The sequence below is a fragment of the Thermomonas sp. HDW16 genome, assembly GCF_011302915.1.
Classification (GTDB): Bacteria; Pseudomonadota; Gammaproteobacteria; order Xanthomonadales; family Xanthomonadaceae; genus Thermomonas.
On the sequence record NZ_CP049872.1, the window covers coordinates 797245 to 854256 of the forward strand.

Here is a 57012-nt window from a genome sequence, read left to right on the forward strand (position 1 = left end):
GTCCTCGACGTAGTCGATGGCTTTTTCGGCGGCGAGTTTCTTCATTTCGGACACGTTGTCACTCCAGGGACAGCAATAGTTTCCATTGCGCGGCAGTGACCGGGAACACCGAAAGGCGGCTGCCCCTCGCGGTCAAGGCGAAACCTTCGCCGAGTTCGTCGGTATGCCGCTTGATTTCTTCCAGCGGGATCACGCGCTTGAGCTTGCGTTCGAAGCCCACGTCGACCAGGAACCAGCGCGGCTGTTCGCGGGTGGCCTTTTCGTCGAAGTAATGCGACTTCGGGTCGAACTGGGTATCGTCCGGATACGCGATGCTGGCGACGCGGGCAAGGCCGGCGATGCCGGGTACCTTGGTATTGGAGTGGTAGATCATCACCCCGTCGCCCACGCGCATGCCGTCGCGCATGAAATTACGCGCCTGGTAGTTGCGCACGCCGTTCCACGGTTCGGTGCCGACGCGTTCCAGATCGTCGATGGAGAACGCATCCGGTTCGGACTTCATCATCCAGTAGCGCTTCGGCTTGCTCATGCGGGTTCCCCGGCGAGGTAGGTGGCGCGTTCGCTGCACACGGCATCCAGCCGCACGTCCCAGGTTTCGTTGGCGATGGCATCGAGGCGTTGTGTCTCGAACGCCGCGCCCACCAGCCACGGCGGTGCGGCCTGCGACTGGCGAAACGCGAAGCTGCGATCGTACCAACCGCCGCCCATGCCGAGCCGGTGGCCCTGCGCATCGAAACCGACTAGCGGCAACACGACCATCGCCATGTCGCCGGGTTGCAGCGCCACGTCTATATCGATATCCGGCTCGGGGATGCCGTAGCGGTTGGTGACCAGCGGGTCGCCGGCTTTCCACGGGGCGAAGCGCAGCGTGTCATCGGCATGCAGCATCGGCAGGCAATAGATGTGCGATGCCGGCAGCCGCAGCTGGAACGCATGCAGGCCGATTTCGCCGTCCATCGCCCAGTAACCCGCGACGTATCCCGGCGATGCGGCGAACGGCAACGCCAACAGGCGCTCTGCCAGCGCCTCGGCGGCAGCGATGCGAATGGATGCGGCGAGTGCGCGACGATGTTCGCGCAGTGCACGACGCAGGGCGTGGCGGTCGGGCTGTTGACTCACGCGGCGCGCATCGTGTGAAAGGGGGCGTTACGAAAAATGTCTCCGCCGTGGCGATGCGTGCGAAACGACCTTGAACCCGGGGTTCAAGTGGGAACGCGTGGTGGCCTTCGGGCTTCCCGCTCAGGGCGGACTTGCACACCCGGCTACCAATGCGCCCCCGTGGTCGTCATTAAGGGACAAGGCGAATGTTTGCACACGCCGTCGCACACAGCAGAGGACGTGATCAGTATAGCGCGCGCAACAGGATGTCGATGCCCGTTTGTCGGATCGCGCGGTGTTGCGCGATGGATGCGATTCAGCCTGCGGGGCCGAGCAGCGCATCCAGCTTGCCATTGGCCGCATCAAGCAGCTTGAACGCGGCATCGTTGCCGCCGCGTTCTTCGCGCAGTTGCTGCAATTCATGCGCGAGATTCAACGCGGTGAGTACGGCCAGCCGATCCGGCGCGACCATCTTGTTGCTGCCGCGGATCTCGCGCATGCGCAGGTCGAGCATGCGCGCGGCCGAGGTGAGGCTGGCGCGTTCGGCATCGCTGACGCCGACGGTATACTCGCGATCCAGGATGCGGACGGTGACTGGCTCGCTCTTTGCGGATTCGTTGCCGTTCACGTGTGCTGCTCCAGCGATTTCAACCGGCTGATCATCGCCTCGACTCGCGTGCGGGCCTGTTCCTGCTTGGCCAGCAGTTGCGCGCGTTCGCCGGCCATCTGCTCGTGTTGCTGGCGCAGGCTGCGGTTCTCGTCGTGCATGCGCTGCATGTGCGCCGCCAGCTGGTCGATGCGCGCCAGCAGGCGTTGCAGTTCGGCGGTCAGGTCGCGGCTGTCCATGCCGCATGATGTGCGCAGCGGCGCGGCAGGGTCAAGGCGCTGCGCGGCCGCCGGCGTCCGCCGCCACTGCAAGCGGGGCAAGTCCGGCCTGTCCCGGCCATTCGCGCATGAAGGCCAGGCACTCCGACGCCGGCAGTGGCCTGGACAGCAGGTAGCCCTGCACCACGTCGCAACGGTGCTGGCGCAGGAAGGCCAGCTGCTCCGCGGTTTCCACGCCCTCGGCGACCACGCTCAGACCCAGCGAACGCGCCATCGCGATCACGGTGGTGGTGATCGCCGCGTCTTCGCTGTCGCCCGGGCGGCCGAGGTCGTCGATGAAGGCCTTGTCGATCTTGAGCGTGGTGATCGGCAAGCGGCGCAGGTAGGCCAGCGAGGAATAGCCGGTGCCGAAATCGTCGACTGCGATCGACACGCCCATGCGGCGGAAGAACTGCAGGCGCTCGGCAGCAAGCCCGGCCTTGCTCATCAGCACGCTTTCGGTCAGCTCGAGCTCCAGTTGGCCTGGGTCGATGCCGGTTTCGCGCAGGATGCGTTCCACTGCGCGTGGCAGGTCACTGTGCAGCAACTGGGTGGCCGAGACGTTCACCGCCATGCTCATCGCAGTCAGGCCGTCACGTTGCCAGTCGGCCAGCGTAGTGCAGGCCTCGCGCAGCACCCATTCGCCGATGCTCACGATCATCCCGCTTTCCTCCGCAAGCGGAATGAACTGGGCGGGCGAGACGTCGCCGTGCTCGGCGCTGTGCCAGCGCAGCAGCGCTTCCACGCAACGGATGCGGCCATCGGCCAGCGAAAGCTGCGGTTGGTACACCAGGCGCAGTTCGTTGCGCTCGACCGCGCGGCGCAGCGAGGCGATCAGCCCGGCGCGCTGACGCGTGTTGCTGTCCATCGAGTCGGTGTAACGCAGGAAGGTACGGCGGCCGGCGGCCTTGGCCTGGTACATCGCGGTGTCGGCATGCTTGAGCAGGTCGGTAGGCACCTGCGCATGGTCGGGGTACAGGCTGATGCCGATCGATGGCGTGATCACGATTTCCTGGCGGTCGTCGATCAGCAGCGGTTCGTCGAAGGCGTCGATCACCCGTTGCGCGCAGGCGTCGGCTTCGCCGGCATGGGTCAGATCTTCCAGCACCACCGTGAATTCGTCGCCACCGATGCGCGCGACCGTATGCGACGGGCCTATCGCGCGTTGCAGGCGCTGTGCCGCCATGCGCAGGATGCGGTCGCCGGCGGCATGGCCCAGCGAATCGTTGATGTCCTTGAAACGATCCAGGTCGAGGAACAGCAAGGCCACGCAACTACCCTGGCGGCGCGCGCGCACGATGGCCCGCGACAGTCGTTCAGCCAACAGGGTGCGGTTCGGCAGGTTGGTCAAGGTGTCGTAGTTGGCGAGGTAGCGCAGTTCCTGCTCGATGCGGCGACGGTCGGTGATGTCGGCGGCCACCAGCACGAACAGGCGCCGCTGGCTGTCCGGTTCGGTGATTGCGTTGGTCTGCGTGGAGCACAGGAATTCGCGGCCGTCCTTGCGACGCTGCCACATCTCGCCGTTCCAGTGGCCCTGTTCGCGCATCGCCTGCCGCGTCGCTTCGTAGAACGCGGCATCGTGCTGTTCGCTGTTGGTCATTGCGGCATCCCTGCCGACCACGTCCGCCGCTTCGTAGCCGCTGATGCGGGTGAAGGCGGGATTGACCGAGACGAAGCGGAATTCATCGTCGAGCACCACCACCGCTTCGGCCATGTGATGCATGACGTCGGCGGCGATGCGGCGCTCGCGCTCGTGTTCGCGATACGCGCTGACGTCGCGGGCGGTACCGGCGATGCGGGTGATGCGACCCTGGTCGTTGCGCGCCACGGCACGGCCGCGCGCGCGCATCCAGCGCCAGGCACCATCGTCGCCCTGGATGCGATGCTCGGACAGGAACATCGGGGCTTCGCCACGGAGGTAGTCGCGCAAGCGCTGCAGCACCTGGTTGAGGTCGTCCGCATGGATCTGGTGGTCGTCGTCCAGATCCAGGCGCAGGTTGAGGTCGTCGCTGCGGCCCGGTTCGATCTTGATGCTTTCCAGCTCGTGGCGTTCCAGGTCGTACTGCCAGTACAGCTCGTTGGAGGCCCACAACGCCAGCCGCAGTTTTTCCTCGCGTTCGCGCAGGGCGCGCAGGTGTTCGCGCTGTTCGCGTTCACGACGGCGATGCGAGCTCAACAGCACCCCGGCCAGTACCAGTACCAGCAAGGCGAGCAGCAGGGCCATGTAATGCGTAGCCGGCATCCAGCCAGTGTAGGCAAGCGGATGGCCGCTCAACAAGCATCATCTTGACCGCGCGGTGCGATTGCTACACTGCACTCCCCGTATCGAGAGCACGTGCGTGAGCGAAACCAATCTGCCGGGTTGGGCCGATGTCGCCGCAGCCGCGGACCAACTGCACCTGGCGAGCACGCCCGCCGAACTGCACGGCGCATTGTGCGGCTGGCTGGCCGCTGGCGGCGGCGATTCGCGTTCCTGGCCCGCACTGGTGCTGGCCGATCCCATGTTGCCGGCGCCGGCCGATGGCGATGTGCTGGATCGCTTGCGCACGGCCAGCGTGGCGCAGTTGTCCGATGCCGATTTCGGTTTCGAACTGCTGCTGCCGGACGAGGACGACGTGGCCGAACGCGCTGGCGCGATGTTCGCCTGGTGTCGTGCCTTCCTCGGCGGTTTCGGGCTGGCGGTGGGCGAGAAGAAATTGTCGGAGGAGGGCGAGGAAGCGCTGGGCGACATCGCCAACCTGGCCGCCGCGCGTGTCGACGACGTCGATCCGGAGGGCGACGAGGAGTCGCTGACCGAGATCGAGGAATACCTGCGCATGGCGGTGTTGCTGTTGCATGCCGACTGCGCGTTGGGCCCGCAGCACCGGCAGCGCCTGCACTGAGCCGCAATGGCGTCCTGAAATGGCGATTCCCGCAAACGAACGCAAGGCGTTGGCACGCCGCCGCAAGCAGTTGATGCAAGCCGCCGGCGATGGCGCGATCCTGATCCTGCCGGCCGCGCCGGAACGCATCCGCAGCCGCGACACCCACTATCCGTACCGGCAGGATTCCGATTTCTGGTACCTGACCGGCTGCAACGAACCCGAAGCCGTGCTGGTACTGGTGCCCGGCCGCAAGCACGGCGAGGCGATCCTGTTCTGCCGCGAGCGCGACCCGGAACGCGAAGGCTGGGACGGGCCGCGGCTCGGCCCGGAGGGCGCGGTCGATGCGCTGGGCATGGACGATGCCTACCCGATCTCGGACATCGATGACATCCTGCCCGGCCTGCTGGAAGGTCGCCGCCGCGTGCATTACCACCTGGGCCGCGATGCCGAATTCGACCTCAAGCTGATCGGCTGGCTCAACCGCGTGCGCGCGCAGGCGCGGCAGGGTGCGCAGCCGCCGCAGGAGTTCCTCGAGCTCGGCCACCTGCTGGACGAGATGCGGTTGTTCAAGTCCGCCGACGAAGTGAAGCTGATGCAGCGTGCCGCCGACATCAGTGTGCTGGCGCACCGTGCGGCGATGCGCGCCGCGCGCGCAGGCATCCACGAGTACGAACTGCAGGCGGAAGTGGAGCGCGTGTTCCGCATGCACGACGCGCAACCGGCCTATGGCAGCATCGTCGGAGCCGGTGCGAACGCTTGCGTGCTGCATTACCGCGACAACAACGCGAAATCGCGCGATGGCGAGCTGGTGTTGATCGATGCCGGCGCGGAATACCGCAACTATGCGTCGGACATCACCCGCACCTTCCCGGTCAATGGACGCTTCGGCAAGGAGCAGCGCGCCCTGCACGACCTGGTCTGTGCCGCCCAGGCTGCGGCGTTGGCCCAGGCGCTACCGGGCGTGCCGTATGAAGCCGGCCACGAGGCGGCAGTGGCAACACTGAGCGAGGGCCTGCTGTCGCTCGGCTTGTTGAAGGGCACGCTGAAGGTCGCGCTGGCCAACGGCGATTACAAGCGCTTCTACCGGCACAAGACCGGGCACTGGCTGGGGCTGGACGTGCATGACGTGGGCGAATACCGCATCGACGGCGAGTCGCGCCTGCTGGAGCCGGGCATGGTGTTCACCATCGAGCCCGGCCTCTACATTCCGGGCGATGCCGACGTGCCGGCGAAATGGCGCGGCATCGGCATCCGAATCGAAGACGACGTGCTCATCACGCGCACCGGCCACCAGGTGCTGACCGGTGCGCTGGAACGCAGCGCGGATGAAACCGAAGGCCTGATGGCGCAGTAGGCCTTACTCGGCGAAGGCCTCGCGGGTCAGGTTGAGCGGCTCGGCTTCGGTACACACCACGTCATCCTCGATGCGGATACCGCCGTATGGTCTGAATGCATCCACGCGAGCCCAGTCCACCGCATCGACCAGGCCCTTCTGCTTGAGTTCGTCGAGCAGCATGTCGATGAAATAGAGACCCGGTTCGATGGTCACCACCATGCCTGGTTCAAGGGTGCGGGTCAGGCGCAGGTAGGGATGGCCGTCCGGCTTGGCGATGGTGCCGCCGTGGTCGGATTCGGCGAAGCCGGCCACGTCATGCACCTGCAGGCCGATGCCGTGGCCGATCCCGTGCGGGAAGAACGCGCTACTGACACCGGTCTGCACGGCGGCTTCGGGGCTCACCGTGATCACGCCGAAGTCCTTGAGGATCGTCGCCAGAGCCAGGTGCGCATCGAGGTGGATCTGCTTGTAATCGGTGCCGGTGCGCACGGCATCGCACATGGCCAGCTGCGCGGCATCGACCGCGTCGATCATCGCGGCGAATTCATCGGCTTGCGCGGAATAGGTGCGGGTGATGTCGCTGGCGTAGCCATGGAAGCTGGCGCCGGCATCGATCAGGAAGCTGCGCGACTGCTTTGGCGGAAGGCGATCGCGGTCCGTGTAGTGCAGCACGGCAGCATGTTCGTTGAGGCAGACGATGTTGCCGTAGGGCAGGTCGTTGGCGTCCTGCCCGGCGGCCTGGCAGTACGCCAGGTGGATGCCGAATTCGCTGCTGCCGGCGCGGAATGCACGCTCAGCGGCGCGGTGCGCGCGCACGCCGATGCGGCTGGCTTCGCGCATCATCGCCACTTCGTACGGTGTCTTGAACGCGCGCTGGTATTCCAGGTAGGCGACGACGGCTTGCGGGTTGTTCGGCATGTAATCGCCAATCGCGCTTTGCGGCTCGCCGAGGATCGCGCAACGTGCAAGATCCTTCGGCAGGTGCTGCAGCGCTTCTTCCGGCGTGCGGATGATGGCGATGTCGAAATGCTCGACCCAATACCCGCTGGGTGCGGCCGGTATCACGTGCCAGTAGTCGTGCGGTTGCAGGAACACCAGTTTGGGTTTCGCGCCGGGGGTGATCACCAGCCAGCTGCCCGGCGCCTTGGTCACCGGCAGCCAGGCCTTGAACTGCGGGTTCACCGCGTAGGGATAGTCGCGGTCGTCGAACAACTGGTAGTGCAACGTGCCGCTGGGCACCAACAGGTGGTCGAAGCGTCCGCGCTGCAGCGCTTCGGCGGTGCGCGCCTGCAGTTCGGCGATGTGCTGCGGGTACAGGTTGGCGAGGGTCGCGGCGGACATGGCACGTTCCGTGGGCAGGGAACGTGATTTTGACCGATTGCGCGTGTTGCCGCAGGTGCCGTTATTTCGCCCCGGCTTGCGTGGCTTCCGCCCAGCGCCGCAGCCGTTGGGTCGTTTCGGCGGAGAGACCGAGGAAGCGCAGCCCGACCCAGGATTGTCCGGGGGCGCTGGCATCATCGATCCAAAGAACATGCGCACCGACTTCGATCATCTGCGAGCCGCTGTTGTCGGGCAGTGCGAAGCGGAACTGATAAAGCGCGTCGTCCACAAGCGGTTTGCTCGCAATCAGCAATAGCCCGCCGACCGAGAGGTTGCCGATCCGGCCGATGACCTCCTCGGTCATCGTGTTGGTGACCAGAACCGTGCCGCTCATCGGACGACGGGTGGCGCGCCTCGACTCCCTGCTCATGTCCCGTCGCTCCGGCCCGGATCGCTTCCGGCGATCCGGTGCAGATTCGCCAGCATGCCCTGCCAGGCGATTTCGGCAGGTCCGGTGTTGTCGTCAACCACCCGCAAGCCGCCGCGCGCGAACTGGCGCGCCAAGGTATCGAGATCACCCCCCTGCACCCGTTGTCCACGCTTGTTGAGTAGTAGGGTCTGGCCGGTTTTTGTGCTCAGCCAGGCCAGCTTGACCCGACGCAGGGTGTTTTCGGCGGCATCCACGATTTCGATCCAGCTGCCTTCGGGAAGCGCGCACAAGCGCTCCCATGCGGCCTGTTCGGCCGGGGTACGCGGAGCCCGATCCGGCCCGTTCTGCAAGCTGCTCTGTTCACCGAGACGCGCGCGGGATTTCAGTTGCATGATGAGCTCGGTGCGCGAAACCAATGCATTGTCGTCGCTGCGTCCGCTGACCAGCATGCGCGCGATCACCGCCGCATCGTCGTCGTGGTAGCCCACTTGGCCCAGCGTTTCCTGTACATGGCTCAGCAGAACGGGATCGACTTCGTCGGTGCCGCCATTGATGCAGGCATCGACCAGACGGGTGGTGATCGCGCGCTGTTTCCGCCATGCGTCGGAATCCGCGCCGCTGCGCAACAGCGACAAGGTCATTGCATCTGTCCAAGCCTGTTCGAACAAGGTGGCGCTGAACTTCGGAAGCGTGCGCCCTGCCACGATATCCGCGATTTCGTCGTTGGCGTGCAATCGTGCCAGCTCCAGTTTGTCGCGTCCTCGCGCGGCATCGACCTGCCGGCGTTCGGCGATTTCGGTCTTGCGTGCCTGCGATTGCAGGCTGGTCTGCAATGCGTTGTTTGCAGCTGCGAAGGTTTCCGGCCCTGCATCCGGATCCTGCAGCACGGTCTCGACGGCATGTCGCAGCAGGTCGAGCATCGGGGCGTCGAAATCGTCGTCCGCCGACCAGCGTGCGCCGGCAGTGGATACGGCATCGAGCAGCATCCTCGCCGGGTGAGCGGGATCCACGAAGAAGTTGTGGTCACGCAGTGCCAATTGCAGCAAGGGCATCCGCAAGCGCTGAACCAAGGCATCGCCAGGCGTGCCGGGACGCAAGTCGCGACTCAACTGCGAATGGAGCATGTCGAGCAGCTCGAAACTGTCGTCATCGGCCTCGACCAATTTCACGCCGTATCCATGCGCCTGGCGCGCCTGCGCGAGCAGGCTCTGGCGGATATCGGCCACTGCGGTCTGTTTTGGGTTCGCGCCACGCAAGCGCTTCAACGCGCTGAGCACATCGGTTGCCGGGAGTGCTTCGCGTGCGCGCTCGTCCGTGCTGCCCGGCCGCAGTTTCGCCAACAGCGTGCGACGCTTCGCCAACAAGCCTTGCAATGCAATGAAACCGTTACGTGCGGTGGCTGCGAAGCCACTTGCCCCGCCTGCAGGCGAATGGCCATTGCCGGCAAAATTGCCGACGTCGCCGTTCCCCGTGGAGCTGCTGGCACTACTCGTGGCTGCCGCCGCGATCCTGGTGTTCGTGCCGCGTTGGGGGCCGTCGTCGCTGGCGGGGCGAACGCGTACGGGCACGAAACTCAGGTTCGGGAGGACGCCATCGTCCGCTAGCCGGGCGTTCAGCGCCTCCAATAGGGTGCTGTAGTACGCCATCGCGGTCTTGTCGTAGAAGTGATAGAGCGACAGACGCGCTTCCAGCGGAAGGGAAAGCGCAACACAGGCTAGATGCAGCGCATCGCCAAAGGCGTACGGGCCGAAAGGCAAGTGTTCGGCATCGAACGCCGGGGAGCCCGCAAGCACGCCGAAGCGTTGCCCCATCAACTGCAAGGCAAGACTGTTGCGAACCTCATGGCGGGCCGAGAGATCGTAAAGAACGGCATATTCATCTGCGTGTTCGTCGTCGACCAGGCTCAGGCCCTGGTTGGGCGCCTGCAAGGAAGCGATGTCGGGGCGCCTGGACTGCGGATGCAGGCCGGCAAGGTTTTCTTCGATGACGCCAAGAAATTCCGGGGTGAAACGGCTGGCCCCGTCGCGCAGCCTACGCAAAGCCAGCGTGCACAAGTCGCGTACTTGCGGGTTCTGCGCACGTTCGATCTGGCGCGCCAGATCCTGTTCGGCTTCCTGCAGGATCGTCTGCATCTGCCGTTGCAAATCTGTGTTGGCAATGGTCAGCATGTTCTCCAGCGCGCGCTTGACGCGTCGTGGAAAAGTCGCAGACGCAAGCGTCTTCGGGCGCGGACTGAATTGGGTGGAACCGGTTGCAACCATCAGCGTCCCCAACGCGTCGGCGATCCGACTCATGTTATGCGTGAAACGGCGGCGCCTCAATCCACGTGGTTCAGTCCAGGAACAGGCCAATCACGTCGTTGGCGAAGCGGCGGCCGAGTTCAGTTGGCCGTAGCCAGTCTGCATCGGCCTCTAGCCAGCCGCGCTCGCGGGCGATGGCGAGCTTGCCGGCGATGGCATCGCGTGACAGGCCGGTGCGGGCTTCGAACATCGCCATCGGCACGCCCTCGTTCAGGCGCAGCGCGTTGAGCATGAAGTCGAAGGGCAGGCGTTCGGCGGTCAGTATCTCGTCGCCGCCGATCGCCGCGGAAGTGCCGGCTTTCAGCAGGTAGTCGGTCGGGTGCTTGACCTTCCAGCGTCGCAGCACCTGCTGCTGCGCGCCCAGGGTGAGCTTGCCGTGCGCGCCGGCACCGATGCCGAGGTAATCGCCGAAGCGCCAGTAGTTCAGGTTGTGCGCACACTGCCGGCCCTCTCGCGCATAGGCGCTGACTTCGTATTGTGCGAAGCCGGCGTCGGCCAACTGTGCTTGACAGGCTTCCTGCATATCCCAAGCGGCATCGATGTCGGGGATGCCGGCCGGGACGCGCGCGGCGAATACGGTGTTCGGCTCCAGCGTCAGCTGGTAATGGCTGATATGCGTGGGTTGCAGGGCGATGGCGCGTTCCACGTCGTGTTGCGCCATCGCAAGCGTCTGCTCCGGCAGTGCGTACATCAGGTCGAGGTTGAAATTGTCGAAGCCGGCATCCTGCGCGGCTTTCACCGCGCGCTCGGCATCGCCGCTGGTATGGATACGACCGAGGCGCTGCAGGCAGCCGTCGTCGAAGGTCTGCACGCCGAAGCTGAGGCGATTCACGCCGGCCTGGCGATAGCCCGCGAACGGGCCGTGTTCGACGGTGCCGGGATTGGTTTCGAGGGTGATTTCCGCATTCGGCGCGAAGCGCAGGCGCGCGCTGGCCAGTTGCAGGAAGCGATCGATGGCATCAGGTGGGAACAGCGAAGGCGTGCCGCCACCGAAGAACACGGTCTGGATCGTGCGGCCCCACACCTGCGGCAGGTCGAAATCGAGATCGGCGATCAAGGCATCGACATAGGCCTCGAATTGCAGTGCGCCGCGTTGCTCGTGCGAATTGAAATCGCAATACGGGCATTTGCGCACGCACCACGGCAGGTGCACGTACAGCGACAGCGGCGGGGTGGTGAGCATTACGCTTGCAGTGAGCTGCGCAGCTTCGCCAGTGCAAGGCCGCGATGACTGTCGCGGTTCTTCACCTCGGCAGGCAATTCCGCTGCGCTGCAGCTATGCGTGGGCGAGAAAAACACCGGGTCGTAGCCGAAGCCGCCGCTGCCGCGTCGTTCGCGCAGGATGCGGCCGTGCCACACGCCTTCGGCGATCAGCGGTTGCGGATCGTCGGCATCGCGCACCAATGCCAGCACGCAGACGAAGCGCGCGCTGCGTTGTGCATCGTCGGTGCCGTCCAGTTCGCCCAGCAATTTGTCGATATTTGCTTCGTTGTTGCCGTGGGTCCCGGCATAGCGCGCCGAATACAGGCCGGGTGCGCCGTGCAACGCGTCCACGCACAGGCCGGAATCGTCGCCCAATGCGGGCAGGCCGGTCGCGCGTGCCGCGTGGCGGGCCTTGAGGATGGCGTTCTCGATGAAGCTCAGTCCGGTTTCCTCCGCATCGGCCACGCCGAATTCGGATTGCACGTGCAGGTCGAAGCCATCGCCCAGCAGATCGCGCAGTTCGACAAGCTTGCCGGCATTGCTGCTGGCCAACACCAGCTTCATGCGATGGCCAGCGCGGCCTGCTGCGCGGCGAACAGTTCGCCGCAGCCCTTCTCGGCCAGCGCCAGCAGGGCGTCGAGTTCGTCGCGACGGAACGCATGGCCTTCGGCAGTGCCCTGCAGCTCGATGAAGCCACCGCCGTCGTTCATCACCACGTTCATGTCGGTGTCGCAATCGCTGTCTTCGGCATAGTCGAGGTCGAGCACCGGGGTGCCGCGATAGATGCCGGCCGAGACCGCGGCGACCGCGCCGAACACCGGGTTCTTGGCGATGTCCTTCTTCGCCTGCAGCCAGCGCACGGCATCGACCAGCGCCACATAGGCGCCGGTGATCGCCGCGGTGCGGGTGCCGCCATCGGCTTGCAATACGTCGCAATCCAGGGTGATGGTGCGCTCGCCCAGCGCGGCACGATCCACGCAAGCCCGCAGCGAGCGGCCGATCAGGCGCTGGATTTCCAGCGTGCGCCCGCCCTGCTTGCCGCGCGCGGCCTCGCGGTCGTTACGGGTGTTGGTCGAACGCGGCAACATGCCGTATTCGGCGGTGACCCAGCCTTCGCCCTTGCCGCGCAGGAAGCCGGGCACGCGGTTCTCCACGCTGGCGGTGCACAGCACGCGGGTATCGCCGAACGCCACCAGCACCGAACCTTCGGCGTGCTTGGTGAAGTTGCGGGTGATCGACACGGCGCGCATTTGATCGGGCGTGCGACCGCTGGGGCGGGAGAAGGACATGGGAAAACCAACATTCAATGGAGCGCTAGATTACCATTCGCCTCCCGCAGGCCCTGGATTCCGCATGATCCGCAGCATGACCGCCTTCGCCTCCGGCGAGCGCGCCACCGAATGGGGGACGCTTGGTTGCGAGTTGCGCGCGGTGAACCATCGCTTCCTCGAACTCGGGCTGCGCCTGCCCGAGGAACTGCGCGCCTATGAGCCGCTGCTGCGCGAACGCATCGCCTCGCGCGTATCGCGCGGCAAGCTGGACTTGGCGATGCGCCTGCGCGCGCCGGAATCCGAAGGCGGCCTGCACCTGAACGATGCGATGGTCGAGGAGCTGTCGAAGCTCAACATCGGCCTGAGCGCGCGTTTCCCCGGCCTGCGCACCAGCCTGACCGAGTTGCTGCAGTACCCGGGCGTGCTGCAAGGCCGCGGCGTGGATGCCGAGGCGATGCAGCGCGAAGTGCTGGCCTTGCTGGATGCGGTGCTCGACGACTTCCTGGCCGCGCGCGAACGCGAAGGTGGCAAGCTGGCGGTGGTGATCGGCGAGCGCGCCGAGGCCATTGCCGGAATTGCTGCCGAGGTGCGCACGCTGGTGCCGCAGATCCGCGCCGGCCAGCGGCAGAAGCTGGAAGCGCGCCTGGCCGATCTGTCGCAACCGGCCGATCCGGGCCGTGTCGAACAGGAATTGGTGATCTGGCTGCAGAAACTCGACGTCGATGAAGAGCTCGACCGCCTCGACAGCCACCTGTCGGAACTGCGCCGCGTGCTGAAGCAGAAGGAGCCGGTCGGCCGTCGCCTCGATTTCCTGCTGCAGGAGTTCAACCGCGAGGCGAATACGCTGGGCAGCAAGTCGGTGGATGCGCGCACCAGCAACGCGGCGGTCGAGCTGAAGGTGTTGATCGACCAGATCCGCGAGCAGATCCAGAACATTGAGTAGTCTGAGCAGTCAAGGCAGCGAGCAACCCATGCGCGGAACCCTCTACATCGTTGCAGCGCCCTCCGGCGCCGGCAAATCCAGCATCGTCAACGCGGTGCTGGCGCGCGATCGCAACATCAGCCTGTCGATCTCGTTCACCTCGCGCCAGCCGCGCCCGGGCGAGCGCCATGCCGAGCATTACCACTTCGTCGGCGCGGCCGAATTCGAGGCGATGGTCGCGGCCGGGGACTTCTTCGAGCACGCATTGGTGCATGGCGACTGGAAGGGCACCGCGCGGCAGTCGGTGGAACCGCAGTTGATGGCCGGGCGCGACGTGCTGCTGGAAATCGACTGGCAGGGCGCGCGCCAGGTGCGCCACAGGATCCCGGATGCGGTCAGCGTGTTCATCCTGCCGCCCTCGCGCGCGGCGCTGGAGGAGCGCATGCGCAAGCGCGGGCAGGACAGCGAGGAGGTCATCGCCCAGCGCCTGGCAGCCGCACGCGACGAGATGAGTCATTACGGCGAATTCGACTACGTGATCGTCAACGAGCACTTCGAGACCGCGGTGGACGAGATGTGCAGCATCTTCGTCGCCAGCCGGCTGCGGAAGGATGCGCAGGTGGCGCGGCATTCGCGGCTGATCACCTCGCTGCTGGTCGATGATCCGAATCGGCCCGGTTGACCGCCCTAAGTTTTTGATTTTCAAGGCCGAGGCTTGCGATTCAGGCCATCTGTGGCTATAATTCCCGCCCCCTTGAACCACTTCAGCGGCCAACAGGTCGCAGGACAGATATGGCCCGTATTACCGTCGAAGATTGCCTGGAAGTGGTCGATAACCGCTTCGAGCTCGTGATGATGGCCGCCAAGCGCGCCCGCCAGCTGGCCGGCGGCGTGGAGCCGAAGCTGGACAACAGCGAAGCCAACGACAAGCCCACCGTGCTCGCCCTGCGCGAGATCGCCGCGCGCGAGATCGACACCGGCTACATCGACGCCGTCGAGAAGTCCGAGCGCGAGCGCAAGGAGCGCGAGGCGCTGGAATGGGCCGCCGCCGAAGTGGTGGCCGGCGACGACGACATGAAGGGCGACGACTGATCGGTTCCAGTCGATGCTGCGCGCTTCGGAGACGGCCCTGCGGGGCCGTTTCGCGTTTTGCGGGGAATCGTTTGCGGGCTCGCGGCGGGGCGGTTAGGCTCGGGCCATGACCCCCGGCGAACCTGCCCTTGCGCTGCCCAATCTGCCCGTGCCCGATGAGGACGCGGTACCGGATTACGTGCAGGCATTGGAGCGCGCCGCGGACTATTTGCCGGAGGCGCAGCGCGCGCAATTGAGGCGGGCCTGGGCGGTCGGCGCGGCGGCGCATGTCGGGCAGATGCGTAAGTCCGGCGAACCCTACATCACCCATCCCGTGGCGGTGGCGCAGGTGCTGGCCGAGCAGGGACTGGATGTCGAAACCCTGATCGCGGCAATCCTGCACGACACCATCGAGGACACGCCGCTGACCCGTGGCGACATCGCCCAGCAGTTCGGCGAAACCGTGGCCGAACTGGTCGATGGCGTCACCAAGCTGGACAAGCTGCACTTCGCCGACCGCCAGGAAGCCGCCGCGGAAAGCTTCCGCAAGATGCTGCTGGCGATGTCGCGCGACCTGCGGGTGATCCTGATCAAGCTGGCCGACCGCCTGCACAACATGCGCACGCTTGGCGCGCAGTCGGCGGAGGCGCGCCGCCGCATCGCCAACGAAACCCTCGATATCTACGCGCCGATCGCCCAGCGCCTGGGCATGAACCTGATCAAGTCCGAACTGCAGGACCTGGGCTTCCGCGCCTTGCATCCGTGGCGGCACGCGGTGATCGAGAAGCGCATCCGCAGCCAGCCGCTGGTGCGGCGCGAGGCGCTGGCCAAGATCGAGGCGCAGCTGGCGCAGAAGTTGGCGATGGAGAACATCGACCACCGGTTGGTCGGACGGGTCAAGACGCCGTGGAGCATCTATACCAAGATGCGCGCCGAGCATCGCAGCTTTGCCCAGGTGATGGATGTGTTCGGTTACCGCGTCGTGGTCGATTCGGTGGCGGAGTGCTACCACGCGCTGGGCGTTGCGCATTCGGTCTACAAGCCGCTGGATGGTCGCTTCCGAGACTTCATCGCCATTCCCAAGGCGAACGGCTACCAATCCCTGCACACGGTGCTGTTCGGCCCATACGGATCCCCGATCGAAGTACAGATCCGCACCCGCGAGATGGACCTAGTGGCCGAACGTGGCGTCGCCGCACATTGGGCCTACAAGCACGGCGAGGACTCGGGCAATAGCGCGCAGACCCGGGCATCGGCATGGATCGCCAACCTGGTCGAAAGCCAGCGCGGTACGGGCTCGTCGCTGGAGTTCCTGGAAAACGTCAAAGTCGACCTGTTCCCGGACGAGGTCTACCTGTTCACGCCGAAAGGCGACATCCTCGCGCTTCCGCGCAATTCCACTGCGCTCGACTTCGCCTACGCAGTGCATACGGACGTGGGCAACCATGCGGTGGCCGCGCGCGTGGACAAGAAGCTGGCGCCGCTGCGCGCCAAGCTGGTCAGCGGGCAGAACGTGGAGATCATCACTGCAAAATCGGCCGCGCCGGCGCCGCAATGGCTGGAATTCGTGGTGTCCGGCAAGGCGCGCACGGCGATTCGCCACCAGCTCAAGCACCTCGAGCACGAGGATGCGGTGCAGCTCGGGCACCGCATGTTGGACCGCGCGCTGGGCACGCAGGGTACTTCGCTCGACCGCTTGCCGCCGGCGAGGCTCGATGCCTATCTCGCCGAGAACCGCTATCCACGGCTGGAGGCGCTGCTGGCCGACATCGCCCTGGGCAATCGCATGCCGGGGCAGGTCGCACAATCCCTGTCCACGCAGGAACAAGAGCCTGACCTGCTGAAGCCGGCACAGGCCGCGCCCCAGGAACGCATCCTGATCACTGGCGCCGAACGTGGCGTGATCAGCTTTGCGCAGTGCTGCATGCCGATCCCGGGCGACGAGATCATGGGTTACCACACGACGGGCAGGGGCATCGTGGTGCATCGCCTCGAATGCCCGAATGTGGCCGAATACCGCAAATCGCCGGAGCGCTGGGTACAGATCGGCTGGGATCGGCAGGTCAGCGGCGATTTCGATGCTGCGCTTCGCATCGAGGTGGACAATCGCCCCGGCGTGCTGGCCCAGGTCGCGGCCTCGATCGCCCATGCGGAATCCAATATCGACCGTGTCGAATACCTGGAGCGCGACACCCGCATCGCCGCGATCCGCTTCGCCATCGAGGTCACCGATCGCAAGCACCTGGCGGAAGTGATCCGTCGCATCCGCCGCTTGAACGTGGTGCATGGGGTGCAGCGCATCTAGCGCCGTTACACTGGCATCCCCGAACCGCGCGTCGAGAATGCCATGCCCCGCACCGCCATCCACAGCGACCATGCACCCGCCGCCATCGGCCCGTATTCGCAGGCCACCCGCGCCGGCAACACGGTGTTCTTCAGCGGCCAGATTCCGCTGGATCCGGCCACCGGCAACTTGGTCGAAGGCGATATCGCAGTGCAGGCGCGTCGTGCATTCGACAACCTGAAGGCGGTCTGTGAAGCCGCTGGCGGCACGATGGACGATATCGCCCGCGTTGGCCTGTATCTCACCGACCTGTCGCAGTTCGCCGCGGTCAACGCGGTGATGGCCGAGTACTTCGCCGCGCCGTATCCGGCACGCTCCACCATCGAAGTTCCCGCATTGCCGAAGGGCGCGGTGTTCGAAGTGGACGCGATGATGGTGCTGTCCTGATTCGTGGCGCGTAGCGCACGCCCCGCGCCTGCGCTGGCAGCGTCCGGCAGTGCGCCATTGTCGGCATTGGCCGGCGTTGGCCCGGCGATGGCGGAAAAACTCGCCGCGCGCGGCCTGCTCACGTTGCAGGACTTGTGGCTCCACTTGCCGCGGCAGTACGAGGATCGTACCGCGCTGACGCCGATCCGCCTGCTGCAGCCCGGCGTGGCCGCCCAGGTGGAAGGCAAGGTCGAAGCGGTGGAGCGTGGCTTCCGCTATCGGCCGATGCTGCGGGTGGCGATCTCGGACGATTCGCGCGGCACCATCGTGCTGCGTTTCTTCCATTTTCGTGCGCAGCAGGTGGCGCAGTTCGCGCCCGGCGTGCGTGTGCGTGCCTACGGCACCCCGCGACCTGGCCAGCATGGGTTGGAGATGGTGCATCCCAGTTATCGCGTGCTTGGCGAAGGCGAACACGCCTTGGGCGAAGCGCTGGATCCGGTGTATCCGGAGATCGAGGGCATCGGCCCGGCCAACTTGCGCAAATTGATCGGGCTGGCGCTGGAGCGGCTACCCGATGCGGAGACACTGGAGCTGCTGCCGCCCGACGCACGGGAAACATTGCAGTTGCCCGGCTTGCGCGAGGCGCTGTTGACCCTGCACCGCCCGCCGCGCGATGCCGATGTCGTCGCCTTGCAGACCGGCCTGCACCCCGCGCAGCGCCGGCTCGCGCTGGAGGAACTGCTGGCGCACCAGCTGAGCTTGCGTCGCCAGCGCATCGCCCTGCAGGAACAAGGTGCACAACCGCTACGCGGCAAAGGCAAGCTGGTTGCGCTCCTGCGCAAATCGCTGCCGTTCGCGCTGACCGGCGCGCAGGAACGCGTGTACGCGCAGGTGCGCGAAGACCTGTCGCAACCCAAGCCGATGCTGCGCCTGGTGCAGGGCGACGTGGGCAGCGGCAAGACCGTGGTCGCGGCAATGGCGGCATTACTGGCGGTCGAGTCCGGCAGGCAGGCGGCGCTGATGGCGCCGACCGAACTGCTGGCGGAACAACACCTGGCCAACTTGCGCGGCTGGTTGGAACCGCTGGATGTACGCGTGTGTTGGCTCGCCGGCAAGGTCACCGGCAAGGCGCGCGCCAAGGCGCTGGACGAAGTGGCTTCGGGCGCGGCGCAAGTCGTGGTCGGCACCCACGCATTGATGCAGGAAGGCGTCGCTTTCCATGATCTGGCGCTTGCCATCGTCGATGAACAGCATCGTTTCGGCGTGCACCAGCGCCTGGCCTTGCGCGACAAGGGCCAGCGCGGTGCGATTCCGCATCAATTGGTGATGACCGCCACGCCGATCCCGCGCACGCTGGCGATGAGCGCGTATGCGGATCTCGACGTGTCCGCCATCGACGAACTGCCGCCGGGGCGCACGCCAGTGACGACGATTGCACTTGCCGCCGAACGCCGCCCGGAGCTGATCGAACGCATCCGTGCCGCCTTTGCCGAAGGCCGGCAGGCGTATTGGGTATGCACGCTGATCGACGATTCGGATGAAGTGGTCGCGCAGGCCGCGCAGTCCACCTTCGAGGCGCTGACGCTGGCGTTGCCCGAAGTGCGGATCGGCTTGGTGCACGGTCGGCAGAAGGCCGCGGAAAAGCAGGCGACGATGCGCGCGTTCAAGCAGGGCGAACTCGGCCTGCTGGTGGCGACCACGGTGATCGAGGTCGGCGTGGATGTGCCGAATGCTTCGCTGATGGTGATCGAGAACGCGGAGCGCCTTGGTCTTGCCCAACTGCACCAGCTGCGAGGACGAGTGGGGCGCGGCAGTGCGGCCTCGAGTTGCGTGTTGCTGTACCAGTCGCCGCTGTCGGCGATGGCGCGCGAGCGGTTGGATACGCTCCGTCGCAGCAACGACGGTTTCGAGATCGCCGAAAAGGACCTGCAACTGCGCGGCCCCGGCGAGTTGCTGGGCACCCGCCAGACGGGCATGGCCGCGTTCCGCCTGGCCGATCTGTCGCGTGATGCCGATCTGCTGCCACGCGTGCATGCATTGGCCGACCAGCTGCTGCAGGCGTCGCCGGACACCGCCGATGCCATCGTCCAGCGCTGGGTCGGTGGCGCGGCGCGCTACGCATCGGCATGACGAACCGATTTGGAACGAACCGATTTAGAATCGGTCGATGACGAACGAACGCATTCCCCTGCTGATCGATACCGACCCCGGCGTGGACGACGCGCTGGCCTTGTTGATGGCTTTCAACGACACGCGCCACGAAGTGGTCGGCCTGACCATCGCCGCCGGCAACGTGGGGCTCGGCCACACCGTCGCCAACGCGCTGAAGCTGTGCGAAGTCTGCAACGTGGACGTGCCGGTGTTTTCCGGTGCGGCCGATCCGCTCCTGCACCCGGCCGCGGATGCGGCGTATGTGCACGGCCGCGATGGTTTCGGCGATACCGGCTACACGAAGGCCGCGCGCACGGCCGAAGCCGAACATGCCGCGCTGGCGATCCTGCGCCTCTCGCACGAACACGCCGGCAAGCTGTTGCTGGTGGCGCTGGGCCCGCTGACCAACGTGGCGCTGGCGCTGAAGCTGGATCCGACCCTGCCGCAGCGGATCGCGCGCTGCGTGGTGATGGGCGGAGCGGTCAGCGCGCACGGCAACATCACCGCCGCGGCCGAATTCAATATCGCCTTCGACCCGGAGGCGGCGCATATCGTCTTCACGGCGTTCCCGGACATCGACGTGGCCGACTGGGAAGCGGTGGTCGCGCACGGGTTCCTGCATGCGGACGTGGAGCGCTGGCTGGCGGCGGATTCGCCGCGCGCCGGGTTCTATGCCGGGATTTCCGCCCACACCCGCGCCTGGTCGCGGGAGGGGCGCGGCGAGCGCTGGCACGCCGCCGACGCACTGGCGATGGCCTTCGCGCTGGAGCCGGAAGGTGCGCTGGAAGTGCTGGAGCGCCCGCTGGTCGTCGAGTTGGAGGGTCGCCATAGCCGTGGTGCCACCATCGTCGACTGGAACCGCCAGCACGGTCGGCCGGACAACGCCGCCATCCTCATGCGCTACGACCAGGCCCGCTTCGAAGGCCTGTTGCAACGGGCGTTGGCCGCGGGTTGATCAGGCTTGCACGGGCGGGATGAGGCCGCTATAATGCGCGGCTCTGTCCCGCTCCAACTCAGGTTTAAGGCCATGAAAGACGGCATCCACCCCGAATACCGCGACGTCGTCTTCCAGGACGTGACCTCGGACTTCAAGATCCTGACCCGTTCGACCCTCTCCTCCAAGGAGACGGTGAAGTGGGAAGACGGCAACGAATACCCGCTGGTCAAGATCGAAGTCTCGTCGTCCTCGCACCCGTTCTACACCGGTCAGAACAAGCTGATCGACACCAGCGGCCGCGTCGACAAGTTCCGCAAGCGCTACGCCAAGTAAGCGCCCGCGCGATCGTTTTCCGGACGGCCACCCTTGCGGTGGCCGTTTCGTTTTTCCCGCCGTCACTGTCCCGGCTCTTCGACCATTGTCCGAGTCCGGGCTCGGTTCGCCCTGTGCGATAATTTGCGTTTCCCATGCGCTGCCGCATGGCCCCACGGGCCGGCACGGCGCGGAAACCCCCACAGGAGTGCGACGTGTCCCAACTTGAGCAGATCACCCTGAGCGCAGGCGACAAATCGGTTGCCATGCCTGTGCTGCAGCCCGTCCTGGGCCAGCCCTGCATCGATATCGCCAAGCTGCCGAAGGAAACCGGCTGCTTCACCTACGACCCCGGCTTCGGCGCCACCGCGTCCTGCAAGTCCGCGATCACCTACATCGACGGCGATGCCGGCGTACTGCTGTATCGCGGTTACCCGATCGAGCAGCTGGCGGAGAAGTCGCGCTTCATCGAGGTCGCCTACCTGTTGATGCACGGCGAACTGCCGGATCCGGCGCAGCTGGCCAAGTTCGAGGACGAGGTCACCCATCACTCGATGATGCATGAGGCCTTCCGCACCTTCCTGTACGGCTTCCGCCACGACGCGCACCCGATGGCGATGATGACCGGCATGCTGGGTTCGCTGGCGAGCTTCTACCACAACGACCTGAACCTGGAAGATCCGGAACAGCGCCGCATGGCCGCGATCCGCCTGATCGCCAAGGTGCCGACGATCGCCGCCGCCTGCTATCGCTATTCGATCGGCTGGCCGATCCGCTATCCGCGCAACAACCTCGAATACACCACGCGCTTCCTGCACATGATGAAGGAAGTGCCCAGCGAGCCGCTGGAGCTGAACCCGATTGCCGCCAAGGCGATGGACCTGTTGTTCATCCTGCACGCCGACCACGAGCAGAACGCGTCGACCTCGACCGTGCGCCTGGTCGGTTCGACCGGCGCCAACCCGTACGTGAGCGTGGCCGCCGGCGTGGCTGCGTTGTGGGGCCCGGCGCACGGCGGCGCCAACGAGGCGGTGCTGAAGATGCTCGCCGAGATCGGCAAGCCGGAGAACGTGAAGTCCGCGGTCGACAAGGCCAAGGACAAGGAATCCGGCTTCCGCCTGATGGGCTTCGGCCACCGCGTGTACAAGAACTACGATCCGCGCGCGGCGCTGGTGCGCAAGATGACCCACGAAGTGCTGGGCGCGCTCAACGTCAACGATCCGCTGCTGGAAGTGGCGTTGCGCCTGGAAGAGGCCGCGTTGAAGGACGACTACTTCGTCCAGCGCAAGCTCTACCCGAATGTCGATTTCTACAGCGGCATCATCTACAAGGCGCTGGGCATCCCCACCGACATGTTCACCGTGATGTTCGCCATCGCCCGCACTGCCGGCTGGGTCAGCCACTGGCTGGAGCAGCAGGAAGATCCGGAAAACCGCATCGGCCGTCCGCGCCAGATCTACACCGGCCACGCCAACCGCGACTACGTGCCGATGGACAAGCGCTGAGTTTCAGCAACATCGGTCGATCAGGAACGCCCCGCATTGCGGGGCGTTTTCGTTGGCGGCATCGCAGCGTCCGTTTTCCCGCAGCCTGCGTACGAACATGGACATTCGGCAATGTTGCCGAAGGCTGGCGGCAAGGTCGCTATGCGCATGCTGTCTCCCACAGGCACGGACCATCCCGATCCGTCGCCTGAACCAAGGGAGCATCCCATGCGTAAACCGATCACATCGATGGTGCTGGCGTTGGCAATGGCGATGGCCGGACTGTCCGCATACGCGGCCACGCCGCAGGCCGCGGCTTCGCAGCCGGCGCTCAACAAGCCGGCTGCGACGGCGCCGGCAAGCGCGTCCAAGACTGCCGTCAAGAAGTCCGTTGCCGTTGCATCCACCACGCGTTGCCGCGACGCCAAGGGCAAGTTCGAGCCTTGCGCGGTACCGGCGAAGAAGCAGACCTGCCGCGACAGCAAGGGCCGCTTCGCATCCTGCAAGAGTTGAGCCGTATCGTTCGTCGCGTTCGATCCCCCACCCTGAATCACGAGGCTTGCCATGAAGACTTCCATCGCGTTGCTGTCCCTTGCCCTGCTGGCCACCACCGGCGTCGCGTCCGCCCAGGACACGGCTGCTGCCAAGCCTGCAACGGCGTCCGCTACCAAGGCGCCTGCCAAGGCCAAGCATCATTCGTGGCGCCATTCGGCCAAGGCGAAGACGGCCAAGGCCGGTAATGCGGCTCCCGCCAAGACCAATTGATCCCGCGCCCTCGCAACGTTTCCCCGTCGTGCCCGTCCCGCTGCCTGTCTGGCGGGGCGGGTGCTTTTTTAACCTGCAGGCAGGCGCCGATTGCGCCAGACTTCGCGCATGAGTGATTGCCGGAACGACGCATGCGTGTGTTGATCGTCGAGGACGACCCGCAGACGGCCGCCTACCTGCGCAAGGGCCTGCAGGAAGATGGTCACGTCGTGGATCACGCCGACAACGGTCGCGATGGCCTGTTCCTGGCCAGCACTGAGCCTTACGACGCCATCGTGCTGGATCGCATGCTGCCCGGCCTGGACGGGCTGGCCGTGCTGCGGACGCTGCGTGGCGCCGGCAACGCCACGCCGGTGTTGCTGCTGACGGCACTGGGCGATGTCGAGCATCGTGTCGAAGGGTTGCGCGCCGGCAGCGACGACTACCTCACCAAACCCTTCGCCTACGCCGAACTGAGCGCGCGGCTGGACGGCATCGCGCGCCGCGGCAATGTCGCGGCCGTGGCGCCCGCAAGACTGGAGGTCGAGGATCTGGCGCTGGACCTGGCACGGCGCGATGCGAGCCGTGGCGGCCGGCGCATCGCGCTGCAGCCGCGCGAATTCCGCCTGCTCGAATACCTGATGCGGCATGCGGGCCGCGCGGTAACGCGGACCATGTTGCTGGAAGCGGTCTGGGACTATCACTTCGATCCGCAGACCAACGTGATCGACGTCCACGTCAGCCGCCTGCGACAGAAGATCGATCACGGCTTCGAGCGACCGTTGCTGCATACGGTACGTGGCGTGGGCTACAGGTTGGGGGAATAGTGGGGGGCATCTGGCCACGCCTGCATTCCACCAGCGCGCGGCTGGTGCTGGTGGTCGCGGTGGCGTTCCTCGTCGCATTCCTGCTGCTTGGCGCTGGCGTGTATGGGGGCGTTCTGGCCAGCCTGGATCGCGATACCCGCGAATTCGTGCGCTCGGATGTGGACGACCTGTTGGCGCTGGAGCGCAATGCCGGCCGTCGCGCGCTGCTGGGCGAGATCGATACCCGCGCGCACGATCCGGATCGCAACGACTTGCTCTACGCGGCATTCGACCATGGAGGTCGGCGCACCGCCGGGTTGTCGCTGGCGATGCGCTCGCCTCCCCGCGATGGATGGCGAACATTCCGCGACACCAGCGTGCCGGATCGGCCGCGCGTCATCGCCTTGATGGTGCCTCTTGCCGATGGCGGGCACCTGTTGGCCGGCATGCGAACCCGTGCCGAAGATGGATTCCTGGCCTCGATGCAGCGGGCGGCCTTGCTGGCGGTCTTGCTGGCCGCGCTCTGTGGATTGCTGGTTGGCTGGCTGACCTCGCGTTGGGTGGGGGCTCGCTTGGCACGCCTGGACGACGCCACCCGCCGCATCACCGAAGGCGAGTTGGCCCTGCGCGTTCCGGTCGACGGTACCGGCGACCCGTTCGACCGGATTGGTGCGCGCTTGAACGCGATGCTCGACCGCATCGATTCCCTGGCCGATGGCGTCCGCCACGCCACCGACCACATCGCCCACGACCTGCGCACGCCATTGGCGCGCATGCGCAACCGGCTGGAGAGCTTGCGCGACGATCCCGGCATCGATGCGAAGGGTCGTGCGGGGCTGGACACGGCGTTGACGGAATCCGACCAGATGTTGCAGACCTTTTCGGCACTGTTGCGCTTGTCCAGGATCGAAGCACAAACAGCCGAAACCGGGCTGCCGCTCGATCTGGCACGGATCGTCGCCGATGCGCTGGAACTGTACGCGCCGGTCGCGGCGGAGCAAGGCATGCAGCTATCCGAGCGTATCGCGCCGGCGCCGATGCGTGGTGATGCCGATCAGTTGTTCCAGGTCGTGGTGAACCTGCTCGACAACGCCGTGCGCCATGCACGTGCGGGCGGCGAGATCGCGGTGTCCATCGATCAGGATGCGGATAGCGTGATGCTGGAGGTGGCCGATCGCGGCCCGGGCGTGCCGGTTGCGGCTGTCGGCCGGATATTCGACCGTTTCGAGCGGCTGGAACCGAGCCGTGGCACGCCCGGCAACGGACTGGGCCTGAGCCTGGTGCGGGCGATCGTGATCCGCCATGGCGGACGCATCGAGCTGGAGGATAACCAGCCGGGGTTGCGGGTTCGCCTGCGATTCCCGGCGGCAGCCGAGGGTCAGTCCGAAGCTTCGTAGCCGGCAATCTCGTCTTCGGCCAGCAGCATCCGCAGTTGCGAAACCGAGGCACGCCGCATCGGCTTCTCGTCGATGCCGGACAGTGGCGCCTGGCGCAACACGTCGGCTGGCAACACGGTCACGTCGAAACTCAGGTTCTCGGTGGAAAACAGCCAGACTGGGAAATCGCCTTCGCGCTCGCGATCCAGCCGCAGATGGCGGCTGCGCGATTCCGCAGGCACGCCGTGTTCCTCGAAGTGGCGCGACACCGCATCGGCATCGTCGCTATGCAGGTGCAGGGCGACCGCGGTGTTGGCGTCGGCGGTGCCTTCCAGTACCGGGCCGACCAGACGCGGCTCGAAGTCGCTGAAGAATTCCAGTGCACGCATCGCGGCTTCGCGGCGGCGGCGGACTTCGGCGGTCTGGTCGCTGCCCAGGAACAGGCGCTGGTATTCGCGCAGGGCATCCTCGATCTCGCGGTTGCGCGGCAGCGAGGCATCGTCATGGATGCCTAGCCGCTGCGCGGCCTTGAGCTTGGCCTGGTGATAGTCGCGGATGCCGCCTTCGGCCATCAGCCTGGCGGCTTCGGAGGCGAGGTGCTGGCGTCGTTCGCGGGTACGGGTTTGCGCATGGGTATGCGCGTGCAGCTTGGCGTGCTGGCGGCTGTTCGGCATCGCGTATCCCCGGTACGGCCTGTGCCGACTGTACCGGAGCGCGCCGAAGCGCGCATCAAGGCTTTTTCGCGGGCCTCAGAAGATGTCGAAGGCTTCCTCGGCCGGCTCGGTGTTTTCCTCCGGCGTGATGTCCATCTCGCTTTGCATGCGCTCCTGGTCTTCCACCTTCAACCATTCGACTGCACCGTTGGCCTTGACCTGCACCATGCCCTCCGGCGGATCCAGGTTGCGCGCGGGCTGGTCCTTGAGCGCGACTTTCATGTAGTTGATCCAGATCGGCAGTGCGGCCTTGCCGCCGTATTCGCGGTAGCCCAACGACTTGAAGTCGTCGCGGCCCACCCAGACGGTGGTGACGTACGGGCCACCAAAGCCCGAGAACCAAGCATCACGGTGGTCGTTGGTGGAGCCGGTCTTGCCGCCCACATCGTCGCGCCCCAGCACCTTGGCGTCGGTCGCAGTGCCGCGCTGGACCACGTCGCGCATCATCGATTGCAGCTGCCAGGCCACGCGCGGGTCGATCGCGCGCGGCGCCACCACCAAGGTCGGGTCGACGTCCTTGGCCGGCTTCGGTTTCGATGTGGTGGCGGTTGCCGGCTTGCCGGCGTCGGCGGCGACATTGGCCGCAGCGCCGGCCGGGCCGAAATCGAAACCATCAACCTTGGTCTGCGCCACCGTCGTGGCCGGCTGCCCGGGCGCCTGTACGACCGCGCAGTACGGGCAGGCGGTCGGTGGCTTCTCCTTGAACAGCTCCTTGCCGTCGCGGTCGCGCACGCTGTCGATGAACCAGGGCGTGACCAGGAAGCCGCCATTGGCGAAGGCGGTGTAACCACGTGCGACCGACAGCGGGGTCAGCGAGGCGGTACCCAGCGACATCGACAGGTTGGGTGGCAGGCTTTTTTCGTCGAAGCCGAAATGGCTGATGTAGCGACGCGCGTAGTCGACGCCGATGGCATCCAGCAGTCGCACCGAGACCAGGTTGCGCGATTGCACCAGCGCTTCGCGGACCCGCATCGGGCCGGCGAAATTTCCGCTGTCGTTCTGCGGACGCCAGATGTGCCCAACGCGATCCTTGAATACCACGGGTGCGTCCAGCACGATCGAGGCCGGGTTGAAACCGCGCTCGAACGCCGCCGCATACAGGAACGGCTTGAAACTGGAGCCGGGTTGGCGCTTGGCCTGCGTCGCGCGGTTGAACTTGTTGCCGGCATAGCTGAAGCCGCCGACCAGCGCGCGTACGGCGCCGTTGTCGGCATCCAGCGAGACCAGCGCGGTTTGCGCGCGCGGGAGTTGGTCGATCACCCAGGCCGGCGCTGCTTCCGGCTTGTCGGCATTGCCGCGGCGCAAGCGCACCACATCGCCACGCTGGGCGACGGAAGCGCCACTTTTGCCGGTCCAGCCGGTGGCGGCGCTGCCCAGGCTGAGCTCGCTGCCATCGGCCAGCACGACCTGCAAGTTGCCACCATCGCTACCCGTCACGACTGCCGGCAACAGGCCGCCTTGCGTCGGTGTGTTGCGCAGCAGGCGGCCGATGGTCTTGTTGTCCGCACCCGCCGGGATTTCCACCTGCTGCTCGGGCTTCCGCCAGCCATGGCGGTGGTCGTACACGCGCATGCCCTGGATCACGGCCTGATCCGCCGCGGCCTGCAGGCCGGGGTCGATGGTGGTGGTGACGTGGTAGCCCTTGCTGAGCACGTCCTCGCCAAAACGGGCAATCATCTCCTGACGCACCATTTCCGCCACGTAGGGCGCATAGACCTCGATCTGGCGTTCGTGCGGTGTGGCGTGCATGGGCGCGGCCTTGGCGGCTTCGGCCTCGGCGGCGCTGACGTAACCCAGCATGGCCATGCGTGGCAGGATGTAATGGTCGCGACGCTCGCGGTTGCGCGTCGGGTTGTCCAGCGGATTGCCGCTGGACGGGAACTTGGGTGTGCCGGCGAGGGTGGCGGCTTCGTCCAGGGTCAGCTCGCCAAGCTTCTTGCCGTAGTAGAACTCCGCTGCCGCAGCCACGCCGTAGGCGCGGTTGCCGAAGAAGCTCTTGTTGAGGTACAGGCCGAGGATCTCGTCCTTGCTCAACTCGCGTTCCATCTTCATCGCCAGCAGCATTTCACGCAGCTTGCGGGTGTAGCTGACCTCGGTGCTCAGGAAGAACTGACGGGCGACCTGCTGGGTGATGGTGGAGCCGCCCGGCACGTTCTTGCTGCCGGTGGTCAGCACCAGCCAGATCGCGCGTCCGGTGCCTTTGTAGTCCACACCGTGATGCTGGTAGAAACGATCGTCTTCGGCTGCCAGGAACGCATGCTTCACGCGGTCGGGAACCGCCTTGATGTCCACCGGGTAGCGGCGCATTTCCCCGAACAGTCCCATCAGTCGGCCGTCGTTGGCATAGACATACATGGGCTCCTGCAGTTCGGTGGTGCGCAGGGTCTGCACGTCCGGCAGGCGTGAAGAAATGCTCATCACCAGAAGTGTGATGGCGATCACACCGATGACGGCAAGCGTGGCGCCGCCCAGCAAAATCAGGCGCAGGGTGCGGGGGATGCGGGGCATCGACACGGAATCCGATTGCGGGTTTGATGGCCGCGGAGTATAGAGGAGGCCTCCGTGAGGACGCGGCATGCAGGGGGCGGCCGGTTTGTCCGGGACACTGCGTTAGTCGGAAACAAGGCAACTGGGGGAGACTGGATTCCGGGGTGGCGCAGTGGGGCGATTAGTGACAAGGGTTGCCATTGTGTGAAAAGTCCGTTATTCATGTACTGAAGCACCAAGTGCGCGTAAGCGCCCGTGGGAAGGGGAGATACCGTGGGTTTCGTGACGAAAACGCAATCGCCGTTGATCGGCGTCGACATCAGTTCGACTGCGGTCAAGCTGCTGCAGCTGACGCGTACCGGGGATCGTTACCGGGTCGAGCACTATGCGGTGGAGCCACTGCCGCCGAGTGCCGTGGTCGAGAAGAATCTGGTCGAGATCGAGGCTGTCGGCGATGCGATCCGCCGCGCAGTGGCCCGGTCGGGTTCGCGCACCAAGTTCGCCGCCGCTGCGGTGCCGGGTTCCTCGGCGATCACCAAGGTGATCCCGATGCCCGCGGATTTCGACGAAGACGACATGGAGTCACAAATCGAGCTGGAAGCGGTGAACTACGTGCCGTATCCGGTCGAGGAGGTGAACCTCGATTTCGAAGTGCTGGGCCCGATGCCCGGCAATAGCGAGATGGTGCAGGTGCTGCTGGCCGCATCGCGATCGGAGAACGTGGAGGTGCGCGTCTCCGCGCTAGAGCTGGGCGGTTTGACCGCCAAGGTCATCGACGTCGAGGCCTTCGCCATCGAAAACGCCTATGCGCTGATGGCAGGTGGCCTCAATGTGCCGCGCGATGGCTTGGTGGCACTGGTCGACGTCGGCGCCACCATGACCACGCTCAACGTATTGCGTGGTGGGCGCAGCATCTACACGCGCGAACAGGTGTTCGGCGGCAAGCAGTTGACCGACGAGGTCATGCGTCGCTACAGCCTGAGCTACGAGGAAGCCGGCCTGGCCAAGCGCCAGGGCGGGCTGCCGGAGAGTTACGAAATCGAAGTGCTGGATCCATTCAAGGAAGCGATGGTTCAGCAGGTGAGCCGCTTGCTGCAGTTCTTCTACGCCGGTAGCGAGTTCAACCGCGTGGATCAGGTCGTACTGGCCGGTGGTTGCGCCTCTATCCCGGGCATTGCCGGGATGGTCGAGGAACAGTTGGGCGTGTCGACGGCGATCGCCAATCCGCTTGCGAACATGACCCTGGGCCCGCGCGTGCAGGCACATGCCCTGGCGCAGGACGCGCCTGCCCTGATGATCGCCTGCGGGCTCGCACTGAGGAGCTTCGACTGATGGCCAGGATCAATCTCCTCCCGTGGCGCGCGGAGCGCCGCAAGCTGCGCCAGAAGGATTTCCTCGGAATGCTGGCGCTCGCCGTGGTTGCCGGGTTGCTGGCATCGTTCCTGCTCATCGGATGGTACAACGCCAGGATCAGCAACCAGACTGCGCGTAACGAGTATCTGCGTGGCGAGATCACCAAGGTCGACTCCCAGATCAAGGAAATCGAAGAGCTCGACAAGAAGAAGAGCAAGCTGCTGGCGCGCAAGGAAGTGATCGAGCAATTGCAAGCCAACCGTTCACAGATGGTGCATCTCTTCGATTCACTGGTGCGTACCATTCCTGATGGCGTCAGCCTGACTTCGATCAAGCAGGAGGGGGATATCCTTACCCTCGGCGGCCGCTCGCAGTCCAATGCGCGCGTTTCCACTTACATGCGCAATCTGGAAAGTTCTGGCTGGATGACCAACCCCGATCTGAACGTGATCGAGGCCAAGGCAGGTAACCCGGGGCTTCCGTACGAGTTCAACCTCAAGGTCAAGCTGGCCAATCCGAATGCGCCAAAGGACGGCGAAGAAGCCGCTTCTTCCGCGAATACGCCGGCAGCGCCGTCCGTAGCGCCTGCAGCAGGGGGGCCGCACAGTGAGCAAGAAACAGCTGAGCTTGCGTGAGTTGGACTTCAACAACATTGGGCAATGGCCGCAGAACGCCAAGATCGGGTTTTGCGCGCTTCTTGCGGTGCTGATCCTGATTCTGGCCTGGTTCTTGTTCGTGAGCGACAAGAAGACCGAGCTGGAAGGGCTGCAAGGGCAAGAGACCAACCTTCGCACCGAGTTCGAAACCAAGCAGGGCCGCGCCGCAAACCTCGAGCCGCTCAAGCAGCAACTTGCGCAAATGGAGCAGCAGTTGCAGCAGATGCTGCGGCAGTTGCCCAGCAAGACCGAGATGCCTGATCTCATCGTCGACATTTCGCAGACCGCGCTCGCAACCGGTATCCAGAACGAACTATTCCAGCCTGGCCCAGAGGCTCCGAAGGAGTTTTACGCGGAAAAACCGATCGCATTGCGGATGGTCGGTACCTACCATCAGTTCGGTGCATTCGTGAGTGGTGTTGCCTCCTTGCCGCGTGTGGTGATCATGACCATGCACGACATTTCGTTGCAACCGAAGGACGCCAAGACGAATCCGAATGCCAGGATCGGCCCGAATACCGCGCTCGAACTGGCCGGCACGGTGAAGACGTACCGCTATCTGGATGAAGAAGAGACTGCGGCGCAAGCGACTGCGGCCACTCCCGCTGCGCCCGCTTCGGCAACCCCGCCCGCCAAAGGAGGGGCCTGACATGCGCGCGAATCACGACCGAAACGCCCGTTTGATCGGCACCGTATTGCTGGCCGCGACGTTGGCTGCCTGTGGTGGCGGCAAGAGCGACCTTGAAAAATGGGTTGCGGAAGTCAAGGCCAGGCCAGCGCCGCCGCTGGATCCTCTGCCCGTGATGCAACAATTCGAAACTTTCGAATATGCCGCACAGAACTTGCGCGATCCGTTCAGTGAAGCCTTCAGCGGCGGCGGGAGCAGCGGCCCGCGGCCTGACCCGGGTCGGCGCAAGCAGACACTGGAACAGTTTCCGCTGGACAGCCTGGATATGGTCGGCACGATTGGCAAGGGGGCGGGCTTGGTATCGCTCGTGCTGGCGCCCGACAAAGTGACCTATCGGGTGCGCCCCGGCGCTTACCTGGGTCAAAGCGATGGGCGGGTCACCGCCGTTTACGAAGACCGGATCGAACTGGTCGAACTGGTTCCGGATGGCGCGGGTGGTTGGCTGGAACGGCCGGCGACCATTGCGCTCGAAGACAATTGATTGGGGGATAGACCGATGACCGTGACCAACGTCAAGCAAGTGCGGCCTGTGCGGCGCCCCTCGTCCCTAGGCGCCTGCGCAGTCGGGCTGGCCGTGGGTCTGTATGCGGCCAGTGCCGGCGCACTCCCCGTGATTGCCACCGTCACGATGGCGCAGTCCGCAACCGGTGCCATGGCGGATCCCGCCAGGCATACGCCCGGTGCGGTTGCTGTCTCGGCGATCGACTTCAAGCGCGGCGATGGAGGCTCGGGCAAGCTCATCCTGCGCTTCAATGGTGAAGGCGCCGCCCCGGATCTCAGGAACACGAGCTCTGGCGTCGTCGTCGATATCGGCAATGCGCAATTGCCGGCCTCGCTGCAACGTCCGATCAACGTGTCGGATTTCGCCACGCCCGTGCAGCGCATTGATGCCCGCGCGACCAGTAGCGGTGCGCAACTCGTACTTGGCACCAAGGGTACGTTCGAGTCGATGGCCTACCAGAGCGGCAGCGATTACATCGTCGAGATCGTGCCGCGCGCCACCCCGGTGGCCGTCGCGTCGAAAACGGTTGCCCCGGCGATGGGCGCGGCGATGGGCGCCACCAGCAGCAGTTCCAGTGTTCGCTACAGCGGCAAGCCGGTGACCTTCAACTTCCAGGACGTGCCCGTGCGCACCGTCCTGCAGCTGATCGCCGAAGAGTCGAATCTCAACATCGTGGCCGCCGACACCGTGCAAGGCAATGTCACCTTGCGCCTGATCAACGTGCCATGGGATCAGGCGCTCGACATCGTCCTGCAGGCAAAATCGCTGGACAAGCGCCGCAGCGGCAATGTGGTCTGGGTGGCTCCGCAGGCGGAAATCGCCAAGTTCGAGCAGGACAAGGAAGATGCGCGCATCAGCCTGGAAGAGCGTGCAGAGAAAGTAACGGAATACATTCCGATCAACTACGGCAATGCCGAAGATATCGCCAAGCTGCTCACCGAAGAAAGCAAGGGTAATAACAACCAAGGTGGCAGCGGTCAGGGCGGGGGCGGCCAGAACAGTAATCAGGATCGCGGCTTCCTGTCCTCGCGCGGCAGCATCAGCTTCGACAAGCGCACCAATACGTTGCTGGTCATCGACATCCCGCAGCGCGTTGCCAACATCCGCAACCTGGTGCAGCAGCTGGACAAGCCGGTCGACCAGGTGGTGATCGAGGCGCGCATCGTGATCGCCAGCGAATCGGTCGCGCGCGAATTGGGCGCGAAGTTCGGTATCAGCGGCAACAAGAACAATGTTTCCTACGCAGGCGATCTGGGCACCACGCTGGAGAACCGCAACTCTGTGACGAGCACGAATAATGCCAACAACGCGCTCTACACCAATGCACTGACGACATATCTGAATGCAAACCCGGGTGGCAGTGCATCGGATGCCGCCGCACCGCAGCCGCCCGGCTCCGGCAACTGGAACACGAACACTCCGACCTACGGCGTCAACACGATCACTCGTGGGCTGATGAGCAACCTGCCGGCTGTGCTGACGGGTGCCAATGCCGGCTCGCTGGCGCTCTCCATCCTCAACGCCGGTTACCTGCTGGATGTGGAGCTCTCCGCGATCCAGACGCAGGGGCGCGCGGAAGTCATTTCCAACCCGCGCATCGTCACCAGCAACCAGAAGGAATCGGTGATCAAGCAGGGCAAGGAAGTCGGTTATCTGACGGTGACAGGTGGCCAAGCGGGTAATGTCCCGACCGTGCAGTTCAAGGAGGCCTTGCTGGAGCTGAAGGTCACCCCGACGATCACCAACGATGGTCGAGTGTTCCTCAACCTGGGCGTCAAGAAAGACGAGCTGGACGGTTACGTCAATTTGGGGTCATTCGGCCAGGTGCCGCAAATCGCAAAGCGTGAAGTCAACACTGCAGTACTGATCGACGATGGACAAACCGTGGTCATCGGAGGCGTGTACGAGTTCAGCGACAGCACCGACATCAGCAAGGTGCCTTTCCTTGGCGATATTCCCCTGCTCGGGAACCTGTTCCGCAACAAGAACCGCACCAAGCAAAAAGCGGAGTTGTTGATCTTCGTGACCCCGAAGGTCATGCGCGTCGCCCAGCGCTGATCGGCGAGCCGAATGCAACGACGAATCGGGGGCCGCAAGGCTCCCGATTCCGTTTCAGGGCGTGGAAACGACCGTTCATTCGTTTTGGCCCGTGGCATGCGAACCTTTGGCAACGCAGATGGTCGAACGGGTCTGCATTCCGAGGACATCATGGACACGCCCAATCCGGATATTTCACGCCTGCACGACGCCTTCCGCAGCCTGCGTGAAAGCCTGTCGCAGGAGATCGTGGGCCAGGCCGCGCTGATCGAACGCCTGCTGATCGCGCTGCTTGCAGACGGCCATTTGTTGGTCGAAGGTGCGCCAGGCTTGGCCAAGACCACCGCGATTCGCGCGCTTGCCTCGCGGCTGGAAGCCGATTTTGCCCGCGTCCAGTTCACTCCTGACCTATTACCGGCGGATCTCACCGGTACCGAGGTCTGGCGCCCGCAGGACGGACGCTTCGAATTCCAGTCCGGGCCGATCTTCCACCCGATCCTGCTTGCCGACGAGATCAACCGTGCACCGGCGAAGGTGCAGTCAGCATTGCTGGAAGCGATGGGCGAACGTCAGGTCACCGTGGGTCGGCAGACTTATCCCTTGCCGGACTTGTTCCTGGTCATGGCGACACAAAATCCGATCGAGCAGGAAGGTACCTTTCCGCTGCCGGAGGCGCAGCTGGATCGTTTCCTGATGTACGTCCGCATCGGCTATCCCGAGGCCGATGCCGAAACCGAGATCCTGAGGCTTGCGCGCGAACGCGCACGCGCTGCGCTGCGTCTGGATGCATCGACGCCAGCAAGGATGCCGATGGCCGACGTATTCGCGGCGCGGCAGGCCGTGCTGGATCTGCACATGGCGCCTGCGTTGGAGCGCTATCTGGTCGAACTGGTGCTGGCTTCGCGCAATGCCGCCCGCTACGACGCGGTGCTGGCCAAACGCATCGCCTGGGGTGCCAGTCCGCGCGGTTCGATCGCGCTGGAACGTTGCGCTCGCGCTCGGGCATGGCTTGCCGGACGCGATTTCGTCACACCGGAAGACGTGCGTGCGGTTGCACCGGACGTGTTGCGGCATCGCGTGCTGCCCAGCTACGAAGCAACGGCAGAGGGCTGGGACGGCGACAGGCTGGTCACGGAGCTGTTGCAGCGGGTGCCGTTACCCTGAGCGCTGCGATGCCGCGGAACGCACCCATGGCGGATGCCGGTTCGGGCGTGGCGGCCACGCTGCCGGAACTCATAGCGCTGCGCGCATTGGTGCAGGGGCGGCGTGGCGCGCGGCAGGGTCGGCACGGCCTGCAGGGACACGCGCTTTCCAACCTGCGCGGGCGCGGCATGGAATACGCCGAATCGCGCGAGTATGCGCAGGGCGATGATGCCCGCCACATCGACTGGCGATTGACCGCGCGCAGCGGCCGCACCCATACCAAGCTGTTCCAGGCCGAACGCGAGCGGCTTACCCTGATCGTGGCGGATACGTCGCCTGCGCTGTACTTCGGCACCCGCACGCGCTTCAAATCCGCGCAGGCCGCGCGTGCCGGGGCACTGGCTGCCTGGATCGCGGTGCGTGACGGCGATCGCGTTGCGGCCTTGCGCGGATCGAATGGCGAAGCGCCGATCGCGCCGGCATCGGGCCCGCGCGGCGCACTGCGGGTATTGGATGCGCTGGTGCGCTGGTATGCGCAATCGCCGCCAGACGATGCGGGCCTGGCGGTCGCACTCGATCACGCCCGCCGTTTGCTGCGCCCCGGTGCGCGCATGCTGGTGTTGGCCGATCCCGCCAGCGTCGCCGCAGTGCCTACCGAACGCTGGCCTGCATTGGCCATGCACCATGAACTGATCGTGCTGCTGCTGACCGATCCGCTGGAACGCTCGCCACCAGCCGCACGCTTGCCATTTGCATCGTCCGCCGATGCGCGGATCCAGCTGGGCCTGGATGCCGCCGGCACCCGCCAGCGCTGGCGGCAGGAGTTCACGGCACCGATGGACGCTGCGTTGGAAACGCTGCGTGCGCGTGGCATCCGCACGATGGAACTGTCGAGTGCCGCCCCCAGCGATGCATGGCTGCCGTTGCTCGACCGCAAGGGCGGCTTGCGATGAACCCACCGCTCAAGTTGCCCCACGAAGCGCTCCATTCGGCCATCGCGCCGTCGTGGTGGCCACCAGCGCCCGGGTGGTGGCTGGTCGTGGCGGCAGTCGTGATTGTCATCGTAATGGTGGCGTGGTGGCGTGTGGCCGCACGTCGCCGCCGTGCCGCGATCCTGCGCCTGTTCGATGAAGTGCTCGTTCGTGCGCAAACCCCGTCGCAAGAAATCGCGGCGATGTCCGAACTGCTGCGTCGCGCGGCACGCCGCAAGGGCCCTTCCGCCGATACGCTGGACGGCGAGGCGTGGCTGCGTTTCCTTGATGCGGGGATGCCGCAGCCGATATTCAGCGCTGGCGCAGGCGGCCTGCTGCGCGACGGCGCATTCCGTGCGGACATCACCCGACATGAAAGCGACGCCTTGCGTGGCATCGCGCGCCAGCGTTATCTGCTGTGGATGCAGGACGCATGAGCGCCTTGCGTGACCTGCTAGCGCTGGATGGTTTCGCCTGGCAATGGATGTTGCTGGCGATCCCGCTGCCATGGTTCGTGCATGTACTGATGCCGTCCCGCAGCGGCAACCAGGCGGCCCTGCGCGTGCCGTGGGACGAACGGCTGCATCGCATCGCCAATGCCGGCGCACTCGCTGCGAAACCGCGCGGTTTCCCGTGGCTGATGTTCTTGGCATGGTGCCTGCTGTGCATCGCTGCGGCGCGCCCGCAACAACTCGGCCCCGCCATCGCACCACCGCAAGTCGGGCGCGACCTGATGCTGGCCGTCGATCTGTCCGCGAGCATGGGCGAAGAGGACATGGCGCTGGGCGGCCGCGTCGTCGACCGCCTGACCGCGGCCAAGGCGGTGCTTGCGGATTTCCTTGATCGCCGTGTCGGCGATCGCGTCGGCCTGGTGGTGTTCGGCGAGCGCGCCTATGCACTGACGCCGTTGACGTTGGATCGCGACAGCGTGCGCGAGCAACTCGGCAGCAGCGTGGTCGGCATGGCCGGACGCGCGACTGCAATCGGCGATGCCATCGCGCTTTCGACCAAGCGCTTGCAGAAACAACCCGTGGATCAGCGTGTACTGATCCTGCTCACCGACGGCGTCAACACCGCCGGTACGCTGGATCCGCAGAAGGCCGCGCAAATCGCCCGCGACAACGGCGTGCGCATCCACGCCATCGCCTTCGGCGGCGATGGTGGCGCGCTGTCGGTCTTCGGGTTCCAGTTGCCGATGAGCGGCGATGCGGTGGACGAGGCCGGCTTGCAGCGCATTGCCACGCTGACCGGCGGGCGCTTCTTCCGCGCGCGCGATACCGACGCGTTGGCCGGCATCTACGCCGAGATCGACAAGCTCGAACCGATCGAGCGGCAGGGCCGCGCGGTACGACCGAAGGTCGAACGCTACCCGTTGCCGCTCGGGTGGGCGTTGGCGATCGGCATGCTCGCGCTGCTGCTGCGGAGGCGGGGATGAGCGCTTTGTTCGCCGATCTTGGAGCGCTGCATTTCATGCGTCCGTGGTGGCTGCTCGGCTTGCTTGCCTTGCCGGTGGCCGCTTGGTGGTGGCGCGCACAGGCGCGTCGGCGCAGCGTGTGGCAGGACGCGGTGGATCCGCACCTGTTGCCGCACTTGCTGGTGCCTGCCGATCGCTCACCTCGTCGCGGGTTGGCGCGGTGGTCGGGGTTGCTGGCTGCGGCGCTGGCCGTGCTGGCGCTGGCCGGCCCCGGCGTGCGCAAGGCCGAATATCCCTTGTGGCAAACCAAGGCGCCGCTGGTGATCGCGCTGGATCTGTCGAGCGCGACACTGGCGCGCGACTTGCCGCCATCGCGGCTTGCGCAGGCGCGCGCCAAGATCGCGGCCCTGCTGCGCGAACGCGTCGGCGGACAGGTTGCGCTGGTGGTGTTCGCCGACGATGCCTACACCGTGGCACCGCTGACCGAGGATGCCGCCAACGTGGCGTTGTTCCTGGATGCGCTGGCGCCGGACGTGATGCCCGAAGACGGGCACCGCGGCGACCGCGCCATCGCCTGGTCGCAACGCCTACTGCGCAGTGCCGGTTTCGACCAAGGCGAGATCCTGTTGCTGACTGATCGCGCCGATGGCGAGGCCATCGCCGAGGCCGCGCGCGCGCGCGCAATCGGTTATCGCGTTTCGACGATCGGATTGGGCACCGCGCAGGGTGGCGTATTCGACATACAAGCCGGATTGGGTAATGCGAAGCTCGATGCCAAAAGCCTGCAGCGACTGGCTGCGGCAGGTGGCGGTGGATACCACGTGTTGACCGCAGGCGAAGCCGATTTGCGCGCCCTGGGCGTGCTGGATCCGCAGGCAGGCGATGGCGCGGCCGCGCGTGGCGAAAAAATCGCCAGCTGGCGAGACGACGGCTACTGGCTGCTGCCACTGGTAATGCTGTTTTCCTTGCCCTTGTTCCGTCGTGGCGGTGCGACACTGGCCTTGCTGATGCTGGCGCTGTGGTTGCCGATGCCGCCCGCGCAGGCGCAGGATGCGGGCAACCTGTGGCGCCGCGCCGACCAGCAGGCCTATGCGCGAATGCAGGAAGGCGTCGCCGCTTACCGCAAGCAGCAGTACGATGCAGCCATCGAAAAATTCAACGGCGACCACTCTGCCGACGGGCAATACAACCTGGGCAACGCGCTGGCCAAGGCCGGCCGCTATGACGAGGCGATTGCCGCCTACGATCGTGCCTTGAAGCGGCGTCCCGGGATGCAAGACGCCGTCGCGAACCGCAAGGCAGTAAAGATGGCGAAAGAGCGCAAACTGCCACCCAGCAAGCAGAGCCAGCAACAGCAACAGCAACAGCAACAGCAACAGCAACAGCAACAGCAGCAGCAACAGCAACAGCAACAGCAACAGCAACAGCAACAGCAACAGCAACAGCAACAGCAACAGCAACAGCAACAGCAACAGCAACAGCAACAGCAACAGCAACAGCAACAGCAACAGCAACAGCAACAGCAACAGCAACAGCAACAGCAACAGCAACAGCAACAGCAACAGCAACAGCAACAGCAACAGCAACAGCAACAGCAACAGCAACAGCAACAGCAGAAAGATCGGCAGTCCACGCCGGACAAGCCTTCTGACGCACGGCAACAGCAGCAGGCCGATGCCGCACAGCGGCAGCGCATGCAGGAGGCAATGCACAAGCAGCAGCAACAGCAACAGCAACAGCAAACGCAGGGTCAGCCGAAGCAAGCACCCAAGGAAACACCGGAGCAGCGCGAACGACGCATCGCCAACCAGGCACAACTGCAACGCGTGCCCGACGACCCGGGTGCGTTGCTGCGCACCAAACTGCGGCTGGAGTACGAACGCCGGCAAGGGCGCCTGCAATGAGTCGCGTGTTTGCAAGGTTTTTGCTGTTGCTGGTGGTGTTCACGGCGTTGCCGGTCTCGGCGCAGACGCGTGCATGGCTTGATCGTGCGCAGATCACCTATGGCGAAACCGCCACGCTCAACATCGAGACTTCCGCCTCGGTGCAGTCGATCGACTACAGCCCGCTGTCCGCGCAATTCGACATCGCAGGACAGACCGTGCGCCGCAGTTTCGAAATGGTGAACGGACAGTCGCGCGCGAAGTCGCTGTTCGCCGTGGGCATCCGCCCGCGCGGGCCGGGCGTGCTCACCGTGCCGGCCTTGCGCATTGACAATGTGGACACCACGCCGATGCGGCTGACCGTCTTGCCACCCTCGGTGCAGCCTGCCGGCGGCGACGCCGATGCCTTCGTGGAAACCGTGCTGGACGCTGTACAGCCCTACGTGCAGCAGGCGGTGGGCATGGTGGTGCGCCTGCACGTGGCGGTGCCGCTGCTGTCCGGCCAGCTCGACCAGGACGACGTCCCGGGCGCCAGCCTGCAGCGCGTGGGCGAGGACATCCAGTACCAGCGCGAGATCGGCGGTCGCCGCTATAACGTGGTCGAGCGCCGTTACCTGCTGGTTCCGGAGCGCAGCGGCGCGCTGGTGATTCCGGGCGCGCGCTTCAACGGGCAAGCGGTGGGGGGCTTCTTTGACAACATCTTCGATGACGGTCGCAAGTCGCTGTCTGCCGCCGCGCCGGTGAAGCGCCTGCAGGTGCTGGCGATTCCCGCCAGCGCGCCGCAGCCGTGGTTGCCGCTGCATGACCTGAAACTGCGCTATGTGCAATCGCCGCGCGCCGCGCGGGTGGGAGAAGCGGTGGCCATCGAACTGGAAGCCATCGCCGATGGCGCCAGTGCCAGCCAGTTGCCGCCACTGACCATTCCGGACAGCACGCAGGCACAGGTCTTCGCCGATCCGCCGCAATCGGACGAGCAGTTCATCGAAGGTCGACCGCGCACCACGTTGCGTCGGCGCATCGCCATCGTGCCGCTCAAGGCAGGTGCGTTGACGTTGCAGGGGCCACGCATCGACTGGTGGGATGCTGCCCAGGGCGTGGTGCGCACGGCGATGCTGCCGTCGCTGCAATTGCAGGTCGCACCCGGTTCCGTGCCCGCAACGACCGTCGATGACGGCGCGCCCATGTCGCCGCAGGTCGATGGCGCGGATACGAGAGCATCCGTGTCGACCATTGCACTCGGGCGTCATGCGCCGTGGTTGCTGCTGGTCGTGGTGCTGGCTGCGGCCTTCGCATGGTGGCGCTGGCGCATGCCGGTGGATGCGATGCCCGTCGCGGCAACGCAATCCTCGCCGCCTGAAGTCCAGGCGGCATCGTTGGCGGCTGCGTTGAAGCAGGGCGAGTTGGCGGCGATCGCGCATGCGCTTTGTACCGATGCCGGGATCCGTGGCGACGACTTGGATACCGTTCGCACGCGCTTGGACGATGCCGCGCAGGCCGAAGCGGTGGAGCGCCTGCAGTCGGCGCGTTGGGGTAGCGGCGATGCCGAATCCGCGCTCGCGGCGTTGCGCCGTGCGTTCGCCAAGGGCGCGCATTGGCGCAAGCCAGGAACCAAGAAGGAATCCCTGTTGCCGCCCCTGTATCCGGAGTAAGCGCCGTCGTTTGTTAAGCTCGACGCCTGTACGCACGGGATCGATGCAATGAGCGAAGCTGCCACCAAGAAGCTGCAACTGCACTGGAAGATGCTGATCGGCTTCCTGGCCGGCCTGGCGCTGGGCTTGGTCGCGCACTACGTCTCCGGCGCCGATGCGGGCTGGGTGAAATGGCTGACCACCTACGTGACGCAACCGGCGGGCACGCTGTTCCTGCGCCTGATCTTCATGCTGGTGATCCCGCTGCTGTTCTCCGCGCTGATCATCGGCGTGGCGGAGATGGGTGATGTGCGTTCACTCGGTCGGGTCGGCTGGAAAACGCTGGGCTACACCGTGGTCGCCTCGGGCATCGCGGTGGTGCTGGGCCTGCTGCTGGTGAACTGGCTGAAGCCGGGCAGTGGCGTGGATCCGGCCGCGGCGCAGGCGATGCTGGCGCAGGGCGCCGATCGTGCGAAGGACATCGTCAGCGGCATGGGGACGCAGCCGAAAGGACTGGATCTGCTGCTCGGCATCGTCCCCGACAACGTGGTGAAGGCGGCGGCGGACAACACCATCCTGGCGGTGATGTTCTTCGCGCTGATGCTGGGCATTGGCTTGGTGCTGACCCGCACCGAAGCCACCGAAACCCTGTTGCGCGGGATTGAAGGCCTGTTCCAGATTTCAATGACCCTGATCGGGTTGGTCATTCGCCTGGCCCCGTACGCGGTGTTCTGCTTCATGTTCAACCTGGCCGCGTTGTTCGGCTGGGATCTGCTGCGTTCGCTCGGCGCTTACGTGGGCGTGGTGGTGCTGGCGCTGGCGATCCACATGTTCGTGGTCTATTCGCTGATGCTGAAGTTCCTGGGCGGCTGGTCGCCGCGCAAGTTCTTCCGCGGCGTGCAGGAAGCGATGGTGATGGCGTTCTCCACCGCCTCGTCCAATGCCACCTTGCCGGTTGCGTTGCGCGTGGCCGAGGACGAATTGCACCTGCCGCGCAAGGTTTCGCGTTTCGTGCTGACCGTGGGCGCGACTGCCAACCAGAACGGCACCGCCTTGTTCGAAGGCGTGACGGTGCTGTTCCTCGCGCAGTTCTTCGGCGTGGAGCTGACGCTTGCCCAGCAGGCGACGGTGATGTTCGTCTGCATCCTGGGCGGCATCGGTACCGCCGGCGTGCCGGCGGGCTCGTTGCCGGTGGTCGCGCTGATCTGCGGGATGGTCGGTGTGCCGCCGGAGGGGATCGGCCTGATCCTGGGCGTGGATCGCTTCCTCGACATGTGTCGCACCACGCTGAACGTCACCGGCGACCTGATGCTGGCGACGGTGGTGTCGAAGGGCGAGGAAGAACCGAAAGCCGCATAGCCATTGGCTTTGCGCGGCGCGGTTCCGGATCGGGCCGCGCCCGTGGGACAATACGCCGCCCGCACGCCGCCGGGCGCCTCCCTGACGCCCCCATGACGACGCCTACCCGCCGCGATCTCGCCAACGCGATCCGTTTCCTTGCCATCGACGCCGTACAGGCCGCGAATTCCGGCCACCCCGGCATGCCGATGGGCATGGCGGACATCGCCGAAGTGCTGTGGAACGACTTCTACAAGCACAATCCCGGCAATCCGCACTGGGCGGATCGCGACCGTTTCGTGCTGAGCAACGGCCACGGCTCGATGCTGCAGTACGCGCTGCTGCACCTGTCCGGCTACGACCTGTCGATCGACGATCTGAAGCACTTTCGCCAGCTCAATTCCAAGACGCCGGGCCATCCCGAGAACTTCATGACGCCGGGCATCGAGACCACCACCGGCCCGCTGGGGCAGGGGTTGGCGAATGCGGTGGGTTTCGCGCTGGCGGAAAAACTACTGGCGCAGCGCTTCAATCGTGATGGCTTCGACCTGGTCGACCACCGCACCTGGGTATTCATGGGCGACGGCTGCCTGATGGAAGGCATCAGCCATGAAGCTGCCTCGCTGGCCGGTACCTGGGGCTTGCACAAGCTGGTCGCGTTCTGGGACGACAACCACATCAGCATCGACGGCAATACCGATGGCTGGTTCACCGATGACACGCCCATGCGTTTCGAGGCCTATGGCTGGAACGTGGTGCGCGGCGTGGATGGCCACGACCCGATCGAGATCAAGACCGCGATCGAAACCGCACTGAAGTCTTCGGACAAGCCGACGCTGATCTGCTGCCGCACTACGATCGGTTTTGGTTCGCCGAACAAGTCCGGCAAGGAGTCGTCGCACGGCGCGCCGCTGGGCAAGGACGAAGTGCAGGCCACGCGCGACGCGCTGGGCTGGCCCTACGCGGCCTTCGCAGTGCCGGCCGAGATTTACGCCGAGTGGAACGCGCGCGACAAGGGGGCGGTGTCCGAGGACGCCTGGAACGCGATCATGGCGCGCTATGCCGAAGCCTTCCCGACCGAAGCCGCCGAATTCCGCCGCCGCATGCGCGGCGAATTGCCGGGCGATTTCGCGGCGGATGCGCTGGCCTACGTCATCAAGACCCAGACCGATGCCGCCACCATCGCCAGCCGCAAGGCGTCGCAGAACGCGATCGAAGCCTATGCGCCGCTGCTGCCGGAACTGATCGGTGGCTCGGCGGATTTGGCGCACTCCAACCTGACCCTGTGGAAGGGCAGCAAGTCGGTGGCGAGCAACGATCCGAACGCCAACTACATCTATTCCGGCGTGCGCGAATTCGGCATGACCGCGATCAGCAACGGCTTGGCATTGCACGGCGGCTTTATCCCGTACGACGCCACCTTCCTGGTCTTCAGCGACTATGCGCGCAACGCGGTGCGCATGAGCGCGCTGATGGGCATCCGCGCGATCCACGTCTACACCCACGATTCGATCGGCCTGGGCGAAGACGGCCCGACCCACCAGCCGATCGAACACCTCGCCTCGCTGCGTTACATCCCGGACAACGATGTGTGGCGTCCCTGCGATGCGGTGGAGTCGGCGATGGCGTGGAAGTGCGCCATCCAGCGTGCGGATGGTCCTAGCTGCCTGATCTTCAGCCGCCAGAACCTGCCGCACCAGCCGCGTGACGAAGGCCAGTTGCTGGACATCGCGCGCGGTGGTTACGTGTTGAAGGACAGTGTGGGCGCGCCCGAACTCATCCTGATTGCCACCGGTTCGGAAATCGGCCTTGCCATGCAGGCCGCCGAACAGTTGGGCGATGGCGTGCGCGTGGTGTCGATGCCGAGCACCGATGTGTTCGACCGCCAGGAACAGTCCTATCGCGAATCCGTGTTGCCCACCGCCTGTCGCAAGCGCGTGGCGGTCGAAGCCGGCGTCACCGGCTTCTGGCGCAAGTACGTCGGCTTGGACGGCGCAGTGATCGGCATCGACACCTTCGGTGCCTCTGCGCCGATCGAAGCGCTGATGCCGCATTTCGGTTTCACCGTGGACAAGGTGGTTGCGGCGGCGAAAGCGCTGTAAGCGTTAGCTGCGCTGGGTGCGTGCCAGCGCGAAGCACAACAAACGCGCATAGAGCCGCTCCGGCAATCCTGATGGCGCATGCAATTGCATGCGCCGGATCGCCTCGTCATCCCGGGGACTGTTGGCAGTGAACGCCGCGAGGATGGTGCGCAGTTTCGCGGGCACGCTTGCCGTATTCGCTTTCAGCCACCCCAGCGCCAGCACCAGTCGCTGCTCGACTGGGGTGAAGTCGCTGCCCAGCGGATAATCGGGCAGGGTGCCATCGATGCGGGACGGGGCCAGCGCATCACGCACGGACTGCGCGGTGTTGCGCCGCCAGCGGCCTGGTGCAGTGAAATCCGCGCGCAGCTTGCGGCTGCGAATCGCCTCTTGCAGCAGCCCTCCTTGCGCAGAGGCATCGGAGATCGCGGCCATCGCGAGCACGCAATCCTCGTCCACCTTCCCGCGTAGATCGGCGATGCCGTATTCGCTGATGTAAACATCGCGCAGATGGCGTGGAATCGTGGTGTGTCCGTAGTTCCAGCGAACGTTCGATGCCGGCTTGCCATGCTCGTCGCGGGTGGCGCGCAACAACAACACCGAACGTGCATCGGGCAGCGCATGCGCCATCGCCACGAAGTTGTACTGGCCGCCCACGCCGGATACCACGCGCCCATCCGCCAGCCCGTCGGAGACCGCCGCCCCCAGCGCCGTGGCCATCATGCAGGTGTTGAAGAAGCGCGCGTCGCGGCGTTGCAAGCGTTCCAGCGTCTCGTTGCCGCCGTACAGTTCATTGACTTCGCTAACCCGGCGCATGCCGATGCCGCGGCGGGTGGCATCGTCCAGTGTGTGCAGCCAATCGTAGAAGTCCGGTGAACCGAGGTAGAAGGCGCCATGCAGGAATTCGCCTTCGCGTTCGATGCGCTGTCGGTCGGCATGATCCGCGGTGCCGTCGGCGTCGCGCCGCATCAATGCTTCGTCGTCCACCACCTTGCGACGCATGACGCCGGTCTGTACCAGCTTGCGGAAACCTTCGTTGATCATCTCGCTGCAGCCGTACAGGCCGTGCTCGAACGGGCCGAGCCCGCCGCTGGCGATCACCGCGGGGTGCGATTCGATCGCCGGGTCGAGCGCATGCAGTACGCGGCGGTAGGCGGCGTTGTCGGCATGGCGCAGCACCAGCGCATGGCACAGCGCATCCGACAAGGCGCCGATGCCGATCTGCAGGGTGCCGCCATCGCGCACCAGTGCGCTGGCATACAGGCCGATGGCATGTTCGGTATCGCCCACTGGTTCACGCGGCAGCGCGAACAATCGCGGATACGGCGGTGGCGGCTGCACCACGATGTCGAACCAGCCGGCATCGACCTCGGCCACGCCGCCCAGCCAGGGCAGGTGCGGATCGATTTCCGCCACCAGCAGCGGGCGTGGCAGGCCATGGGCGACGATGGCATCGACCGCGTCGAAGGTGAGGTCAGTGTTCGACGACAGCGACAGCCGGCGGCCGTCGGCATTCGCCGCCACTTTCTGCACGATGCAGTTCACCCCGCGGTCAGCCAGCGCACGGGCGACATGCGTGTAGTTCAGGCTGGCGTAGCGGCGTTGTGCCTGGGTCGAGCCCAGCAGCGCGCCGGACTGCAAGTAGAACTCCTCGACTTCGACATGCGCCGGCAATTCGTCGCGTTTCTGCGCGGCCACATGGGCAAGGCGCGGGAAATCGTCACCGTACAGGCGCTGCACGAAAGGCTCGAGGAAGCGGCGCTCCAGATCGCTCTTGCCATGCGGCGGATCCAGCGACAGCGCCGTGTACAGGTGCAGCGGCCGCGACGGATCGCCTGCGACGCGCGCGTACAACGCATTCAACAACCGATGCGGCTTGCCCAGCCCCAGTGGCGCACCGATCCGCAGCGGTCCGTCAATGCGGGCGAGCAGGTCATCGATGGAGGCATCGAGCGACGCGTGGCGAAGGGGCATGGTCATGGCGGCATGGTCGGTGGTGGCGCGTTAAGCATCGCTGATCCCGATGCGCCCGGCGACTCCCGGCCGCAGGCATGCTTGACATCTTTGATTACAGATGTAATCTCGAAAAAAATTACGGATGTAAACGATGCAGATCAGCGAGGCGGAGTCGGTCGTGATGGACGTGTTGTGGCGCAGGCATCCGCTCGGCGCCGAAGACGTGGTGGCCGAGTTGGCGGACAGCCGCCACTGGCAGGAAGCCACCATCAAGACCTTGCTCAACCGCCTGCTCAACAAGGGCGCGATCGCGGCGCAGCGCGAGGGCCGTCGCTACCTGTATTCGCCGCTGCTCAAGCGCGAGGCGTGGGTGCTGGAGGAAAGCCGGGGCCTGCTGGATCGCCTGTTCGATGGCCGGGTGGCGCCGCTGGTCGCGCACTTCAGCGAACAGCGCAAGCTGAGCCGCAAGGACATCGCGGAGCTGCGCAAGTTGCTGGAGGAGCTAGACGATGGACAGCGCTGAACTGTATCCATGGCTGGTGGAAGCGACCCTTACCACGAGCGCGGCGATGCTAGCCGTGCTGGCGTTGCGGAAACCGCTGCGTGCCGCCTTCGGCGCGGGTGTGTGTCGCGTGGCATGGAGCGCGGTTCCCGTCGCCTTGCTCGCCATCTTGCTGCCGGTGGTCGAAGCGGATGTGCCGACGGCACCGCTTGCCGTGATCCGCGCGCCGATCCGGATGCTGGCTGCAGAGGTTCCGCGCGGTACGATGCCGGGCATCGCCACGTCGGCCTGCATCGCATGGGCTTGCGGGTGCGCGATGTTCGCGGTGTTCCTGGCTTGGCAACAACGTCGCTTCGTGCGTGGGCTGGGCAAGCTGCTGGATCGAGGCGATGGCGTGCTGCTGGCAGAAGCGGTTGCGGGCCTGCCCGCCGTGATCGGGGTATGGAGGCCGCGCATCGTGATGCCGGCCGATGTGCTGTCCTGTCCCGCTACGACACCACCGAACGCGGCTTGATGCTGATCCACGAGCGTGAGCACATCGCGCGCGGCGATCTGCTGGCGAATGCCTGCGTTGCGGTTTTGCGTTGCCTGTTCTGGTTCAACCCGCTCGTGCATTTCGCCGCGCGCAGGTTCTGCGATGACCAGGAACTGGCGTGCGATGAACGCGTGATCGCACGCCACCCGCGATCCCGCCGTGCTTATGGCGAGGCCATGCTCAAGACGCAGATCGCAACCTCGGTGCTTCCGCTGGGTTGCCACTGGGGCCAGCCCCATCCACTCAAGGAGAGAATCGAAATGCTCAAGCAACCGCTTCCTTCGCTCCTGCGCCGCATGAGTGGCCGCGCGCTGGTGTTCGCGATCTTGTTGGCTTGCGGGTATGCCGCATGGGTGGCTCAGCCGGCCACGTCGCCATCCGAGAACCTGGCATCGCAAAGCGCCGTCACGATGAGCGGTAGCCAGATGAGCATGCGTGATGTGATTGCCAAACTCGCTCGCGAACACGGCATGACCGTGAGCGGGCTGGCGTTGGTTCCAGCAGGCAAAAGCATATCGTTCGGGCTTGATGGCGTTCCGCTGGAGGCCGTGCTGGAGTTGCTGGGAGATGAAGCCGGGTTGGATGCTCGAGTGGATGGCAAGACGATAGAGTTCTCGCGCAAGCCCGGCCGCGCAATGGTCGAGCCATCGCACATGCTACCGCCCATCTACCCCGTTGGCGTCTTGAAGCAAGGCGTTTCCGGCACCGTGGTGCTCGTTGTCGACGTCGCCGAAGACGGCAGTGTATTCGCTGCGAAAGTCGATCGTTCGGCAGGCAACGAAAGCCTCGATGCGGCGGCGCTGGATGCGGTGAAGCAATGGAAATTCAAGCCGGCGATGCAAAGCGGAAAGCACGTGGTTTCGCAGGTGCGTGTGCCGATTACCTTCAATCCAGAAGATGACCCGGACGCTGGGCAGGCGCCGCCACGTCCCGGGTCGGTCAAGACCGCCGGTGCGGGCCACCAGGGAAGCTACAACCGGATGCCGCATGCATGAGCGAACGCTGGGAACAGCCGGCGGCGCCTGCCGAAGCGTGCTGATACCGGCAAGGACGCGTGGCGCACACTGGTGGCGGCGCGTTGCACTGCTGGCGGCCGCCGGGGCGCTTGGCGGTTGCGCGTCACCGGCGCACAAGGCGGAACCACACGCGATCTACGCCGCCGATGGTGCGGTCAGTGCGGCAATCGTCGATGTGCTATCGGAGCAGCGTTACCAGGTCGTGGCCGGCACTTCGTACTTGCAACCGATCCCACGCCGCGCCAACGCCAAGCCCGAGTATCCGGCGGCGTTGCTGGATCGCCAGTTGCCACCGCTCGAGGTGGTGGTGCGGATCGTGGTGGGCGGCAAGGGTACGGTCGATCGCGCCTGGTTGCTTGATGGCGGGGGCGGTGAACAAGCATTCGCCGATGCCGTGCTACGGGCCGTGCAGGACTGGACTTTCGTGCCGTTGATGCAGGTGACGGGGGACAAGGCCGAGCCGTTGCCGTTTACCCAGGACTACCGCATCACTTTCAGGCAAGTAAACGGTCGTGCGATCGTGGATTCGGGCAGCCTGCACTGATCCGCAGGCGAGCGATGGTATTTTCGCTGCGGCCGGCAACATCGAGCAGGGGCCGTCGTGTAGGGGTGCGGCGGCAGGGAAGGATTGGATATCAACGCGGTTGCTGAAACCATCGCGCCAGCTGCGATCCCGCCAGCATGGCGATGACGAACGCCATCGCCTCGCCGCCGTGGGCCAGGTTGGCCAGCCCCGGGCCGGGACAGTAGCCGGCAATGCCCCAGCCAATGCCGAACAGCGCGCTGCCACCCAGCAAGCGCCGGTCGATGCCGGTTGCAGGTGGCGCGGGCAAGGCCTCGCCGCAGGCGCAATCGCCACGCCTGCGTGCGAATGCGAAGCCCGGGATCGACACCAGCAGCGCACCGCCCATCACCAGCGCCAGCGATGGATCCCAGCGACCAGTGACGTCGAGGAAGTTCAGCACCTTGTCGGGATCGGTCATGCCCGAGATCGCAAGCCCGAGTCCGAACAACGCACCGGCCAACAATGCGATGACGATGCGCTTCATGGCAGCACCGCCAGTAGATGGCGCAGCACGTAGGCGGTGGCGATGCCACTGCCCATGAACGTGATCACCGCGATCAACGAACGCTTCGAAAAACGCGCAAGTCCGCAGATGCCATGACCACTGGTACAGCCGTTGCCAATGCGCGTGCCAAAGCCGACCAGAACACCGGCCAGCAGCAGCCAGCCCAGCGGGAAACCCGTGCGCGGTGCGATGCCGTTGCCCGCGAACCACAGGCCTGCCGCCGCGATGAGGCCGAGCAGGAAAGCGGTGCGCCAGCCGCGCTGCGCGGGCTGTTCGATGGCGTTGTTGAGGATGCCGCTGATCCCTGCGATGCGGCCGATGCCGGCGTACAGCAAGGTGGCGGCAAGTCCGATCAGTGCGCCGCCCAGCAGCGCGGAAACCGGCGTGAACTCGGTCGGCATGGCCTCAGATCCGGTCGACCGGCAGCTTGAGGTAGCGGGTGCCGTTGTCTTCGGGCTCCGGCAATGCGCCAGCACGAAGATTGACCTGCACCGCGGGCAGGATCAGCGCCGGCATCGCCAGGGAGGCATCGCGCGCTTCGCGCATCGTGACGAACGCCGCTTCATCGATGCCGTTGCGCACATGGATATTCGCGCGCTTCTGTTCGCCGATGCTGGTTTCGCAGGCCACCTCGCGCCCACCGGGACCGTAGTCGTGGCAGATGAAGACACGGGTCGCATCCGGTAGCGCGAACAACTTGTGGATCGAACGGTACAGCGTGGCGGCATCGCCACCGGGAAAATCGCAGCGCGCGGTGCCGCCATCGGGCATGAACAGCGAGTCGCCGGTGAACAGCGCATCGCCGATCAGGTAGGCATTGCTGTCGCTGGTGTGGCCGGGAGCCGCGATCACGCGTGCGTGGAGCGGGCCGATGTCGAAGTCTTCGCCATCGACGAACAAATGATCGAATTGCGAGCCGTCGACGGGGAAGTGTTCGCCCAGGTTGAAGATCGGGCGGAAAGCCTTCTGAACGCTGCGGATGCCGACCCCTATCGCCAGCATCGCCTGCGGCCAATGCGTGGTTTTCAGCCAATGCGCGGCGCTGAGATGGTCGGCATGCGCATGGGTTTCGAGCAGCCAGCGGACGTGCAGTCCATGCGTCGCAACGTAATCGACGATGGCCTGTGCGGACGCGGTCGAAGTGCGCGCGGACTTGGCATCGAAATCCAGTACCGGATCGATGATGACGGCATCTGCCGCGTCATCGGTATGCACCACATAGCTCCACGTGTTGCTGTCAGCGTGGAAGAACGGGCGCACCACCGGGTTCATGGCGACGCTGGGTTAGCCGATGGTTTCGTTCAGCAGCTGCGCCAGCCGCCATGCCGCCTGGCGGATGCGTTGTTCGGCCAGCGGGCGCATCGCGTCCAGGTAGGCATCGTCCATCGTGTGCTTGTCGTCGGGCGGATAGATGCCGCGCGCGTCGATCAGCCGGCAGGATTCGCCCGCCCAGGCCAGCGGCATGACGTCGTATTTCGACGGCGCGGGGTACGGCGGCCACGGCAGCGCGTCCAGCTTGTTCGAATACGCCCTCAGGCCCAGCCCGCGGTCCGCCAGGATGTAGTAATCCCACACCGAATGCAGGTTGGTCCCCATCACGCCGTCCACGTACTTGGCGCGGGCGTAGGCTTCCGGCTCGATCGGCGTGCGCAGGCTGACCTGGAAGCCGTTGCCACCGCTGTCGGTGCGGTTGCCCGCGTGCATCGGTTGGTGCACGTCGCCGACCAGGTGGACGATGAATTTCAGCGCATCGCGGCGCGCTTCGATCGGTTGGCTGCGGTCGGCCAGGATCGCGCGCTGCTTTTCGATGGCACCCACGACGCAGGCGCCGTCCGGACAGTCGCGGGCCAGGTCGAAGCCACAGCCGCCGCCCTTGGCGTTGATGTAATGCCAGCGTGAGGTGGCCTTGAAGCGCTCAGGATCGGTGTTGCGCAAGGTGTCGGCCCAGTTGGCCACGCCGGCCAGGGTGGGGTCGGCTTCGCCGGCCAGCAAGAGTGCGACTTCGGCCCTGGCCTTCGGATCCAGGTGCCGTGCGGCCAACTCACCGACCATGCTGTGGCCCAAGGCGCCCCAGGCGCCCGCGGGGGCGGCCACGAGCAGGGTCAAGAATGCGACGGACAGCAAGGACAGGGCTTTACGCATGGGATTGGGCGAACTCCGGGGCAAGCGGCTAAAATAGCCGACTTTCCCCACCCCCGTTTGACAGGATTCCCATGGCGATCAAGGTTGGCATCAACGGTTTCGGCCGCATCGGGCGTTGCGTGTTTCGCGCGGCGGTGCAGAATTTCGGCGACGACATCGAGATCGTCGGCATCAACGACCTGCTGGAGCCGGACTACCTGGCCTACATGCTGCGCTTCGACTCGGTCCACGGCCGCTTCCAGGGCGACGTGAAGGTCGAGAACGGCAACCTGGTGGTCAACGGCAAGACTATCCGCCTGACCGCGGAGCGCGACCCGGCCAACCTGAAGTGGGACGAAGTCGGTGCCGACGTGGTGCTGGAGTCCACCGGTATTTTCCTGACCAAGGAAGGCGCGCAGAAGCACATCGACGCGGGTGCGAAGAAGGTGATCATGTCGGCGCCGTCCAAGGACGACACGCCGATGTTCGTGCACGGCGTGAACTGCGGCAGCTATGCCGGCCAGCCGATCATCAGCAACGCCAGCTGCACGACCAACTGCCTGGCCCCGCTGGCCAAGGTGCTGGACGACAAGTGGGGTATCAAGCGCGGCCTGATGACCACCGTACACGCCGCCACGGCGACCCAGAAGACGGTGGACAGCCCGTCCAACAAGGATTGGCGCGGTGGCCGCGGCATCCTGGAAAACATCATTCCGTCCAGTACCGGCGCAGCGAAGGCCGTGGGCGTGGTGCTGCCGCAGCTCAAGGGCAAGCTGACCGGCATGGCCTTCCGCGTGCCGACCAGCGACGTCTCCGTGGTCGACCTGACCGTGGAACTGGTGAAGCCGGCCACGTACGCCGAGATCTGCGCGGAAATGAAGGCGCAGTCCGAGGGCGCGTTGAAGGGCATCCTGGGCTATACCGAGGACAAGGTGGTCGCAACCGACTTCCGCGGCGACGCACGCACCAGCATCTTCGATGCCGAAGCCGGCATCGCCCTGGACGACAACTTCGTCAAGCTGGTCAGCTGGTACGACAACGAATGGGGCTACAGCAACAAGTGCCTGGAAATGGTCAAGGTAGTCGCCGCCAAGTAAGCAGTGCTGCGTTCTGCCTGGATGCCGAAGCCCCGCCAGTGCGGGGTTTCGTTTTGTGCGCGGGAGCATGTCAAATTCACGAGTGGCGGGGTAGCGTAGTGCCATGACGTCAGCCAACCCGCGCGCGCAGTGGAGCCTGCGCAACCAGTTGACTAGTGTGCTGTTGCTGGCGGCCTTGCTGCCGGCGCTGGTGTTCGGCATTGCGCTGTTGTGGAACCAGTGGCAGCGCGACCAGGACGATCTGCGCTTGAGGCTGGGTTCAACGCGCAACTGAGTGCGAACGCCATCGACGACTTCCTGCAGGGGCAATTGTCCGGCGTGGAGTTGCTCGCCGATGGGGCGATGCGGGGCGGACAGCCGCTTGACGTCGAGCTGGGGAAACTGCTGCGCGCCTATCCGGCGATGTTGCGTACGTTGGCGACCGACCGACAGGGAAGGATCATCGCGGCACGAGCCGCCAATGGGCGTCCCGTGCCGCTGGCTGTGGAACTCGTCGCGGATCGCGAATGGTTCCGCGCACCACGCGACAGTGGCCTGCCGCATGTGTCCGATGCCTATCGCGCACGGATCTACGGCAACGAAGCGTTGGTCGCGGTTTCCGCACCCATGCTGCGCGACGGCAGTTTCGATGGCGTGCTGCAGGCGTCGATCCCGATCCAGCGCTACATCCGCACGCGTTCGGATAATCTGCGCCGGCGAGGATTCGAGCTGTTGTTGCTGGATCGCCAGAACAATGTCGTGCACGCCAGCGAAGGGTTGCGTTGGCGTTTCCTGGATGGAGCGGGAAGCTTGGGCGCCGAGATCCGCCATGGCGCGGTACAGCCCGGCGATACCGGGGCCATGCGCAGCATGGTCGGGTTGCTGCGGGATGGCGACAAGGTCTATCTCAGCGCGGTGGCGATGCGTACAGGCTGGGTCGTGGCGGTGGTTGCGCCGCAGCAACGACTGCTTGCACTGGCCATGCCGCGCCTGGGCCTGCTGTTGGGTTTGTTGGCGGTCACCACGCTGGGTGTGCTGATTGCGTTATGGCGCATGCGCAAGCTGTTGGCGGCAAGCATGGGGCGATTGCTGGCGAGCCTACACGGTTACGCATTGGGCGGAACCTTGGATCCTGCGCAACTCACGCGCATGCCAGAGGAGTTGCAGCCATTGGCCGGCGGTATCGGCGATCTGGCAGCGCGCATGAATGCCGCCTTCGACGAGCTGCGGCAGGTGCTCGAGCAGCGTGAACAGGTGATCGCCGAACGCACCGAATCCTTGCGCCAGGCGGTCAACGACCTCGATCGCCTGAGCCGTACCGACGCGCTGACCGGTAGCTTGAACTACCGCGGTTTCCTCGAAGCCGCCGATACGATGTGGCGGCAGGCGCGCGCCTCTGGCAAGCCGCTGTCGGTGCTTGCGCTGGATATCGATTTCTTCAAGCGCTACAACGACCTCTACGGCCATGCCGAAGGCGACGGCGCGCTGCGCCGCTTCGCGGGTGCAGTGCGTAGCGCGCTGTTGCATGCGGACGATGTGCTGGCGCGCCCGGGTGGCGAGGAGTTCATCGTGTTCCTGCCGGGCAGCACGCTGGAGCAGGCGACGCAGGTCGGCCAGCGGGTTTGCGAGCGCGTGCGCAGCGCCGACATCGTGCATGCCGCGTCGCCGGAAGGGCGGATGACGGTGAGTGTCGGCATCGCCAGCATGCAGCCCGATGACGATGACGATGACGATGACTCCGAAAGCATGCTGCGCCGTGCCGATGCAGCGTTGTATCGGGCCAAGGCTGCAGGCCGCAACCGCGTCAGCGGCTGAGGGCACGCGTCCCGCCTTGCAAAACCCGGAGTCATCGCCGAGGCTGCGGCAACAGCCGTGCGAGGGGCGGGGATGGAAGGCGCGATTGGATTGTTGGTGTTGACGGTACTGGCGGTGCCGGTGTTGTTGATCATCGCCCTGGTCTCGATCTCCGGCCTGAAGCGGCGCGTCGCCGATCTGGAAACGCAGGTCGGGAGGTTGCAGCACCAGGCCACCGCGCAACCCGTGCGCGCGCCGGAAGCGAGGCCGCATGAGCCGACCCTCGGCGAGTGGATGCAGCAAACCACGCCTGGCGCGTCGCCTGGACCCATGCCTGCCGCCCAACCGGCACCGCCACCCGTGCGCTCGCCGGCGACGCCAGCGGTCGCGCCGGCACTACGCGCGGCAGAATCCGCATCGTCCACCCAGGTCCCACCACCACCGCGGCACAAGCCTGCGAAGCCGGCGCGCCCGGACTTCGTGACTACCGCGATCCGCGCAGTGCAACGCTGGTTCACCGTGGGCAACGTGCCGGTGAAGATCGGCATGCTGGTGCTGTTCGCGGGCGTGGCCGCCTTGCTCAAGTACGGTGCCGACCAGGGTTGGTTCACCTTGCCGCCGGAACTGCGGCTGGCTGGCATCGCGGCAGCCGCGCTGGGCGCGCTGGTGTTCGCCTGGCGCAAGCGCCAGAGCAATCGCGTGTTCGCGTTGAGCCTGCAAGGTGGCGCGATCGGTGTGTTGCTGCTGGTGGTGTTTGCGGCATTCAAGATCTTCGGATTGATTCCGGCCGGTGCGGCGTTCGCGCTGAGCATCGTGTTGGTGGCGGGTGCCGGCGTGCTGGCGGTGGTGCAGGATGCCAAGGCGCTGGCCGTGTTCGCGCTGCTCGCGGGGTTCCTGGCGCCGATCTGGCTGTCCACCGGCAGTGGCAATCATGTCGCGCTGTTCTCGTACTATGCGGTGCTGAACGCCGCCATCGTCGGCATCGCCTGGTACAAGTCCTGGCGACTGCTCAACCTGCTGGGCTTCGCGTTCACCTTCGGCATCGGCATCGTCTGGGGCGTGCTGGATTACTCGCCAGCGAAATATGCCGGCACGCAGCCGTTCCTTGCGCTGTTCTTCGCGTTCTATTTGCTGATTCCCTTGTTGTTCGCACGGCGTCAACCGGCAGGGCGGCGCGATTTCATCGATGGCTGCCTGATCTTCGGCATGCCGCTTGTGGCGTTCTCGCTGCAGGCCGGTTTGATGGAAGGCAGGCGCATGCCGCTGGCGTTCTGTGCGCTGGGCCTGGGCGTGCTGTATGCCGCGCTGGCGTGGTGGCTGCGCCGGCGCAAGGATTACGAAGTGCTGACCCAGTCCTATGCCTTGTTGGCGGTTGGCTTCGCCACATTGGCGGTGCCGCTGGCGCTGTCGGCGCAGGCGACGGCAAGCGTGTTCGCGCTGGAAGGCGCGGCATTGGCCTGGCTGGGATTGCGCCAGCAGCGGAGCTTGCCGCAATTCGCGGGCCTGGGCCTGCAGCTTGCAGCCGCAGCGGCATATGCCATCGGTCTGCAGAGCACATCGGCCTTGCCGACGTACGACGACACAATGTTCGCCAACGCCGTCTTCATGGGTGCGCTGTTGATTGCGTTGGCGGGTTTCGCCAGCGCCTGGGCATACCGGCAGCGGGCGGGCAACGACGAGCAACGCAACCACATCTCGCTGCTGTATTACGGCTGGGGTCTGGCCTGGTGGGTCGGCAACGGCATCCGTGAGATCGGCATCTACCTTGGCGGCGACAGCGCGCCGCCCATCTTGCTGATATTCGCCGCACTGACCGGTTGGCTGGCGGCGGAAGTGCATCGGCGCCGCCCGGCGGGTGCGTTGGCATGGACGTCGCTGGCGGCATTGGCCACCGCCGTGCCGTTGGCCTTGTTGCAAAGCGCGACCCATGGGCAGCCATTCGCCGGCTATGGCGTGGTGGCGTGGCCGATCTACGCCGCGCTGGGCCTACGCAGCCTGCTATGCCTGCGCGCGGGCGAGCATCGGTTGGCGGGCGCCGCGCAGTTCACCTGGTGGCTGGTCTGGCCGCTGGTGGCCAGCCTGCTGCTGGGCTGGTTGCCGGAACGGATCGGCGGCATGGGCGATGGCTGGAAGACCGGCCTGGCCGCGCTGCCGTGGTTGCTGGTGGCGGCGCTGGCCCTGTTCCGCTGGCGCTGGCTGTCGATGCCGCTGGGCGAGCGTTTCGATGGCTGGCGAGAACGCCTGTTGTCGACGGTGTTCGTGCTGCTGGGACTGTGGTGGATCGCATCGTTGTTCGAAGCGGGTGCCGCCACGCCGCTGCCGTGGTTGCCCGTGCTCAACCCGATCGAACTTGCGCAGCTGGCCGCACTGGCGCTGGCTTTGCGCTGGCAGCTGGGCGACGCCCGCACGCTGTCGCCGCGCCGGATCGTGCTGCTGTCAGCGCTCGCCTTCGTCTGGATCACCTCGGTGGTGTTGCATGCCGTGCATCACTGGGGCGGCGTGCCGTGGAGCGATACGTTGCTGTCCACCAGCCTGGCGCAGACCAGCCTCACCGTGACCTGGAGCGTGCTGGGCGTGCTGGGCTGGGTGATCGGCTCGAAGCGCGGCCAGCGCATGCTGTGGCTGGCCGGCGCGGTGCTGATGGGCGTGGTGCTGGCCAAGCTGGTCTTCGTGGATCGACAGCACCTGGGCAACCTGCTCGGCATCGGTTCGTTCATCGCCTATGGCCTGCTGTGCACGGCCGTGGGTTATTTCGCACCGGCACCGCCGCGCACGCCGGTAGAGGAAGGCGAGGCATCGGGAGAGCCTGCATGAAACGCATCGGGAAAAATCGGTTCTTCCTGTTCGCG

Annotated in this window: 56 protein-coding genes and 1 other RNA gene (2 of these 57 cut by a window edge); 37 read left to right on the forward strand and 20 right to left on the reverse strand. The window is 65.5% G+C overall.

Going from position 1 to position 57012, the window contains the following annotated elements; genetic code table 11:
• The 7 genes from rpiA to G7079_RS03560 all read right to left on the reverse strand — a co-directional run.
• Nucleotides 1–54, reverse strand: the beginning of a protein-coding gene (gene rpiA / locus G7079_RS03530; RefSeq protein ID WP_166055615.1) for a ribose-5-phosphate isomerase RpiA. 594 nt of this gene lie to the left of the window's left edge; only the first 54 of its 648 coding nucleotides appear in the window; its start codon is at nt 52–54; the stop codon falls past the left edge of the window.
• A gap of 4 nt (nt 55–58) precedes the next feature.
• A complete protein-coding gene (locus tag G7079_RS03535; protein ID WP_166055617.1) occupies nt 59–529 on the reverse strand; it encodes an EVE domain-containing protein in 471 nt (156 codons plus the stop codon).
• Nucleotides 526–1119, reverse strand: coding sequence for a 5-formyltetrahydrofolate cyclo-ligase (locus tag G7079_RS03540; RefSeq protein ID WP_166055619.1), 594 nt, complete (start codon nt 1117–1119; stop codon nt 526–528). The genes G7079_RS03535 and G7079_RS03540 overlap by 4 nt, the downstream gene beginning before the upstream one ends.
• A 36-nt stretch (nt 1120–1155) precedes the next feature.
• A non-coding RNA gene (ssrS, locus tag G7079_RS03545) (6S RNA) lies at nt 1156–1339 on the reverse strand.
• A gap of 75 nt (nt 1340–1414) precedes the next feature.
• The gene (locus tag G7079_RS03550) at nt 1415–1726 is read right to left on the reverse strand and encodes a cell division protein ZapA (RefSeq protein WP_166055621.1); all 312 of its coding nucleotides are present in this window, start codon (nt 1724–1726) and stop codon (nt 1415–1417) included.
• Nucleotides 1723–1944, reverse strand: a complete 222-nt coding sequence (locus G7079_RS03555) for a TIGR02449 family protein (protein WP_166055623.1) — start codon at nt 1942–1944, stop codon at nt 1723–1725. Before G7079_RS03555 ends, G7079_RS03550 begins: the two co-directional genes overlap by 4 nt.
• A gap of 31 nt (nt 1945–1975) precedes the next feature.
• A complete protein-coding gene (locus G7079_RS03560) occupies nt 1976–4204 on the reverse strand; it encodes a GGDEF domain-containing phosphodiesterase (protein ID WP_166055625.1) in 2229 nt (742 codons plus the stop codon).
• A 97-nt stretch (nt 4205–4301) separates the two neighbouring features.
• Between G7079_RS03560 and G7079_RS03565 the strand changes: the two genes are divergently transcribed.
• Together G7079_RS03565 and G7079_RS03570 are read left to right on the forward strand one after the other, a co-directional pair.
• The gene (locus G7079_RS03565) at nt 4302–4844 is read left to right on the forward strand and encodes a UPF0149 family protein (protein ID WP_240906232.1); all 543 of its coding nucleotides are present in this window, start codon (nt 4302–4304) and stop codon (nt 4842–4844) included.
• Between the two features lie 19 nt (nt 4845–4863).
• Complete coding sequence (locus G7079_RS03570) at nt 4864–6180, forward strand: aminopeptidase P N-terminal domain-containing protein (protein ID WP_166055627.1); 1317 nt, start codon at nt 4864–4866, stop codon at nt 6178–6180.
• Between the two features lie 3 nt (nt 6181–6183).
• Here G7079_RS03570 and pepQ read toward each other — a convergent pair whose 3' ends face one another.
• The 6 genes from pepQ to rph form a co-directional block, all read right to left on the reverse strand.
• On the reverse strand, nt 6184–7503 hold the full coding sequence (pepQ, locus tag G7079_RS03575) for a Xaa-Pro dipeptidase (RefSeq protein ID WP_166055629.1): 1320 nt from the start codon (nt 7501–7503) through the stop codon (nt 6184–6186).
• Between the two features lie 61 nt (nt 7504–7564).
• Nucleotides 7565–7912 (reverse strand): PilZ domain-containing protein, encoded by a 348-nt coding sequence (locus G7079_RS03580; protein ID WP_166055631.1) that lies wholly within the window; start codon nt 7910–7912, stop codon nt 7565–7567.
• Nucleotides 7909–10206, reverse strand: coding sequence for a DUF1631 family protein (locus G7079_RS03585; protein ID WP_166055632.1), 2298 nt, complete (start codon nt 10204–10206; stop codon nt 7909–7911). Before G7079_RS03585 ends, G7079_RS03580 begins: the two co-directional genes overlap by 4 nt.
• A gap of 37 nt (nt 10207–10243) precedes the next feature.
• Nucleotides 10244–11395, reverse strand: a complete 1152-nt coding sequence (gene hemW, locus G7079_RS03590; RefSeq protein ID WP_166055634.1) for a radical SAM family heme chaperone HemW — start codon at nt 11393–11395, stop codon at nt 10244–10246.
• Nucleotides 11395–11979: an RdgB/HAM1 family non-canonical purine NTP pyrophosphatase gene (rdgB, locus tag G7079_RS03595; protein WP_166055636.1), complete on the reverse strand. Its 585-nt coding sequence runs from the start codon at nt 11977–11979 to the stop codon at nt 11395–11397. The genes hemW and rdgB overlap by 1 nt, the downstream gene beginning before the upstream one ends.
• On the reverse strand, nt 11976–12704 hold the full coding sequence (gene rph / locus G7079_RS03600; protein WP_166055638.1) for a ribonuclease PH: 729 nt from the start codon (nt 12702–12704) through the stop codon (nt 11976–11978). Before rph ends, rdgB begins: the two co-directional genes overlap by 4 nt.
• A 64-nt stretch (nt 12705–12768) precedes the next feature.
• Here rph and G7079_RS03605 point away from each other — a divergent pair, with 64 nt between their 5' ends.
• The 13 genes from G7079_RS03605 (at nt 12769) to G7079_RS03665 (ending at nt 25220) form a co-directional block, all read left to right on the forward strand.
• The gene (locus G7079_RS03605) at nt 12769–13629 is read left to right on the forward strand and encodes a YicC/YloC family endoribonuclease (RefSeq protein WP_166055640.1); all 861 of its coding nucleotides are present in this window, start codon (nt 12769–12771) and stop codon (nt 13627–13629) included.
• A 28-nt stretch (nt 13630–13657) separates the two neighbouring features.
• A complete protein-coding gene (gmk, locus tag G7079_RS03610) occupies nt 13658–14290 on the forward strand; it encodes a guanylate kinase (RefSeq protein ID WP_166055642.1) in 633 nt (210 codons plus the stop codon).
• Between the two features lie 110 nt (nt 14291–14400).
• Nucleotides 14401–14700, forward strand: coding sequence for a DNA-directed RNA polymerase subunit omega (gene rpoZ, locus G7079_RS03615; RefSeq protein ID WP_166055644.1), 300 nt, complete (start codon nt 14401–14403; stop codon nt 14698–14700).
• 106 nt (nt 14701–14806) lie between these two features.
• Nucleotides 14807–16984 (forward strand): bifunctional (p)ppGpp synthetase/guanosine-3',5'-bis(diphosphate) 3'-pyrophosphohydrolase, encoded by a 2178-nt coding sequence (locus tag G7079_RS03620; RefSeq protein ID WP_166055646.1) that lies wholly within the window; start codon nt 14807–14809, stop codon nt 16982–16984.
• 42 nt (nt 16985–17026) lie between these two features.
• Entirely contained in the window at nt 17027–17410 is a 384-nt protein-coding gene (locus tag G7079_RS03625; protein WP_166055647.1) for a RidA family protein, read from the forward strand.
• Between the two features lie 3 nt (nt 17411–17413).
• Nucleotides 17414–19519: an ATP-dependent DNA helicase RecG gene (gene recG / locus G7079_RS03630; protein ID WP_166055649.1), complete on the forward strand. Its 2106-nt coding sequence runs from the start codon at nt 17414–17416 to the stop codon at nt 19517–19519.
• A 37-nt stretch (nt 19520–19556) separates the two neighbouring features.
• Nucleotides 19557–20495, forward strand: coding sequence for a nucleoside hydrolase (locus G7079_RS03635; RefSeq protein WP_166055651.1), 939 nt, complete (start codon nt 19557–19559; stop codon nt 20493–20495).
• A 72-nt stretch (nt 20496–20567) separates the two neighbouring features.
• Nucleotides 20568–20810 (forward strand): type B 50S ribosomal protein L31, encoded by a 243-nt coding sequence (locus G7079_RS03640; protein WP_166055653.1) that lies wholly within the window; start codon nt 20568–20570, stop codon nt 20808–20810.
• A 194-nt stretch (nt 20811–21004) separates the two neighbouring features.
• Nucleotides 21005–22294 carry a citrate synthase gene (locus G7079_RS03645; RefSeq protein ID WP_166055655.1) on the forward strand — a complete coding sequence of 430 codons (1290 nt, stop codon included), beginning with the start codon at nt 21005–21007 and terminating at the stop codon, nt 22292–22294.
• A gap of 207 nt (nt 22295–22501) precedes the next feature.
• Nucleotides 22502–22786, forward strand: a complete 285-nt coding sequence (locus G7079_RS03650) for a hypothetical protein (protein WP_166054339.1) — start codon at nt 22502–22504, stop codon at nt 22784–22786.
• 51 nt (nt 22787–22837) lie between these two features.
• Complete coding sequence (locus G7079_RS03655) at nt 22838–23038, forward strand: hypothetical protein (protein WP_166055657.1); 201 nt, start codon at nt 22838–22840, stop codon at nt 23036–23038.
• A gap of 131 nt (nt 23039–23169) precedes the next feature.
• Complete coding sequence (locus tag G7079_RS03660) at nt 23170–23844, forward strand: response regulator transcription factor (protein ID WP_166055659.1); 675 nt, start codon at nt 23170–23172, stop codon at nt 23842–23844.
• A complete protein-coding gene (locus tag G7079_RS03665) occupies nt 23844–25220 on the forward strand; it encodes a HAMP domain-containing sensor histidine kinase (protein WP_166055661.1) in 1377 nt (458 codons plus the stop codon). Before G7079_RS03660 ends, G7079_RS03665 begins: the two co-directional genes overlap by 1 nt.
• On the opposite strand, the gene G7079_RS03670 is transcribed toward G7079_RS03665, so the two are convergent.
• Entirely contained in the window at nt 25202–25873 is a 672-nt protein-coding gene (locus G7079_RS03670) for a hypothetical protein (RefSeq protein WP_166055663.1), read from the reverse strand. The genes G7079_RS03665 and G7079_RS03670 overlap by 19 nt on opposite strands.
• A gap of 75 nt (nt 25874–25948) precedes the next feature.
• Entirely contained in the window at nt 25949–28420 is a 2472-nt protein-coding gene (locus tag G7079_RS03675; protein WP_166055665.1) for a penicillin-binding protein 1A, read from the reverse strand.
• A gap of 252 nt (nt 28421–28672) precedes the next feature.
• On the opposite strand from G7079_RS03675, the gene G7079_RS03680 reads away from it, so the two are divergent.
• The 13 genes from G7079_RS03680 (at nt 28673) to tkt (ending at nt 44114) form a co-directional block, all read left to right on the forward strand.
• Complete coding sequence (locus tag G7079_RS03680) at nt 28673–29731, forward strand: pilus assembly protein PilM (protein ID WP_166055667.1); 1059 nt, start codon at nt 28673–28675, stop codon at nt 29729–29731.
• Complete coding sequence (locus G7079_RS03685; RefSeq protein WP_166055669.1) at nt 29731–30387, forward strand: PilN domain-containing protein; 657 nt, start codon at nt 29731–29733, stop codon at nt 30385–30387. Before G7079_RS03680 ends, G7079_RS03685 begins: the two co-directional genes overlap by 1 nt.
• Nucleotides 30359–31057 (forward strand): type 4a pilus biogenesis protein PilO, encoded by a 699-nt coding sequence (pilO, locus tag G7079_RS03690; RefSeq protein ID WP_166055671.1) that lies wholly within the window; start codon nt 30359–30361, stop codon nt 31055–31057. Before G7079_RS03685 ends, pilO begins: the two co-directional genes overlap by 29 nt.
• Before the next feature lies 1 nt (nt 31058).
• Nucleotides 31059–31577: a pilus assembly protein PilP gene (locus G7079_RS03695; RefSeq protein ID WP_166055673.1), complete on the forward strand. Its 519-nt coding sequence runs from the start codon at nt 31059–31061 to the stop codon at nt 31575–31577.
• Nucleotides 31578–31592: 15 nt separating this feature from the next.
• Entirely contained in the window at nt 31593–33656 is a 2064-nt protein-coding gene (gene pilQ / locus G7079_RS03700) for a type IV pilus secretin PilQ (RefSeq protein WP_166055675.1), read from the forward strand.
• A gap of 150 nt (nt 33657–33806) precedes the next feature.
• Nucleotides 33807–34799, forward strand: coding sequence for a MoxR family ATPase (locus G7079_RS03705; RefSeq protein WP_166055677.1), 993 nt, complete (start codon nt 33807–33809; stop codon nt 34797–34799).
• Nucleotides 34800–34807: 8 nt separating this feature from the next.
• Nucleotides 34808–35731, forward strand: a complete 924-nt coding sequence (locus G7079_RS03710; RefSeq protein WP_166055679.1) for a DUF58 domain-containing protein — start codon at nt 34808–34810, stop codon at nt 35729–35731.
• Nucleotides 35728–36186, forward strand: coding sequence for a DUF4381 domain-containing protein (locus tag G7079_RS03715; RefSeq protein ID WP_166055681.1), 459 nt, complete (start codon nt 35728–35730; stop codon nt 36184–36186). The genes G7079_RS03710 and G7079_RS03715 overlap by 4 nt, the downstream gene beginning before the upstream one ends.
• Complete coding sequence (locus G7079_RS03720) at nt 36183–37184, forward strand: VWA domain-containing protein (RefSeq protein WP_166055683.1); 1002 nt, start codon at nt 36183–36185, stop codon at nt 37182–37184. Before G7079_RS03715 ends, G7079_RS03720 begins: the two co-directional genes overlap by 4 nt.
• Nucleotides 37181–39067 (forward strand): VWA domain-containing protein, encoded by a 1887-nt coding sequence (locus G7079_RS03725; RefSeq protein WP_166055686.1) that lies wholly within the window; start codon nt 37181–37183, stop codon nt 39065–39067. The genes G7079_RS03720 and G7079_RS03725 overlap by 4 nt, the downstream gene beginning before the upstream one ends.
• Before the next feature lie 5 nt (nt 39068–39072).
• Nucleotides 39073–40695, forward strand: a complete 1623-nt coding sequence (locus G7079_RS03730) for a BatD family protein (protein ID WP_166055688.1) — start codon at nt 39073–39075, stop codon at nt 40693–40695.
• Between the two features lie 48 nt (nt 40696–40743).
• A complete protein-coding gene (locus G7079_RS03735; RefSeq protein WP_166055690.1) occupies nt 40744–42033 on the forward strand; it encodes a dicarboxylate/amino acid:cation symporter in 1290 nt (429 codons plus the stop codon).
• Nucleotides 42034–42125: 92 nt separating this feature from the next.
• Complete coding sequence (gene tkt, locus G7079_RS03740; protein ID WP_166055692.1) at nt 42126–44114, forward strand: transketolase; 1989 nt, start codon at nt 42126–42128, stop codon at nt 44112–44114.
• A gap of 3 nt (nt 44115–44117) precedes the next feature.
• Here tkt and G7079_RS03745 read toward each other — a convergent pair whose 3' ends face one another.
• Nucleotides 44118–46067, reverse strand: a complete 1950-nt coding sequence (locus G7079_RS03745) for an acetyl-CoA hydrolase/transferase C-terminal domain-containing protein (RefSeq protein WP_166057823.1) — start codon at nt 46065–46067, stop codon at nt 44118–44120.
• Nucleotides 46068–46200: 133 nt separating this feature from the next.
• On the opposite strand from G7079_RS03745, the gene G7079_RS03750 reads away from it, so the two are divergent.
• From G7079_RS03750 to G7079_RS03765, 4 genes are read left to right on the forward strand one after another with little or no spacing between them, the layout of a single operon-like run.
• Nucleotides 46201–46572, forward strand: coding sequence for a BlaI/MecI/CopY family transcriptional regulator (locus G7079_RS03750; protein WP_166055694.1), 372 nt, complete (start codon nt 46201–46203; stop codon nt 46570–46572).
• Nucleotides 46559–47065: a M56 family metallopeptidase gene (locus G7079_RS03755; protein ID WP_166055696.1), complete on the forward strand. Its 507-nt coding sequence runs from the start codon at nt 46559–46561 to the stop codon at nt 47063–47065. The genes G7079_RS03750 and G7079_RS03755 overlap by 14 nt, the downstream gene beginning before the upstream one ends.
• Nucleotides 47065–48081, forward strand: coding sequence for a TonB family protein (locus tag G7079_RS13465; RefSeq protein WP_166055698.1), 1017 nt, complete (start codon nt 47065–47067; stop codon nt 48079–48081). Before G7079_RS03755 ends, G7079_RS13465 begins: the two co-directional genes overlap by 1 nt.
• The gene (locus G7079_RS03765; protein WP_166055700.1) at nt 48074–48646 is read left to right on the forward strand and encodes a TonB family protein; all 573 of its coding nucleotides are present in this window, start codon (nt 48074–48076) and stop codon (nt 48644–48646) included. Before G7079_RS13465 ends, G7079_RS03765 begins: the two co-directional genes overlap by 8 nt.
• Before the next feature lie 91 nt (nt 48647–48737).
• On the opposite strand, the gene G7079_RS03770 is transcribed toward G7079_RS03765, so the two are convergent.
• Genes G7079_RS03770 through G7079_RS03785 form a run of 4 tightly spaced genes read right to left on the reverse strand, consistent with a single transcriptional unit; the run spans nt 48738 to nt 51314 of the window.
• Nucleotides 48738–49151, reverse strand: a complete 414-nt coding sequence (locus G7079_RS03770; RefSeq protein ID WP_166055702.1) for a DUF6691 family protein — start codon at nt 49149–49151, stop codon at nt 48738–48740.
• A complete protein-coding gene (locus tag G7079_RS03775; protein WP_240906233.1) occupies nt 49148–49648 on the reverse strand; it encodes a YeeE/YedE family protein in 501 nt (166 codons plus the stop codon). The genes G7079_RS03770 and G7079_RS03775 overlap by 4 nt, the downstream gene beginning before the upstream one ends.
• A complete protein-coding gene (locus G7079_RS03780; protein WP_166055704.1) occupies nt 49578–50444 on the reverse strand; it encodes an MBL fold metallo-hydrolase in 867 nt (288 codons plus the stop codon). Before G7079_RS03780 ends, G7079_RS03775 begins: the two co-directional genes overlap by 71 nt.
• 12 nt (nt 50445–50456) lie before the next feature.
• Entirely contained in the window at nt 50457–51314 is an 858-nt protein-coding gene (locus G7079_RS03785) for a S1/P1 nuclease (RefSeq protein WP_166055706.1), read from the reverse strand.
• A 71-nt stretch (nt 51315–51385) separates the two neighbouring features.
• On the opposite strand from G7079_RS03785, the gene gap reads away from it, so the two are divergent.
• From gap to G7079_RS03810, 5 genes are all read left to right on the forward strand, one after another.
• Nucleotides 51386–52390 (forward strand): type I glyceraldehyde-3-phosphate dehydrogenase, encoded by a 1005-nt coding sequence (gene gap / locus G7079_RS03790; protein ID WP_166055708.1) that lies wholly within the window; start codon nt 51386–51388, stop codon nt 52388–52390.
• 103 nt (nt 52391–52493) lie between these two features.
• Nucleotides 52494–52664, forward strand: coding sequence for a hypothetical protein (locus G7079_RS03795; protein ID WP_166055710.1), 171 nt, complete (start codon nt 52494–52496; stop codon nt 52662–52664).
• Complete coding sequence (locus G7079_RS03800) at nt 52610–54184, forward strand: sensor domain-containing diguanylate cyclase (protein ID WP_166055712.1); 1575 nt, start codon at nt 52610–52612, stop codon at nt 54182–54184. The genes G7079_RS03795 and G7079_RS03800 overlap by 55 nt, the downstream gene beginning before the upstream one ends.
• A gap of 72 nt (nt 54185–54256) precedes the next feature.
• Nucleotides 54257–56977: a DUF2339 domain-containing protein gene (locus G7079_RS03805; RefSeq protein ID WP_166055714.1), complete on the forward strand. Its 2721-nt coding sequence runs from the start codon at nt 54257–54259 to the stop codon at nt 56975–56977.
• Nucleotides 56974–57012, forward strand: the 5' portion of a protein-coding gene (locus tag G7079_RS03810) for a DUF3999 domain-containing protein (protein ID WP_166055716.1). Its footprint extends 1341 nt past the window's final position; only the first 39 of its 1380 coding nucleotides appear in the window; the start codon lies at nt 56974–56976; its stop codon lies beyond the right edge, outside the window. The genes G7079_RS03805 and G7079_RS03810 overlap by 4 nt, the downstream gene beginning before the upstream one ends.

Bases quoted from the DNA above. Each gene is read 5' to 3' on its own strand.
- G7079_RS03535 (WP_166055617.1), bottom strand. From the start codon at position 529: ATGAGCAAGCCGAAGCGCTACTGGATGATGAAGTCCGAACCGGATGCG.
- G7079_RS03555 (WP_166055623.1), bottom strand. From the start codon at position 1,944: ATGGACAGCCGCGACCTGACCGCCGAACTGCAACGCCTGCTGGCGCGC.
- G7079_RS03560 (WP_166055625.1), bottom strand. From the start codon at position 4,204: ATGCCGGCTACGCATTACATGGCCCTGCTGCTCGCCTTGCTGGTACTG.
- G7079_RS03570 (WP_166055627.1), top strand. From the start codon at position 4,864: ATGGCGATTCCCGCAAACGAACGCAAGGCGTTGGCACGCCGCCGCAAG.
- pepQ (WP_166055629.1), bottom strand. From the start codon at position 7,503: ATGTCCGCCGCGACCCTCGCCAACCTGTACCCGCAGCACATCGCCGAA.
- G7079_RS03580 (WP_166055631.1), bottom strand. From the start codon at position 7,912: ATGAGCAGGGAGTCGAGGCGCGCCACCCGTCGTCCGATGAGCGGCACG.
- G7079_RS03585 (WP_166055632.1), bottom strand. From the start codon at position 10,206: ATGAGTCGGATCGCCGACGCGTTGGGGACGCTGATGGTTGCAACCGGT.
- hemW (WP_166055634.1), bottom strand. From the start codon at position 11,395: ATGCTCACCACCCCGCCGCTGTCGCTGTACGTGCACCTGCCGTGGTGC.
- rdgB (WP_166055636.1), bottom strand. From the start codon at position 11,979: ATGAAGCTGGTGTTGGCCAGCAGCAATGCCGGCAAGCTTGTCGAACTG.
- rph (WP_166055638.1), bottom strand. From the start codon at position 12,704: ATGTCCTTCTCCCGCCCCAGCGGTCGCACGCCCGATCAAATGCGCGCC.
- G7079_RS03605 (WP_166055640.1), top strand. From the start codon at position 12,769: ATGATCCGCAGCATGACCGCCTTCGCCTCCGGCGAGCGCGCCACCGAA.
- gmk (WP_166055642.1), top strand. From the start codon at position 13,658: ATGCGCGGAACCCTCTACATCGTTGCAGCGCCCTCCGGCGCCGGCAAA.
- rpoZ (WP_166055644.1), top strand. From the start codon at position 14,401: ATGGCCCGTATTACCGTCGAAGATTGCCTGGAAGTGGTCGATAACCGC.
- G7079_RS03620 (WP_166055646.1), top strand. From the start codon at position 14,807: ATGACCCCCGGCGAACCTGCCCTTGCGCTGCCCAATCTGCCCGTGCCC.
- G7079_RS03625 (WP_166055647.1), top strand. From the start codon at position 17,027: ATGCCCCGCACCGCCATCCACAGCGACCATGCACCCGCCGCCATCGGC.
- G7079_RS03635 (WP_166055651.1), top strand. From the start codon at position 19,557: ATGACGAACGAACGCATTCCCCTGCTGATCGATACCGACCCCGGCGTG.
- G7079_RS03640 (WP_166055653.1), top strand. From the start codon at position 20,568: ATGAAAGACGGCATCCACCCCGAATACCGCGACGTCGTCTTCCAGGAC.
- G7079_RS03650 (WP_166054339.1), top strand. From the start codon at position 22,502: ATGCGTAAACCGATCACATCGATGGTGCTGGCGTTGGCAATGGCGATG.
- G7079_RS03655 (WP_166055657.1), top strand. From the start codon at position 22,838: ATGAAGACTTCCATCGCGTTGCTGTCCCTTGCCCTGCTGGCCACCACC.
- G7079_RS03660 (WP_166055659.1), top strand. From the start codon at position 23,170: ATGCGTGTGTTGATCGTCGAGGACGACCCGCAGACGGCCGCCTACCTG.
- G7079_RS03670 (WP_166055663.1), bottom strand. From the start codon at position 25,873: ATGCCGAACAGCCGCCAGCACGCCAAGCTGCACGCGCATACCCATGCG.
- G7079_RS03675 (WP_166055665.1), bottom strand. From the start codon at position 28,420: ATGCCCCGCATCCCCCGCACCCTGCGCCTGATTTTGCTGGGCGGCGCC.
- G7079_RS03685 (WP_166055669.1), top strand. From the start codon at position 29,731: ATGGCCAGGATCAATCTCCTCCCGTGGCGCGCGGAGCGCCGCAAGCTG.
- G7079_RS03695 (WP_166055673.1), top strand. From the start codon at position 31,059: ATGCGCGCGAATCACGACCGAAACGCCCGTTTGATCGGCACCGTATTG.
- pilQ (WP_166055675.1), top strand. From the start codon at position 31,593: ATGACCGTGACCAACGTCAAGCAAGTGCGGCCTGTGCGGCGCCCCTCG.
- G7079_RS03705 (WP_166055677.1), top strand. From the start codon at position 33,807: ATGGACACGCCCAATCCGGATATTTCACGCCTGCACGACGCCTTCCGC.
- G7079_RS03710 (WP_166055679.1), top strand. From the start codon at position 34,808: ATGCCGCGGAACGCACCCATGGCGGATGCCGGTTCGGGCGTGGCGGCC.
- G7079_RS03715 (WP_166055681.1), top strand. From the start codon at position 35,728: ATGAACCCACCGCTCAAGTTGCCCCACGAAGCGCTCCATTCGGCCATC.
- G7079_RS03720 (WP_166055683.1), top strand. From the start codon at position 36,183: ATGAGCGCCTTGCGTGACCTGCTAGCGCTGGATGGTTTCGCCTGGCAA.
- G7079_RS03725 (WP_166055686.1), top strand. From the start codon at position 37,181: ATGAGCGCTTTGTTCGCCGATCTTGGAGCGCTGCATTTCATGCGTCCG.
- G7079_RS03735 (WP_166055690.1), top strand. From the start codon at position 40,744: ATGAGCGAAGCTGCCACCAAGAAGCTGCAACTGCACTGGAAGATGCTG.
- tkt (WP_166055692.1), top strand. From the start codon at position 42,126: ATGACGACGCCTACCCGCCGCGATCTCGCCAACGCGATCCGTTTCCTT.
- G7079_RS03745 (WP_166057823.1), bottom strand. From the start codon at position 46,067: ATGCCCCTTCGCCACGCGTCGCTCGATGCCTCCATCGATGACCTGCTC.
- G7079_RS03750 (WP_166055694.1), top strand. From the start codon at position 46,201: ATGCAGATCAGCGAGGCGGAGTCGGTCGTGATGGACGTGTTGTGGCGC.
- G7079_RS03755 (WP_166055696.1), top strand. From the start codon at position 46,559: ATGGACAGCGCTGAACTGTATCCATGGCTGGTGGAAGCGACCCTTACC.
- G7079_RS13465 (WP_166055698.1), top strand. From the start codon at position 47,065: ATGCTGATCCACGAGCGTGAGCACATCGCGCGCGGCGATCTGCTGGCG.
- G7079_RS03765 (WP_166055700.1), top strand. From the start codon at position 48,074: ATGCATGAGCGAACGCTGGGAACAGCCGGCGGCGCCTGCCGAAGCGTG.
- G7079_RS03770 (WP_166055702.1), bottom strand. From the start codon at position 49,151: ATGAAGCGCATCGTCATCGCATTGTTGGCCGGTGCGTTGTTCGGACTC.
- G7079_RS03780 (WP_166055704.1), bottom strand. From the start codon at position 50,444: ATGAACCCGGTGGTGCGCCCGTTCTTCCACGCTGACAGCAACACGTGG.
- G7079_RS03785 (WP_166055706.1), bottom strand. From the start codon at position 51,314: ATGCGTAAAGCCCTGTCCTTGCTGTCCGTCGCATTCTTGACCCTGCTC.
- gap (WP_166055708.1), top strand. From the start codon at position 51,386: ATGGCGATCAAGGTTGGCATCAACGGTTTCGGCCGCATCGGGCGTTGC.
- G7079_RS03795 (WP_166055710.1), top strand. From the start codon at position 52,494: ATGACGTCAGCCAACCCGCGCGCGCAGTGGAGCCTGCGCAACCAGTTG.
- G7079_RS03805 (WP_166055714.1), top strand. From the start codon at position 54,257: ATGGAAGGCGCGATTGGATTGTTGGTGTTGACGGTACTGGCGGTGCCG.